The sequence below is a fragment of the Microbispora sp. H13382 genome, from assembly GCF_014161445.1.
Lineage (GTDB): Bacteria > Actinomycetota > Actinomycetes > Streptosporangiales > Streptosporangiaceae > Microbispora.
In genome coordinates, this window is sequence record NZ_JABBXA010000030.1 from 1 (window position 1) to 56,128 (window position 56,128).

General features: G+C 70.8%; 54 protein-coding genes and 1 tRNA gene (1 of these 55 cut by a window edge). 27 read left to right on the forward strand and 28 right to left on the reverse strand.

The window, feature by feature from the left end:
- From HHX41_RS41420 to HHX41_RS41425, 3 genes are all read right to left on the reverse strand, one after another.
- A partial coding sequence (locus tag HHX41_RS41420; RefSeq protein ID WP_259401611.1) for a serine protease occupies positions 1-1,271 on the reverse strand: 1,271 nt, incomplete at its 3' end.
- A gap of 408 nt (positions 1,272-1,679) precedes the next feature.
- The gene (locus HHX41_RS37080; protein ID WP_182909689.1) at positions 1,680-3,182 is read right to left on the reverse strand and encodes a serine protease; all 1,503 of its coding nucleotides are present in this window, start codon (positions 3,180-3,182) and stop codon (positions 1,680-1,682) included.
- Positions 3,183-4,118: 936 nt separating this feature from the next.
- Positions 4,119-6,002 carry a serine protease gene (locus HHX41_RS41425; protein ID WP_259401612.1) on the reverse strand — a complete coding sequence of 628 codons (1,884 nt, stop codon included), beginning with the start codon at positions 6,000-6,002 and terminating at the stop codon, positions 4,119-4,121.
- 600 nt (positions 6,003-6,602) lie between these two features.
- Between HHX41_RS41425 and tnpA the strand changes: the two genes are divergently transcribed.
- Positions 6,603-8,219, forward strand: coding sequence for an IS200/IS605 family transposase (tnpA, locus tag HHX41_RS37095; protein WP_396795764.1), 1,617 nt, complete (start codon positions 6,603-6,605; stop codon positions 8,217-8,219).
- A 16-nt stretch (positions 8,220-8,235) separates the two neighbouring features.
- Here tnpA and HHX41_RS37100 read toward each other — a convergent pair whose 3' ends face one another.
- Positions 8,236-8,763, reverse strand: coding sequence for a MarR family winged helix-turn-helix transcriptional regulator (locus HHX41_RS37100; RefSeq protein WP_182909690.1), 528 nt, complete (start codon positions 8,761-8,763; stop codon positions 8,236-8,238).
- 81 nt (positions 8,764-8,844) lie between these two features.
- On the opposite strand from HHX41_RS37100, the gene HHX41_RS37105 reads away from it, so the two are divergent.
- Complete coding sequence (locus tag HHX41_RS37105; RefSeq protein WP_182909691.1) at positions 8,845-9,591, forward strand: trans-aconitate 2-methyltransferase; 747 nt, start codon at positions 8,845-8,847, stop codon at positions 9,589-9,591.
- A 58-nt stretch (positions 9,592-9,649) separates the two neighbouring features.
- Complete coding sequence (locus HHX41_RS37110) at positions 9,650-11,116, forward strand: CYTH and CHAD domain-containing protein (protein WP_182909692.1); 1,467 nt, start codon at positions 9,650-9,652, stop codon at positions 11,114-11,116.
- Between the two features lie 48 nt (positions 11,117-11,164).
- Here the strand turns inward: HHX41_RS37110 and HHX41_RS37115 are convergent, their stop codons facing one another.
- The 5 genes from HHX41_RS37115 to HHX41_RS37135 form a co-directional block, all read right to left on the reverse strand.
- Positions 11,165-12,073 carry an NUDIX hydrolase gene (locus tag HHX41_RS37115; RefSeq protein WP_259401613.1) on the reverse strand — a complete coding sequence of 303 codons (909 nt, stop codon included), beginning with the start codon at positions 12,071-12,073 and terminating at the stop codon, positions 11,165-11,167.
- Positions 12,073-14,169, reverse strand: coding sequence for an RNA degradosome polyphosphate kinase (locus HHX41_RS37120; RefSeq protein WP_182909693.1), 2,097 nt, complete (start codon positions 14,167-14,169; stop codon positions 12,073-12,075). Before HHX41_RS37120 ends, HHX41_RS37115 begins: the two co-directional genes overlap by 1 nt.
- Before the next feature lie 146 nt (positions 14,170-14,315).
- The gene (locus tag HHX41_RS37125; protein ID WP_182909742.1) at positions 14,316-15,332 is read right to left on the reverse strand and encodes a TetR/AcrR family transcriptional regulator; all 1,017 of its coding nucleotides are present in this window, start codon (positions 15,330-15,332) and stop codon (positions 14,316-14,318) included.
- A 277-nt stretch (positions 15,333-15,609) separates the two neighbouring features.
- Positions 15,610-16,548 (reverse strand): acyl-CoA desaturase, encoded by a 939-nt coding sequence (locus HHX41_RS37130; protein ID WP_169983499.1) that lies wholly within the window; start codon positions 16,546-16,548, stop codon positions 15,610-15,612.
- 283 nt (positions 16,549-16,831) lie between these two features.
- A complete protein-coding gene (locus HHX41_RS37135; RefSeq protein ID WP_220504778.1) occupies positions 16,832-17,404 on the reverse strand; it encodes a YafY family protein in 573 nt (190 codons plus the stop codon).
- Here HHX41_RS37135 and HHX41_RS37140 point away from each other — a divergent pair.
- The 4 genes from HHX41_RS37140 to HHX41_RS37155 all read left to right on the forward strand — a co-directional run bounded on the left by HHX41_RS37140 (position 17,364) and on the right by HHX41_RS37155 (position 20,900).
- Positions 17,364-17,837 carry a hypothetical protein gene (locus tag HHX41_RS37140; protein WP_220504779.1) on the forward strand — a complete coding sequence of 158 codons (474 nt, stop codon included), beginning with the start codon at positions 17,364-17,366 and terminating at the stop codon, positions 17,835-17,837. The genes HHX41_RS37135 and HHX41_RS37140 overlap by 41 nt on opposite strands.
- Positions 17,838-17,919: 82 nt before the next feature.
- Positions 17,920-17,990 (forward strand) — tRNA-Gln (locus tag HHX41_RS37145).
- Positions 17,991-18,154: 164 nt separating this feature from the next.
- Complete coding sequence (gene glmU, locus HHX41_RS37150; protein ID WP_182909694.1) at positions 18,155-19,633, forward strand: bifunctional UDP-N-acetylglucosamine diphosphorylase/glucosamine-1-phosphate N-acetyltransferase GlmU; 1,479 nt, start codon at positions 18,155-18,157, stop codon at positions 19,631-19,633.
- 289 nt (positions 19,634-19,922) lie between these two features.
- On the forward strand, positions 19,923-20,900 hold the full coding sequence (locus HHX41_RS37155) for a ribose-phosphate diphosphokinase (RefSeq protein ID WP_169983497.1): 978 nt from the start codon (positions 19,923-19,925) through the stop codon (positions 20,898-20,900).
- Positions 20,901-20,954: 54 nt separating this feature from the next.
- On the opposite strand, the gene trpS is transcribed toward HHX41_RS37155, so the two are convergent.
- From trpS to HHX41_RS37195, 8 genes are all read right to left on the reverse strand, one after another.
- Positions 20,955-22,046 (reverse strand): tryptophan--tRNA ligase, encoded by a 1,092-nt coding sequence (gene trpS, locus HHX41_RS37160; protein ID WP_182909695.1) that lies wholly within the window; start codon positions 22,044-22,046, stop codon positions 20,955-20,957.
- A gap of 215 nt (positions 22,047-22,261) precedes the next feature.
- Positions 22,262-23,518: an MFS transporter gene (locus HHX41_RS37165; protein WP_182909696.1), complete on the reverse strand. Its 1,257-nt coding sequence runs from the start codon at positions 23,516-23,518 to the stop codon at positions 22,262-22,264.
- Positions 23,515-23,919: a DUF2237 family protein gene (locus tag HHX41_RS37170; protein ID WP_182909697.1), complete on the reverse strand. Its 405-nt coding sequence runs from the start codon at positions 23,917-23,919 to the stop codon at positions 23,515-23,517. Before HHX41_RS37170 ends, HHX41_RS37165 begins: the two co-directional genes overlap by 4 nt.
- The gene (locus HHX41_RS37175; RefSeq protein ID WP_182909698.1) at positions 23,919-25,493 is read right to left on the reverse strand and encodes an amidase family protein; all 1,575 of its coding nucleotides are present in this window, start codon (positions 25,491-25,493) and stop codon (positions 23,919-23,921) included. The genes HHX41_RS37170 and HHX41_RS37175 overlap by 1 nt, the downstream gene beginning before the upstream one ends.
- Entirely contained in the window at positions 25,490-26,776 is a 1,287-nt protein-coding gene (locus HHX41_RS37180) for a DUF1116 domain-containing protein (RefSeq protein ID WP_182909699.1), read from the reverse strand. The genes HHX41_RS37175 and HHX41_RS37180 overlap by 4 nt, the downstream gene beginning before the upstream one ends.
- A gap of 120 nt (positions 26,777-26,896) precedes the next feature.
- On the reverse strand, positions 26,897-27,592 hold the full coding sequence (locus HHX41_RS42125; protein ID WP_211592236.1) for a GntR family transcriptional regulator: 696 nt from the start codon (positions 27,590-27,592) through the stop codon (positions 26,897-26,899).
- Positions 27,589-28,536: a polysaccharide deacetylase gene (locus tag HHX41_RS37190; RefSeq protein ID WP_182909700.1), complete on the reverse strand. Its 948-nt coding sequence runs from the start codon at positions 28,534-28,536 to the stop codon at positions 27,589-27,591. Before HHX41_RS37190 ends, HHX41_RS42125 begins: the two co-directional genes overlap by 4 nt.
- Before the next feature lie 8 nt (positions 28,537-28,544).
- Entirely contained in the window at positions 28,545-29,291 is a 747-nt protein-coding gene (locus tag HHX41_RS37195) for an aspartate/glutamate racemase family protein (protein ID WP_220504781.1), read from the reverse strand.
- Between the two features lie 353 nt (positions 29,292-29,644).
- Here HHX41_RS37195 and HHX41_RS37200 point away from each other — a divergent pair, with 353 nt between their 5' ends.
- The 8 genes from HHX41_RS37200 to pth all read left to right on the forward strand — a co-directional run bounded on the left by HHX41_RS37200 (position 29,645) and on the right by pth (position 36,477).
- Positions 29,645-30,997, forward strand: coding sequence for a nucleobase:cation symporter-2 family protein (locus HHX41_RS37200; RefSeq protein ID WP_211592234.1), 1,353 nt, complete (start codon positions 29,645-29,647; stop codon positions 30,995-30,997).
- A gap of 44 nt (positions 30,998-31,041) precedes the next feature.
- Entirely contained in the window at positions 31,042-32,259 is a 1,218-nt protein-coding gene (locus tag HHX41_RS37205; protein WP_169983490.1) for an aromatic ring-hydroxylating dioxygenase subunit alpha, read from the forward strand.
- Between the two features lie 31 nt (positions 32,260-32,290).
- Positions 32,291-32,485: a ferredoxin gene (locus HHX41_RS37210; protein ID WP_169983489.1), complete on the forward strand. Its 195-nt coding sequence runs from the start codon at positions 32,291-32,293 to the stop codon at positions 32,483-32,485.
- A gap of 5 nt (positions 32,486-32,490) precedes the next feature.
- Positions 32,491-33,738, forward strand: a complete 1,248-nt coding sequence (locus HHX41_RS37215) for an FAD-dependent oxidoreductase (protein WP_182909701.1) — start codon at positions 32,491-32,493, stop codon at positions 33,736-33,738.
- Positions 33,735-34,265 (forward strand): hypothetical protein, encoded by a 531-nt coding sequence (locus HHX41_RS37220; RefSeq protein ID WP_169983487.1) that lies wholly within the window; start codon positions 33,735-33,737, stop codon positions 34,263-34,265. The genes HHX41_RS37215 and HHX41_RS37220 overlap by 4 nt, the downstream gene beginning before the upstream one ends.
- A 29-nt stretch (positions 34,266-34,294) precedes the next feature.
- Positions 34,295-35,053 carry an enoyl-CoA hydratase-related protein gene (locus tag HHX41_RS37225; RefSeq protein ID WP_169983486.1) on the forward strand — a complete coding sequence of 253 codons (759 nt, stop codon included), beginning with the start codon at positions 34,295-34,297 and terminating at the stop codon, positions 35,051-35,053.
- 136 nt (positions 35,054-35,189) lie between these two features.
- Positions 35,190-35,786 (forward strand): 50S ribosomal protein L25/general stress protein Ctc, encoded by a 597-nt coding sequence (locus HHX41_RS37230; RefSeq protein WP_182909702.1) that lies wholly within the window; start codon positions 35,190-35,192, stop codon positions 35,784-35,786.
- Between the two features lie 79 nt (positions 35,787-35,865).
- Positions 35,866-36,477, forward strand: a complete 612-nt coding sequence (pth, locus tag HHX41_RS37235; RefSeq protein WP_182909703.1) for an aminoacyl-tRNA hydrolase — start codon at positions 35,866-35,868, stop codon at positions 36,475-36,477.
- Here pth and HHX41_RS37240 read toward each other — a convergent pair.
- Complete coding sequence (locus HHX41_RS37240) at positions 36,452-37,120, reverse strand: exonuclease (protein ID WP_220504782.1); 669 nt, start codon at positions 37,118-37,120, stop codon at positions 36,452-36,454. The two genes, pth and HHX41_RS37240, sit on opposite strands and share 26 nt — an antisense overlap.
- Before the next feature lie 75 nt (positions 37,121-37,195).
- Here HHX41_RS37240 and HHX41_RS37245 point away from each other — a divergent pair, with 75 nt between their 5' ends.
- The 4 genes from HHX41_RS37245 to cysN are packed head-to-tail and all read left to right on the forward strand — an operon-like array spanning position 37,196 to position 41,650.
- Complete coding sequence (locus tag HHX41_RS37245) at positions 37,196-38,659, forward strand: sugar transferase (RefSeq protein WP_396795774.1); 1,464 nt, start codon at positions 37,196-37,198, stop codon at positions 38,657-38,659.
- Positions 38,660-38,661: 2 nt separating this feature from the next.
- The gene (locus HHX41_RS37250; protein ID WP_283246818.1) at positions 38,662-39,462 is read left to right on the forward strand and encodes a 3'(2'),5'-bisphosphate nucleotidase CysQ; all 801 of its coding nucleotides are present in this window, start codon (positions 38,662-38,664) and stop codon (positions 39,460-39,462) included.
- An 11-nt stretch (positions 39,463-39,473) separates the two neighbouring features.
- Positions 39,474-40,388, forward strand: a complete 915-nt coding sequence (cysD, locus tag HHX41_RS37255) for a sulfate adenylyltransferase subunit CysD (RefSeq protein WP_182909704.1) — start codon at positions 39,474-39,476, stop codon at positions 40,386-40,388.
- Positions 40,388-41,650, forward strand: a complete 1,263-nt coding sequence (cysN, locus tag HHX41_RS37260; protein ID WP_182909705.1) for a sulfate adenylyltransferase subunit CysN — start codon at positions 40,388-40,390, stop codon at positions 41,648-41,650. The genes cysD and cysN overlap by 1 nt, the downstream gene beginning before the upstream one ends.
- 105 nt (positions 41,651-41,755) lie before the next feature.
- On the opposite strand, the gene HHX41_RS37265 is transcribed toward cysN, so the two are convergent.
- From HHX41_RS37265 to HHX41_RS37280, 4 genes are read right to left on the reverse strand one after another with little or no spacing between them, the layout of a single operon-like run.
- Positions 41,756-42,973 (reverse strand): FAD-dependent oxidoreductase, encoded by a 1,218-nt coding sequence (locus HHX41_RS37265; protein ID WP_182909706.1) that lies wholly within the window; start codon positions 42,971-42,973, stop codon positions 41,756-41,758.
- Between the two features lie 16 nt (positions 42,974-42,989).
- Positions 42,990-43,589, reverse strand: a complete 600-nt coding sequence (folE, locus tag HHX41_RS37270; RefSeq protein WP_182909707.1) for a GTP cyclohydrolase I FolE — start codon at positions 43,587-43,589, stop codon at positions 42,990-42,992.
- A gap of 1 nt (position 43,590) precedes the next feature.
- Positions 43,591-44,019: a hypothetical protein gene (locus HHX41_RS37275; RefSeq protein WP_182909708.1), complete on the reverse strand. Its 429-nt coding sequence runs from the start codon at positions 44,017-44,019 to the stop codon at positions 43,591-43,593.
- 32 nt (positions 44,020-44,051) lie between these two features.
- Positions 44,052-44,609, reverse strand: coding sequence for a DUF2231 domain-containing protein (locus HHX41_RS37280; RefSeq protein ID WP_182909709.1), 558 nt, complete (start codon positions 44,607-44,609; stop codon positions 44,052-44,054).
- 127 nt (positions 44,610-44,736) lie between these two features.
- Here HHX41_RS37280 and HHX41_RS37285 point away from each other — a divergent pair, with 127 nt between their 5' ends.
- The 4 genes from HHX41_RS37285 to HHX41_RS37300 all read left to right on the forward strand — a co-directional run bounded on the left by HHX41_RS37285 (position 44,737) and on the right by HHX41_RS37300 (position 48,226).
- A complete protein-coding gene (locus HHX41_RS37285; RefSeq protein ID WP_220504783.1) occupies positions 44,737-45,426 on the forward strand; it encodes a metalloregulator ArsR/SmtB family transcription factor in 690 nt (229 codons plus the stop codon).
- A 132-nt stretch (positions 45,427-45,558) separates the two neighbouring features.
- Positions 45,559-46,482 (forward strand): sulfotransferase, encoded by a 924-nt coding sequence (locus HHX41_RS37290; RefSeq protein ID WP_310742351.1) that lies wholly within the window; start codon positions 45,559-45,561, stop codon positions 46,480-46,482.
- Positions 46,479-47,402 (forward strand): glycosyltransferase, encoded by a 924-nt coding sequence (locus tag HHX41_RS37295; RefSeq protein ID WP_182909710.1) that lies wholly within the window; start codon positions 46,479-46,481, stop codon positions 47,400-47,402. Before HHX41_RS37290 ends, HHX41_RS37295 begins: the two co-directional genes overlap by 4 nt.
- A complete protein-coding gene (locus HHX41_RS37300; protein WP_182909711.1) occupies positions 47,402-48,226 on the forward strand; it encodes a WecB/TagA/CpsF family glycosyltransferase in 825 nt (274 codons plus the stop codon). The genes HHX41_RS37295 and HHX41_RS37300 overlap by 1 nt, the downstream gene beginning before the upstream one ends.
- A 10-nt stretch (positions 48,227-48,236) precedes the next feature.
- Here HHX41_RS37300 and HHX41_RS37305 read toward each other — a convergent pair whose 3' ends face one another.
- On the reverse strand, positions 48,237-48,611 hold the full coding sequence (locus HHX41_RS37305; protein WP_182909712.1) for a DoxX family protein: 375 nt from the start codon (positions 48,609-48,611) through the stop codon (positions 48,237-48,239).
- A gap of 263 nt (positions 48,612-48,874) precedes the next feature.
- Here HHX41_RS37305 and HHX41_RS37310 point away from each other — a divergent pair, with 263 nt between their 5' ends.
- The 3 genes from HHX41_RS37310 to HHX41_RS37320 are packed head-to-tail and all read left to right on the forward strand — an operon-like array spanning position 48,875 to position 51,113.
- Positions 48,875-49,498 (forward strand): dihydrofolate reductase family protein, encoded by a 624-nt coding sequence (locus tag HHX41_RS37310; protein WP_182909713.1) that lies wholly within the window; start codon positions 48,875-48,877, stop codon positions 49,496-49,498.
- Between the two features lie 53 nt (positions 49,499-49,551).
- Positions 49,552-49,875, forward strand: a complete 324-nt coding sequence (locus tag HHX41_RS37315) for a YciI family protein (protein ID WP_182909714.1) — start codon at positions 49,552-49,554, stop codon at positions 49,873-49,875.
- Positions 49,872-51,113, forward strand: a complete 1,242-nt coding sequence (locus HHX41_RS37320; RefSeq protein WP_182909715.1) for an RNA polymerase sigma factor — start codon at positions 49,872-49,874, stop codon at positions 51,111-51,113. The genes HHX41_RS37315 and HHX41_RS37320 overlap by 4 nt, the downstream gene beginning before the upstream one ends.
- An 85-nt stretch (positions 51,114-51,198) precedes the next feature.
- Here HHX41_RS37320 and HHX41_RS37325 read toward each other — a convergent pair whose 3' ends face one another.
- Complete coding sequence (locus HHX41_RS37325; RefSeq protein WP_182909716.1) at positions 51,199-52,443, reverse strand: RNA polymerase sigma factor; 1,245 nt, start codon at positions 52,441-52,443, stop codon at positions 51,199-51,201.
- Positions 52,440-52,754, reverse strand: coding sequence for a YciI family protein (locus HHX41_RS37330; protein WP_182909717.1), 315 nt, complete (start codon positions 52,752-52,754; stop codon positions 52,440-52,442). The genes HHX41_RS37325 and HHX41_RS37330 overlap by 4 nt, the downstream gene beginning before the upstream one ends.
- 218 nt (positions 52,755-52,972) lie before the next feature.
- Between HHX41_RS37330 and HHX41_RS37335 the strand changes: the two genes are divergently transcribed.
- On the forward strand, positions 52,973-54,193 hold the full coding sequence (locus HHX41_RS37335) for an MFS transporter (protein WP_182909718.1): 1,221 nt from the start codon (positions 52,973-52,975) through the stop codon (positions 54,191-54,193).
- A 38-nt stretch (positions 54,194-54,231) separates the two neighbouring features.
- Here HHX41_RS37335 and HHX41_RS37340 read toward each other — a convergent pair whose 3' ends face one another.
- The 3 genes from HHX41_RS37340 to HHX41_RS37350 all read right to left on the reverse strand — a co-directional run.
- Positions 54,232-55,077, reverse strand: a complete 846-nt coding sequence (locus HHX41_RS37340; RefSeq protein ID WP_182909719.1) for a bifunctional 5,10-methylenetetrahydrofolate dehydrogenase/5,10-methenyltetrahydrofolate cyclohydrolase — start codon at positions 55,075-55,077, stop codon at positions 54,232-54,234.
- The gene (locus HHX41_RS37345) at positions 55,074-55,694 is read right to left on the reverse strand and encodes a cyclodeaminase/cyclohydrolase family protein (RefSeq protein ID WP_182909720.1); all 621 of its coding nucleotides are present in this window, start codon (positions 55,692-55,694) and stop codon (positions 55,074-55,076) included. Before HHX41_RS37345 ends, HHX41_RS37340 begins: the two co-directional genes overlap by 4 nt.
- A gap of 121 nt (positions 55,695-55,815) precedes the next feature.
- Positions 55,816-56,128, reverse strand: the final stretch of a protein-coding gene (locus HHX41_RS37350; RefSeq protein WP_310742352.1) for an EamA family transporter. Its footprint extends 632 nt past the window's final position; only the last 313 of its 945 coding nucleotides appear in the window; its start codon lies off the right edge, out of view; its stop codon occupies positions 55,816-55,818.

The following is a 56,128-nucleotide window of genomic DNA, read 5'->3' on the forward strand; positions in this document are numbered from 1 at the left end:
TCCTCGGCCTTGAGCGCCGGGGCAGCGGCCTTGAAGGTCTTGCCGTAGGCCCACTTGAGGGTCTTGCCGGTGAAGGCGTAGTTGCCGTCGGGGTGCGACCCGCTCGGGTAACCGAAGACGAAGACCGCGGAACCGATCTTCTGGTTGTAGGCCAGGCCCTGACCACCGACGTTGCCACCCAGGGTGCCGACGTCCTTCAGGGCGATGTCGACGATCTTGCCCTTGAGGATGTAGTCGACGTCGAACAGGACCCAGAACTGGGCCTTGTAGTAGCCGTTGTCCTTGGTGTAGTAGAAGGACTTGCCGTCCGACGAGAAGCCGCCGTTGCCATACTCCTGCTTGCTGACGCGGGTGATGGTGAAGCCGGCCCGCTTGCCCAGCTTGACGTCGGTGCTGTCACCGCGCACGAGCGCGTCGGTGTTCTCCTTCGCCCAGCCGGTCAGCTGGCAGAAGTCGTCCCAGCTGACGTAGCCCTTGGTGGACTCCTCGCCCTTCTGGGCCAGGTGCCGGTAGTCGGGAACGGCCACGACCTCGCCGGCCCAGCCGGTGGTCTTGAGCTCGAGGTCCTTGCGGGCCTTCTCAGCCTCGGCCTTGGTCTCGAACTTGCGGTTGTTCACCCAGTTCTTGACCTTGTCGACGGCCACGTCGGTGACCTGGACACCGTTGTAGACGGTGACGAACGCGTAGTTGCGGTCGCCGTCCTCGTAGTTGTCGAAGTCGTAGTGGGTGTACGCGGTCTTACCCACGTAGATGCCCCACGGGGTCTTGCCCTGGTAGTAACCGGGGATGAAGACCCACTTGTCCAGCGTGGCCTTGTTGCTCACCGTGTCGTAGACACAGTGACCAGCGGTCGCGACCAGGTTCTTGTACTGGCTCTGCACCGAGGTCGCCGAGCACCAGTGCGGCTTGTTGTCCGCACCGATGAAGAACACCTTGCCGGTGGTCTTCGGCAGGTTGATGTTCTTCAGGTTCGCCGTGGCGGCCTTCTGGTCGCCGCTGGAGCCGACGACGCCGGCCTTGCTGTCGGCGGAAGCGCCACCGGTCGAGACGTGCTTGGACGGCACGGTCGTCTCGACGTTGTACGGCGTGGCGTTGATGAGGTTGGCCTTGCCCTGGCCGTACCAGAACGCCGCGACCTGCTTGGCGGCGAAGTTCGTGTTGGCCAGGTTCACGGGCGGGGCGACGTCGGTGTCGGCGTGAGCCGGCGCGGCGACGGCGGCGGCAGCCAGCAGGCCCGCCGCGATCCCGCCAAGAGCGAGGGTGCGCTTCATGGGTTTCTCCCAGGTCTGTCGTGGGACGCCGCTTGCGCCCCATCCGTCAGTGAAGGATCGAGGAGAAAGCTATAGGAGAGTTTGGTGAGGTGTAAGCGCTCCGCGGCTTGTGCTCTTCCGGCAGCGCCCGCTGCGCCGTCCCTTCCAACGGGGTGCCGAGCCACGTTTTGGCTGATCATTAAGGGTGTGTTTCGGTTGTGCTGCCGTGGTTTTGTGCACCAGCGGTGTGACCTAAATCACAGTTTCTGGTGAAACCAGATGGGGCTCTCTCCCGTCAAAGCGGCCCTGCCGGACGCCCGGCCCCGCCGCCTGTCGCTTCCACGAAGGAGGCGCCCTCGGGCATGCGAAAAGGGCCCGGCTGGAAGCCGGGCCCTTTCCTGTGGTCCAGTTAGAACGTCAGAGGGAGTCTCAGACGATCTTGCCGGAAGCGAACTTCGCGGCGTACTGGTAGACGGCCAGGGTCTCACCGTCGAAGTACGGGGAGACGCTGGTGTCGATGCGCTTGTTGCCGTCGGTGTCGGAGACCGCGATGGTCACACCGTTGAGGTAGCCAAGACGCTTGGTGCTGCTGTAGCGGTAGAGCCACGAGGAACCGATCGAGCCCTCGCCGGTGAAGCTGGTCTTGATGCCGACGAGCTCCTCGGCCTTCATGGCCGGGGCAGCGGCCTTGAAGGTCTTGCCGTAGGCCCACTTGAGGGTCTTGCCCGTGAAGGCGTAGTTGCCGTCGGGGTGCGACCCGCTCGGGTAACCGAACACGAAGATGCCGGTCCCGATCTTCTGGTTGTAGGCCAGGCCCTGCCCGCCGACGTTGGCACCCAGGGTGCCGACGTCCTTGAGGGCGATGTCGACGAGGTGACCACGGAGCTTGTAGTCGACGTCGAAGTTGCCCCAGTAGGTCGCCTTGTACCAGGCGTTGTCCTTGGCGAAGTAGAAGGCCTTGCCGTCGGGCGTCCAGCCGCCGTTGCCGAACTCCTCCTTGGAGACCCGGGTGACCTCGGTGCCCCACGTCCGGTCCTGGTACACGGAGGTGCCGTGCTCCTTGGCCTGGTTCTCCAGGGTGGCCGCGTTCGCCGGGACGTTGCCGCCGAGCTGGTTCTTGGTGGCGGGCGCCTTCTGCGAGCCCGGGGTACGGAGAGGAACCCTGGTGTCGTAGTCCACCACGGGCACGATCTTGCCCGCGAAGCCGGTGCTCTTGAGCTCCAGCTCCTTCTGGGCCTTCTCGGCCAGAGCCTGGGTCTCGAACTCGCGGTTGTCCACCCAGTTCTTGACCTTGTCGGACTGGACGTCGGTGACCTGGACGCCGTTGTAGACCGTCACGAACGCGTAGTCGCGGTCGCCGTCCTCGTAGTTGTCGAAGTCGTAGTGGGTGTACGCGGTCTTACCCACGTAGATGCCCCACGGCGTCTTGCCCTCGTAGTAGCCGGGGATGAAGACCCACTTGTCGAGGGTGTTCTTGTTGCTCACCGTGTCGTAGACGCAGTGACCGGCGGTGGCCACGAGGTTCTTCCACTGGCTCTGCACCGAGGTCGCCGAGCACCAGTGCGGCTTGCCGTCGCCGCCGATGAAGAACACCTTGCCGGTGGTCTTCGGCAGGTTGATGTTCTTCAGGTTCGCCGTGGCGGCCTTCTGGTCACCGCTGGAGCCCACAACGCCGGCCTTGCTGTCGGCGGAGGCGCCGCCGGTCGACACGTGCCGCGTGGGGACGGTCGTCTCGACGTTGTACGGCGTGGCGTTGATCAGGTTGGCCTTGCTCTGGCCGTACCAGAACGCCGCCACCTGCTTGGCGGCGAAGTTCGTGTTGGCCAGGTTCACGGGCGGGGCGACGTCCGAGTCGGCCTGAGCCGGCGCGGCGACGGCGGCGGCAGCCAGCAGGCCCGCCGCGATCCCGCCCAGAGCGAGAGTGCGCTTCATGGATTTCTCCCTGGTCTGTCGTGGGACGTCACCTGCGCCCCATCCGTCAGTAAGAGACGAGGGAAAAGGTATAGGAGAGTCATGTGGGGTGTAAGGGCATTCGCGGCTTCCGTTCGGGTGCCAGCGGCACCCGAGCCGTGCCGTTCGACGGGATTCGGTCGCGTTTTGCCTGATCATTTACGTCGCGCATCAATCTTCCTGACGGAGCTGATCAGCCTCTAATGTGACTTAAATCACAGGTTTGGATGGAAACCGGAAGCGTGTGCATCGCGTCGAAGCGGCCCCGCAGGGAAGGCGGGCATCGGAGACGAGGGGCGTCGTCATGGTGGCGGGCATTGGGCCTGTCTGAGGGCTTGTGCCGCAGGTGAGGACGCATTCGGCCGCGTCGCGGAGTCGTCTCGCAAGCCCGGCTCGCCCGCTCGTGCCGCCTCCGCCCATGCCGCTGCTCCACAGAACCTCGCGAGCGGAGGTCTCGCCGTGCTCCGCGGGCACGGAGACGCCGGCGGCGGCAGGGAATTTGGACCGGTCCGAAAACTGCCATTGGCTTATTGCATCGGTCCAATGACATTCGGTCGCGTTCTGGTTCGCCGGGCCGTAGTCCGTGACCGCCTCTGTCAAGGCCGGGGAGAGGGAAGTGGGTCCTTCTCCACTGTGCGCACGGAATTTCAGCGGCCGGATCTGGGCCGGGTAGAGCCCCCGAGGCCGGCTGTACGACCCTCAGCGCGTGCCGGCGGCCGTCCGGGCGGCCGGGGCGCTCGGGGGGCCACACGTACGTGCGGGGGCCCGGATCACGGGGATGACAGCGGCGCGCGGCATGCGGGAGACCGCGCAGGAGACGTCGCGTGCGGGGAAGTCCGGGGAAGTCCGGGGAAGACGAAAGGGCCCGGATGGACAAGCCATCCGGGCCCTTCCTGACGCCGTCAGGAGTCAGAACACTCAGACGATGCGGCCCGAGTGGAACTTCGCGGCGTACTGGTAGACAGCCAGGGTCTCACCGTCGAAGTACGACGAGATGCTGGTGTCGATGCGGTCGTTGCCGTCCACGTCGCCCAGGCCGATGGTCACACCGTTCAGGTAGCCGAGCCGCTTGGTGTTGCTGTAGCGGAACAGCCAGGACGAGCCGATCGAGCCCTCGCCCGTGAACGAGGTCTTGACCCCGACGAGCTCCTCGCCCTTGACGGCCGGGACGCTCACCTTGAAGGTCTTGCCGTAGGCCCACTTGAGGGTCTGGCCGGTGAAGGCGTAGTTGCCGTCCGGGTGCGACCCGCTCGGGTAACCGAACACGAAGACGTTCGTGCCGATCTTCTGGTTGTAGGCCAGGCCCTGACCGCCGACGTTGTCGCCGAGACGCCCAACGTCCTTCAGGGTGATCTTCAGCGTGCCGTGCGGCCTGTGGTCGTTGCGGACCGACTTCGCCCAGAACGTCCGGGCGTAGTACTTGTACTTCGGCCGGTGGTTGTTGTCGTCGCAGTGGTCCCTGCCGCCGCCCCGACGGTCGTTGTCGCCGGAGAAGCTGCCGCGGGGGTTACGGTCGTCGTCGCACCAGTCCGGCTTGCCCGTCGGCTTGCCGGTCGGGGTCGCGGTGACGGTCGTGGTCGCGGTCGCGGTCACCGTGGCGGTCGCGGTCGCGGTGACAGTCGCGGTCGCGGTCGCGGTCGCGGTCGTGGTCGCGGTCGCGGTGACGGTCACCGTCGGCTTCGGCTCCGGCTTGGAGGGCTCGGGGTGCCGGTTGTTCTGGCCACTCGGCGCGACTTCCGGCGTGAGGGCCTTGGCCTCGTCCTTCGGGCCCTGGTGGTCGTCGTGCCTCGGACCCTTGTGGTCGTCGCGGTCCCAGACCTTCTTGCGGAAGTACAGGGTCTTGCCGTCGCCGCTCGGGTAGGAGTCGAAGCGGCTGTTGTACTGGCGCTCGCTGATCTCGCGGGTCTCGACGCCCGTGCCCTTGGCCCAGGGGCCGTTGCCGGTGAGGTCCCTGCCCCGGTTCAGGGCCTGGAACTCGCGGATGGACAGGCGCTTCACGTACGAGCGGCGGTCGTCGTGGCCGTTGCGCCCACGGTCCTTGCCGTCGTGGTCGTTGCGACCGCGGTGGTCGTCACGCCCGTAGTCCTTGCCGTCGTGGTCGTTGCGTCCACGGTGGTCGTCACGCCCGTGGTCGTTGCGTCCACGGTGGTCGTCGCGGCCGTACTTGTCGTAGCTGACGTCGGTGACCTGGACACCGTTGTAGACGGTGACGAACGCGTAGTTGCGGTCGCCGTCCTCGTAGTTGTCGAAGTCGTAGTGGGTGTACGCGGTCTTACCCACGTAGATGCCCCACGGGGTCTTGCCCTGGTAGTAACCGGGGATGAAGACCCACTTGTCGAGGGTGGCCTTGTTGCTCACCGTGTCGTAGACACAGTGACCAGCGGTCGCGACCAGGTTCTTGTACCCGCTCTGCACCGAGGTCGCCGAGCACCAGTGCGGCCTGTGGTCGGCGCCGATGAAGAACACCTTGCCCACGGTGCGGGGGAGGTTGACGTTCTTCAGGTTGCCGGTGGCGGCCTTCTGGTCACCACTCGACCCGACGACACCCGCCTTGCTGCTGGCGGAGGTCCCACCGGTCGACACGTGCTTGGTCGGGAGCTTGGTCTCGACGTTGTACGGCGTGGCGTTGATGAGGTTGGCCCGGGCCTCGCCGAACCAGAACGCGGCCACCTGCTGAGCGGCGAAGTTGGTCTTCGCGAGGTTGATGGCCGGAATCTGGTCGTCGGCTTGGGCCGGCGAGGCGACGATTGCGGAGGCCAGGAGGCCGGCCGCGACGCCGCCGAGAGCGAGAGTGCGCTTCAAGGTGGATCTCCCTGGTCTGTCGTGGGGCGTCACTTGCGCCCCATGCGTCAGTGAAGGAACTGATGGAAGTTATAACGAAGAAAGCCTCTGAAAACAGAAATTTCAGAATTTGCTATCAGTGTCCACAGGGTCTCCACGCGCCGTCCTGGCGGCTCCGCCGTACGCCTACAGGACTCGTCTCCGCTGATCACGTAGCCATCGAGAGTCCCTCACTCCATGGCCGGACTGGACCGGTCCAGGGACAAATGTGATGAAAATCACAGTGGTAAGGAGTTGTGTCACTGCGGAGAGTGAGCCAACAAGTGGTGACGAAGCGTCGATTGTGGAGTCGAAAGCGTCAAATGAGACAAACGGCAGAGATTGGCATTTCCGTGCCGTGACGAGGGCGTTCGTCGGCTGTCGAATCCAGGGGACCCGGTGGAGGTGGAGCCGGCCGGCTCAGTGACCTGTCCCATCAAGTTGAAGGCAGGGGACCGCTCCCCTCAGGGGGCGGGGGAATGCCGAGCGGGAAGGCGGTCTAGCGCCTGAGCGTGCGTTGACCTGCGGATTTCGGCTCTCAGAAACCGCTGCTGTTAGCAGCGCAGATCTTATAATGATCGAGTGTCTCGTCAGGTGCGCGCTTCCCCCGGTGCGGCGTACGGCTTGGGCTACCACGTGGTGTGGTGCCCCAAGTACCGGCGCCGTGTCCTGGGCGGCCGGGTCAAGGCCCGGCTGGAGGAGTTGACCCGCGCCAAGGCCGCAGAGCACGACTGGGAAATCATCGCCTTGGAGTTCGTCAAGCCGCACCCGAAGCGCTCGCCCTCGTACGTGGCCAACCAGTTCAAGGGATGCACCTCTCACCACCTGCGCGCCGAGTTCCCGCACCTGCGCTCCCAGCTTCCGACGCTGTGGTCACGCTCGTCCTTTGTGGCGAGCGTGGGAGCTGTCAGCGCGGCGACCGTGCAGCGCTATATCGAGACCCAGTACGAGCGTGTCCCAAGAACAGCGGGGGCGCTGATGCGTAGGTCGTTCAAGTTCCTGCTGCGTCCCACGGTCAAGCAGCAGATCACGCTGACCGCGATGCTGGACGATCATCGGGCGCTGTACAACGCGGCGCTGGAAGAGCGCCGCGAAGCGTACCGCCGGGCGAAGATCTCGATCCGGTACGGGGACCAGTCCGCGCAGCTGAAGGAGATCCGTGCCGATGACCCGGCAGGGCAGGGCCGCTGGTCGTTCACCAGCCAGCAGCAGACGCTGCGCCGGTTGAACAAGGCGTTCGAGGCGTTCTTCCGCCGCGTCAAAGCGGGTCAGCCGCCTGGCTACCCGCGGTTCAAGGGGCGGGGCTGGTTCGACACGGTCACCTTTGTCGAGGGCGACGGCGCGAAGTGGGACTCCCAGCCGCACCACCCCAGTGCGACGTTCGTGAAGCTGCACGGGATCGGGCAGGTGCGGGCGCATCAGCACCGTCCGGTGCGTGGCCGGGTTAAGCAGATAGAGGTCAAGCGGGAAGGCTCCCGCTGGCTCGTGGTCGTCTCCTGTGACGATGTGCCCGCTGTGCCACTGCCCGCGACCGGCCGCGAGATCGGCGTGGACATGGGCGTGGTCCACTTCGCCACCGCCAGCGATCCGATTGCCGGGGTGAGCGACGAACACGGTCACATCCCCAACCCGCGCTACCTCAGAACCGCGCAGGAGGAGCTGGCCGCCGCACAGCGCGCCTACGCGGGCACGAAACGCGGTTCGCAGCGCCGCCGGAAGGCAGCGCAGAAGATCGGCCGGATTCACCGTGCGGTGGCCCGGCAGCGGGCTGACCACGCGCACAAGACCGCGCTCGCGCTGGTCCGGAACGCGGACGTGATCGTGGTCGAGGACCTGCGGATCGCCAACATGACCAAGAGCCCGAAGGCCAAGCCCGCCCCTGAGCAGGCGGGCGTGTTCCTGGCCAACGGGGCAGCGGCGAAGGCCGCACTGAACAAGAGCATTCTGGACGCGGGTTGGGGGGTGTTCCTGGGCATCCTCGCGCACAAGGCTGAAAGCGCCGGTCGAGAGCTGATCTCGGTGAACCCCGCCAACACCTCCCGCACCTGTCCCCGATGCGGGCACGCGAGCGGAGAGAACCGCAAGGTCCAAACCGACTTCGCCTGCGTGGCATGCGGGTATGCCGCCAACGCGGACGTGGTCGGGGCGAGCAACATCAAGAGGGCCGGGCTGGTCCTCCGCGACGCCAGCGCGGCGTAGCGAGAAGCCCCCTCGTTTACGAGGGGGAGGAGTCACTGGAGGTGTCGAAGGGGACCAGGAGTGTACGCAGCAGAGCGGCGAGGGCCTGCTGCTCGTGCTGTTCGAGACCGGCCAGCAACTCGCGTTCGCGCCGCAGCAGGTCGGCGAAGGCGGCGTCCACACGGTGCATTCCGGCCGGGGTCAGCCGTACGAGCACGCCGCGCCGGTCCTCGGGGTCGGGGCGCCGGGTGACCAGCCCGGCGGCGGCCAGCCTGTCGATGCGGTTCGTCATCGTGCCCGAGGTCACGAGAGTGGCGCGCAGCAGCGCTCCCGGGCTGAGTTCGTACGGCTCGCCCGCCCGGCGCAGGGCCGTCAGCACGTCGAACTCCCATGACTCCATGTCGTGGGAGGCGAAGGCCGCACGACGCTCACGCTCCAGGTGCCGGCTCAGCCGGGAGACACGGCTCAGCACCTCGAGAGGTGTCACGTCCAGGTCCGGGCGCTCCTGCTTCCAGGCCGCTACCAGCCGGTCCACCTCGTCCTCGGCGGGCCTCGAGAAGGTCATGGGCCGAGTTTATCTTCTCTTGACATCGAGATATCTCACGCGATATCGAGTATCTTGACATCAAGATAACGGAGGCGTGGTATGTGGGATCCGGAGATCTACGGGCGCTACGCGACGGAGCGCGGCCGTCCCTTCCATGAGCTCGTGGCCCGGGTGGGCGCCCGATCGCCCCGGTACGTCGTCGATCTCGGGTGCGGCACCGGAGAGCTCACGGCGACCCTGTGCGATCGCTGGCCCGGCGCCCGGGTGCACGGCGTCGACTCCTCGCCCGAGATGATCGCCAAGGCGCCGCCCGGGCCGACGTTCGAGACGGCCGACGTCCGCGACTGGCGCCCGCCGCACGCGGTCGACGTGATCGTCTCGAACGCGCTCCTGCAGTGGATCCCGGAGCACCCCGACCTGCTGCGCCGGTGGAGGGGGCACCTGACCGAGGGCGGCTGGCTCGCCTTCCAGATTCCCGGCAACTTCCACGCGCCGAGCCACGCCGTCGTGCGCGAGCTGTGCCGTACGACCTGGCGGGAGGAGCTGGGCGACGTGCCGCGGGGTGTGCCGGTCGGGGATCCGGCCGACTACGTGGACCTGCTCGCCGGTCTCGGCTTCGTCGTGGACGCGTGGGAGACCACCTACGTGCACGTCCTGCCGGGGGAGGACCCGGTGCTCGGCTGGATCAAGGGCACGGCCCTGCGGCCCCTGCTCGACCGGCTGCCGGCCGAGCGGCACGCCGCCTTCCTCGCCGACTGCGCCCGGGCCCTGCGCGCGGCCTACCCGCCCAGGCCGTACGGCACGCCGTTCCCGTTCCGGCGGATCTTCGTGGCCGCGCACCTTTGAAATCTGTTCACTTTCGCATGGCAGTATGACGCCGACCGGGACACCACAAGGGGGAACGGTGGCGCTTGAGATAGAGGACAAGTTCGACGTTCCGGAGGGCTTCGCCCTGCCCGACCTCGGCGGCCTGCCGGGGTGCGAAGGGGTGGCCGAGCCGCTCTCCCACCGGTTGACCGCCGTCTACTTCGACACCCCCGACCTGCGGCTGGCGGCCCGGGGCGTCACCCTGCGACGGCGGCGCGGCGGGGACGACGAGGGCTGGCACCTCAAGCTGCCCAAAGCCAAGGGCGCCCGCCAGGAGATCGCCCGGCCGCTCACCCGCGGCGCCAAGGTGGTGCCCGCCGAGCTGGCGAGCCTCGTCCTCGCGTACACGCGGGGCGTCCCGCTCGCGCCGGTGGCCCAGCTGGAGACCCGCCGCGGGGTCACCCGGCTGCTCGGTCCGGGCGACACGGTGCTCGTGGAGATCGCCGACGACCGGGTCAAGGGCACGGTGCTCGGCGACGAGCCGGTGGTGCGGCGCTGGCGCGAGGTCGAGGCCGAGCTCAAGGAGGGCGATCGCGACCTCCTGAAGAAGGTGGCCAAGCGCCTGCGCAAGGCGGGCGCCGCTCCCGCGGACAGCGCGAGCAAGCTCGCCCGCGTCCTGGGCGACCGCATACCCGCGCCGCGGCCCGTGACCCGGCCCGAGCCCGGTTCAGCCGGGGAGGTCGTCGCCGCCTACCTCCGCGCTCACGCCGCCGCGCTGCTCGCGCGGGACCCGCACGTGCGCCTGGCCGAGGAGGACGCCGTCCACAAGGCCAGGGTCTCCTGCCGCCGTCTGCGCAGCGCGCTCAAGGCGTTCAAGCGGATCGTCGCCGGCACCGAGGAGCTCCGGGAGGAGCTCAGGTGGCTCGGCGAGGTGCTGGGCGAGGCGCGCGACCTGGAGGTCATCCGGGCCCGGTTCGCCGCCCGGCTCGACGCCCTCGATCCCCGCTTCGTCACCGAGGACGCGCGCCGCAGGCTGGGTGACGACCTGCGGGCCAGGGAGCACGACGCGTACGACCGCATCCGGGCGGCCCTCGGCGGGGAGCGTTACCTCGCGCTGCTCGACGCCCTCGACGCGCTGGCCGCCGACCCTCCGCTGACGGCCACGGCGGCCGAGAACGCGGACAAGGCGCTGCCGAAGATCGTGGACAAAGCCTGGCGCCGGGTGACCGACGCCTACGACGCGGCGCGGCGCATGGAGGAGGGCGAGGAGAGGGAGACGGCCATGCACGAGGTGCGCAAGGCCGCCAAGCGTGCCCGCTACACGGCCGAGGCGGCCGGCATGCCCGGCCATGCCGAGCGCGCCGAACAGGTGCAGGAGGTGCTCGGACGGCACCAGGACGGCGTCGTCGCCCAGGGCGTGCTGCTGGAGGAGGCGGAACGGGCCAGGCAGGCGGGGGAGGACACCTTCACCTACGGCGTGCTCGCCGGCATCGAGAGCGCCGAGGCGGCCCGGGCCCACGAGGAGTTCCCCGCCGTCTGGTCCCACCTCCCCCACCCCGCGTGATCTCGTAGTCGGTCGCGAGCACGGCGGTTCGGGTGATCCTGTAAACGATCAAGCGTGGGTGGCGTAGCGTTCCAGGCTCACCACGTGCTCACCCGCGTCGTCGCCGACGGCACCCGCGACGGCCCGGTGGAGTACGGCGAAGCCGCCCTTGGCGAGGTTGCGGTCGCCCATGCCGTACGGCGCCCGGTGGGCCATGTCCAGCAGCTCGGGCAGGACCTTGCCGTGGCTGCAGAGCACCGCGGGCTCGGGCTCGGCCAGCAGGTCGCGGACGACGCGTTCCGCCGCGCGCGGGTCGTAGCCGCTCTCCGACAGCGCCTCCTCCTCACGCACATCAAGCCCGTACCGCTCGGCGTACGGCCGCAGCGTCTGCGTGCATCGCCTGCTGTGCGAGCTGACCAGCGTGACCGGGCGGTAGGCCCCCAGCACCGTGGCCAGGATCTCGGCCTGGGCGTGTCCGTGCTCGTCCAGCGGACGCCGGTCGTCGTCGCCCTTCCACTCCTGCCGCGAGCCCGCCGGCGCGTGCCGCAGCAGGATCAGCGGCATGGTGACCAGGGGAGCGGCGCCGACGGCGCGCAGCAGGCTGCGGTCCCAGGCGTAGGTGAGGCGCCGCCGCGCCTCCTCGATCGGCAGCCAGGCGACCTCGTCGACCTCGTGCCCGTCGCCGCCGATCGCATGCTGGTACCCCGGGGCGTGGGCGAGCCAGTAGTCCACCCGCTTGAGCCGGCCGCCGCGCATGTAGTGCACGGGCGGAAGGGCGCGGCCGAGCACGACCCGCAGGCCGGTCTCCTCCCACACCTCGCGCAGGGCCGCCGCGATCACGTGTTCGCCGTGCCTGAGCTTTCCCTTGGGCAGGCTCCAGTCGCGGTACGCCGGCCGGTGGACCAGGGCGACCTCCGGGTCGTCGGCGTTCCCCCGCCAGACGACCGCACCGGCCGCCCTGATCATGCCGCCGCCCATCACTCGGCCCCGTCGTCCAGGGCCCGCCAGCGGCGGCTCGCGATCAGGTGGTGCTGGAGATCCACCTCGCCCCGGTGGCGCAGCCACTTGCCGTCCGAATGCAGCGTCCAGGCCGTGGTGGTGTCCTCGAACGCCATATCGAGCAGGTGGGACAGATATCTGCGATGCTCCGGGCCGGCGACCTTCACCAGCGCCTCGACACGGCGGTCGAGGTTGCGGCGCATCAGGTCGGCGCTGCCGATCCACATCTCGGTCCGCCGTCCGCCGCCGAACTCGTAGATCCGGGAGTGTTCCAGGAACCGGCCGAGCACGCTGCGTACGCGGATCGTCTCGGACAGGCCGGGCACGCCGGGACGGAGCGTGCAGATACCGCGCACCCACAGATCGACCGGCACCCCGGCCTGCGAGGCCCGGTACAACGCGTCGATGACGGGCTCGTCCACGAGCGAGTTCGTCTTGATCCGGATCCGCGCCGCACGGCCCGCCCTGCGATGGGCGATCTCCTGCTCGATCCGGGTGAGCAAACCCTGTCGCAGCGAGTCGGGCGCGACCAGCAGCTTGCGGTAGTAGGACTGGTGGGAGTAGCCGGTCAGGTGGATGAACAGGTCCGTGACGTCCTCGCCCACCTGCGGGTCGGCGGTGAGCAGGCCGAAGTCCTCGTACTGCCGGGCCGTCTTCGGGTTGTAGTTGCCGGTGCCGATGTGGCAGTAGCGCCGCAGCTCGCCGCTCGCCTCCTGACGGACCACCATCGACAGCTTGCAGTGCGTCTTGAGACCGAGCACGCCGTACACGACGTGGCACCCGGCCGTCTCCAGCTTGCGCGCCCAGGAGATGTTCGCGTGCTCGTCGAACCTCGCCTTGATCTCGACCACGACCACGACCTGCTTGCCCGCCTCGGCCGCGTCGATCAGCGCGTCCACGATCGGCGAGTCGCCGCTGGTCCGGTAGAGGGTCTGCTTGATCGCCAGCACGTCCGGGTCGGCCGCCGCCTCCTCCACGAACCGCTGCACGCTCGTCGCGAACGAGTCGTACGGGTGGTGGATGAGGATGTCGCGCTCGCGCAGTATGGCGAACAGGTCGTCCTCGGCGCTGATCGCCTCCGCGGGGACGAACGGCCGGTAGTGCAGCTCGGGACGGTCGAGGTCGGCGATGGCGTGCAGCCCGGTCAAGTCGAGCGGCCCGGGCAGGCGGTAGATCTCGTTGCCGGCCACGCCCAGCTCGTCGACGAGCAGTTCCAGCACCTCGGGCGTGATGGTGTCCTCGACCTCCAGCCGCACCGGCGGCCCGAACCGGCGGCGCAGCAGCTCCCGCTCCAGCGCCTTCATCAGATTCTCCGTGACGTCCTCGTCGATCTCCAGGTCCTCGTTCCTGGTCACCCGGAAGACGTGGTGCTGCACGATCTGCATGCCCTTGAACAGCTCGCCCAGGTGCGCCGCGATCACGTCCTCCAGCGGGACGAACCTGCTCGGCGAGGCGGTCACGAACCGGGGGAGCTGCGAGGGGACCTTCACCCGCGCGAACACCGTGTGGCCGTTCGCCGGGTTCCGCACCATCACGGCGAGGTTCAGGGAAAGGCCCGAGATGTATGGGAACGGGTGGGCGGGATCGACGGCCAGCGGCGTCAGCACCGGCCGGATGCGCTCACGGAAGAGCTTGCGCAGCGCCGTCCGCTCGTCCCTGGCGAGGTCGTCCCACCGGACGATCGCGATGCCCTCCTCGGCGAGCTCGGGGCAGATCCGGTCGTGGAAGACCGCCGCGTGCCTGCGCGCGAGGTCGTCGGCGACCGTCGCGATCCGCGTCAGCGCCTCGCTCGGCTTCAGCCCGCCCGGCGTCCGCAGCAGCAGGCCGGTCGCCATCCGCCGCCTGAGCCCGGCCACCCGAACGCGGAAGAACTCGTCCAGGTTGCTCGCGAAGATGGCGAGGAACCGGACGCGTTCGAGCAGCGGCAACGAGGAGTCCTCCGCCAGTTCCAGGACACGCTCGTTGAACTGGAGCCAGCTCTCCTCGCGGTTGAGGAACCGGTCGTTGGGCAGCGGGGCGTGCGCGGGGAGGTCGGCCTCCTCCGGCTCAGAGGCGGGGGAGCTTTGGGCGGACATATAACGAAATATGCCCTAAGTCGTTGAACGGAACGTTAACTTCGTAGCAACGAAAGCGTCAGGCCGTGGTGCCCAGGCGCCGTTTTCCCTGTTCGCCGCGCCTCCGCGGCGCCCGCCGTACGGGGGTCGTCCCGCGCGGCGGGCGGTCAGACCTCTCCGTGCTGCTGCCGGTCGAGTCCCTTGGCCCGCTCACGCTGCAGGCGTTCGAGTTCCCTGGCCCGCTCGCGCTGGCGGCGTTCGAGTTCCTTCGCGCGCTCCCGCTGCTCGCGCTCCTGTGCCTTCTCCTGCTCGCGGCGGAGCTTCTCCTGCTCCTTCGTCTGCCGCTCGAGCTCCTTGGCGCGTTCGCGCTGCTCGCGCTCCTTGGCCTTCTCCAGCTCGCGCTGCTGGCGTTCGAGCTGCTTGGCGCGTTCGCGCTGCTCGCGCTCGCGCGCCTTCTCCTGCTCGCGGCGGAGCTTCTCCTGCTCCTTCGAGTCGCGCTCGGCGGGACTCGCCGTACGGGTGTCCACGGTGGGGGACAGGACCAGGCCACGCGTCGCGCCGGTGAGCACGGGATTGGCGTCCAGGCCCGTCAGGCCGTTCCACGACAGGTTCACCAGATGGGCGGCTACCTCCTCGCGGCGCGGTTTGCGCACGTCGAGCCACCACTGGCCGGTGAGAGCGGTCATCCCCACGAGCATCTGGGCGTACATCGGCGCGAGCTTGGGGTCGTAGCCGCGCTCCTTGAACTCGTCCGCCAGCACGTCCTCCACCTGGCTGGCGATGTCGCTGATCAGGCTGGCGAAGGTGCCCGTCCCCGACGCGGCGTGGGAGTCGCGGACCAGGATGCGGAAGCCCTCGCTGCTCTCCTCGATGTACTGGAGGAGAGCGAGCGCGGCCCGCTCCAGCTTGATGCGGGCGTGCGAGGCCGACAGGGCCTGGGTGACCAGGCTGAGCAGGCGCTGCATCTCCCGGTCGATGACGACGGCGTAGATGCCCTCCTTGCCGCCGAAGTGTTCGTACACCACGGGCTTGGACACCTTGGCGCTGGCCGCGATCTCCTCGACCGAGGTGCCGTCGAAGCCCTTGTCCGCGAACAGGGCACGGCCGACCTGGATCAGCTGCTCGCGCCGTTCCGCGCCGGTCATGCGTCTGCGGGATCGGGAGGACTCGCTCACGGGTTCCATCATGGCGGGTGCGGCGGCCCGGACCCGGCGCGGGACGGTCGCGGTCCCTGTTTTCCCGGCAGGAGTCCTCCCGGCAGGAGTGGCCGGAAGCGCCGGTACGGCCACCGCGGAGACGGGGGCCGTACGAGTGCCGGGACCGGCCGGGGACGTGGGTACGGAGGGCGCCGCCGGTAAAGGAGGCGCCGATGTGGGGGACAGCGGTGAGGGGGATGCCGGTGCGAGGGTCAGGGCCGCCGTGTTCCGGAGAGCGGCCCTGCCGTCAGCACTGACTGAGTCGTCAGGCAATTCGCTTCGCCGCCAGGCGCTCGGGAGTCGGCCAGCGCACGTCGTGAGCCCATCCGGCCTTCTCGAACCAGCGGATGACACCCGCGCTGAGGTCGATCTGGCCCTTGAGCGCGCCGTGCCGGGCGCAGGTGGGGTCGGAGTGGTGGAGGTTGTGCCACGACTCGCCGAACGAGGGGATGGCCAGCCACCAGACGTTGCGGGACTTGTCGCGCGACTCGAACACCTCCTCGCCGAACACGTGGCAGATGGAGTTGATCGACCAGGTGACGTGGTGCAGCAGCCCGATCCGCATCAGCGTGCCCCAGAAGAACGCGGTCAGCGCGCCCTGCCAGGACCAGGTGATCAGTCCGCCGAGGACCGGCGGGAGCAGCAAAGAGGTGATCGCGATCGTGGGGAACCACCGGTGCAGCTTCTTGATGTCCGGGTCCTTCAGCAGGTCCGGGGCGTACTTGGCGCGGTTGACGCGCTCGACCTCGAAGAGCCAGCCCACGTGCGCGTACAGCAGGCCCTTGCACATCGACTTGAAGCCGGGCCCGAACCGCCACGGCGAGTGCGGGTCGCCCTCCTTGTCGGAGAACTTGTGGTGCTTGCGGTGGGCGGCCACCCAGTCCAGCACCGACATCTCCAGCGAGAGGCTGCCGGCGATCCCGAGCGCGATCTTCAGAGGCCGGTTGGCCTTGAACGAGCCGTGCGTGAAGTAGCGGTGGAACCCGACCGTGACCCCCAAGCCGGACACGATGTAGAAGACGCCGGCGATCGCGACGTCCGTCCAGCCCAGGCCCCATCCCCAGGCGAACGGTACTGCGACGATGACCGCGAGGATCGGAAGGCCGACGACGAGTGCGAAGACGACCAGATCGGCTTTGCTCTTGCCTTCGGGTTCGAAGTCCGGCTTCGGCTGTGGGGAGGGACGGTCGGTCAGGACGGTCATGGGCTACCTCACGAGATGGGAAAGAATTTCTGGCTACGCAACCGTAACCTACGCCATCGTAAGTTAGGAATCCCTAAGAGCGAATGTGTGGAAGGTGACGCTCCGGGCCATATCTGGTGGCGAATCCACGCCTTGCACCAACGGTCGGCCATCTGGTAATGCCTCGTGCTCGCTCTCGGCCACGCCGTCGATGCCGCGGCGTCCACCGCGACGTGCCCGTAATGCCGTCTCGATAACACCCGGGAGCGCCTCATTTCGAGAGACATGCCAGGAGGCGGCGGCATCACGATTCCGTGGTCCGAGGCCGGGCCGCGGCGACGAGGCGGGCGCCGAGTGCGCGGATGTGCTCGACGAGTTCGGGCGGCTCGTGCACCTCGAACGGGACGCCGAGCCGTGCGACCCACGCGGCCGGCTCGTCGAGGGAGTTCGACCCGGTGCTGAGGACGCACGCGCCGTCGTCGACCGGCTCGACCACCGCCATCGTCGGGGGCATCCGGGCGGCGACGACCTCGGCCGGGGCGTGCACGGTGAACCGGCCGCGGTAGCGGTAGGGGTCGACGCAGCCGGTACGGCTCGGCGGTGCGGCGGTCCTCGGCGCCGTCGTGGGAGCGGTAGCCGAACCGCAGGCTCTCCCGGTGGCGACGGCCGCGGCGATCGCGGTGAGCACGTCCGGGTCCACGGCCGAGGCCGGGTCCGTCAGGGGAACCGTGACCGACCGCAGGTCGCCGACGCGGTGCCGGAGCCGGGACGGGAGGACCTGTTCGAGCTTGGCGAGGGCGCGGAGCGAGGTCTCCTGGACGTTCGGCCTGCACGACTTGCCCGCGGCGCAACTGGCGTGGATCGCGGAGAAGTTCAAGGAGTGGACCGCCCCGGCCCGCGAACTGCCCGAGGAGGCGGTGGACCTCGACCAGGCGCTCATCGATGTGAGCATCTACTGGTTCACCCGGACCGCCGCCTCGGCCGCCCGTCTCCACAAGGAGGGGCAGAAGGGCTGGGGGGCGGCGGCCGAGTATTCCGCGCTGCCGCACGGCGTCGCCGTCTTCCCGGGCGATGCCGGGGTCCGGCGGATCGCCGAGCGCGAACACAACGTCGTGCACTGGTCCGAGTTCGACCGCGGCGGCCACTTCGCCGCGATGGAGGCGCCGACCTGCTCGTCGAGGACGTCAGGGCCTTCTTCCGCCCCCTCCGGTGAGCTCCTGACCCCGGCTCCGGCTCGCGGGCCGGGCGGAGCGGTCGTGCGATGTGACGTGGCACGTCCGGGCATGGGGCGAATCACTGGGAAAGACTGATGCTCAGTGAACGGTCGGCTCTGTATCCTGAGTGCGGATTCGGGCGGCCGCCGGAATCCGGCAAAGCGGGACGTTGTGCCCTTCCCGGGTCGTCTAGGGGCAAGACTACAGATTTTGGTTCTGTCAACGGAGGTTCGAATCCTCCCCCGGGAGCCTGTTCATCCGTCCGTCCGCGCCCCAGGGGGGCTGGTTCCCTCTCGGGGCACGGCAGGTAAGCTCACCTTGTCGAGCGGGTGACCGTGCGGTTCCTGGGTAGTGGACGCGTGGAAGCCGCAGCCGATCCCGTGTAAGCCGCGACGCCGAGGGAGCCTCAGTCCGTGAGTGTGCCGCGCCCGGCAGCCGTGATCGTCCTCGCCGCGGGCGAGGGCACCAGGATGAAATCGAAAACCCCCAAGGTCCTCCACGAGGTCTGTGGTCGTTCACTCGTGGACCACATGCTCGCCGCCGCGCGCGGCCTCGCCCCCGAGCGGCTGATCGTGGTCATCGGGCACGCGCGCGAGCAGGTCGGCGCCCAGCTGGCGGCGACCGCGCCGGACGCCCGTACGGTCGTCCAGGACAAGCAGAACGGCACGGGTCACGCCGTGCGCACCGCCCTCGAAGCCGAGGGCCCGATCGACGGCACCGTCCTGGTGACGTACGGCGACACCCCGCTGCTGCGCACCGAGACCCTGGCGGCCCTGCTCGAACGGCACGCCGCCGACGGCAACGCCGTCACGGTGCTGACCGCCGTCGTCCCCGACCCGACCGGTTACGGCCGGATCGTGCGCGACGAGGACGGCGCGGTGCTGGAGATCGTCGAGGAGAAGGACGCCACCCCCGAGCAGCGCGTGATCGCCGAGATGAACTCGGGTGTGTACGCCTTCGACGGCGCGCTGCTGGCCGACGGCCTGAAGCGGATCGGCGCCGCCAACGCCCAGGGCGAGGAGTACCTGACCGACGTGCTGGCCATCCTCCGCGAGGACGGCCACCGGGTGGGCGCGCACGTGGCCGCCGACCACGCCGAGGTCGAGGGCGTCAACGACCGCGTCCAGCTCGCCTTCGTCCGGCGCGTGCTCAACGACCGCATCCTGGAGGCGCACATGCGCGCCGGGGTGACCGTCGTCGACCCGGCCGGCACGTGGGTCGACGCCGGGGTCACGATCGAGCCCGACGCCGTGATCCATCCCGGCACCCAGTTGAAGGGCGCCACCCGGATCGGCGCGGGGGCGCAGGTCGGGCCGGGCAGCACGCTCACCGACACGGTCGTCGGCGAGGACGCCGTCGTGCGCAACACCGTCGCCGACGGCGCGGAGATCGGCCCCGGCGCCGCCGTGGGTCCGTTCGCCTACCTGCGCCCCGGCACCGTGCTGGGCCCCACGGGCAAGATCGGCGCGTTCGTCGAGACCAAGAACGCGCGGATCGGCGAGGGCTCCAAGGTCCCGCACCTGACGTACGTCGGCGACGCGACGATCGGGGTCGGCTCCAACATCGGCGCCGCCTGCGTCTTCGTCAACTACGACGGCGTCGCCAAGCACCACACGGTCGTGGGCGACCACGTGCGCGTGGGCAGCGACAACATGCTCGTCGCCCCGGTCACGATCGGGGACGGCGCCTACACGGCCGCCGGATCGGTGATCACGTCCGACGTGCCCCCCGGGGCGATGGCGGTCGCCCGCGGCAAACAGCGCAACATCGAGGGCTGGGTGGTGCGCCGCCGCGCCGGCACCCGGTCCGCGGAGGCGGCCCTGCGGGCGACAGAAGCCCGCGACACGACCGCGGCGAACGGCGCAGACCCCGCCAATGACCAGGGCCAATGACCAGGGCCGGTGATCAGGGCCGGTGATCAGGGCCGGTAATGAGGACCGGCGATCAGGACCACCTGCGGCCCGCCTCCCCGCGGGCCGTACGGGGACAGGAAAGACACGTACGAGGCGCGGTCTGACCGCGTAGCGCCTAAGGGCCAGGCCAGGAGGACACCGTGACCGACCACATCGACCGGGCGAAGGGGTTCGCGAGCCCCGGGCGAAACGAGGGAACGGCGCCACGGCCGGCCCGGCCTCACCACGCCCGGTACGGCGAACAGGCTCGACACGCGAGGAGCGCGGCATGAGCGGCAAGAAGACGACCGGCGAGCGGAACCTGATGTTCTTCTCCGGCCGGTCCCACCCGGAGCTGGCCGAGGAGGTCGCGAGCGCCCTCGGCGTCGAGATAACGCCGACCGCGCTGCGCGACTTCGCCAACGGCGAGATCTACGTGCGGTATCTGGAGTCGGTGCGCGGCTGCGACGCCTTCGTGATGCAGAGCCACACCGCGCCGATCAACCAGTGGATCATGGAGCAGCTGATCATGGTGGACGCCCTCAAGCGGGCCTCGGCCAAGCGGGTCACCGTGATCATGCCGTTCTACGGCTACAGCCGGCAGGACAAGAAGGGCCGCGGCCGCGAGCCGATCACCGCCAGGCTGATGGCCGACCTGTTCAAGCAGGCGGGCGCCGACCGGATGATGTCCATCGACCTGCACACCTCGCAGATCCAGGGCTTCTTCGACGGTCCGGTGGACCACCTGTTCGCCCTGCCCGTCCTGATCAACTACCTGCGCGGCAAGCTCGACCCGGCGACCACCACGATCGTCTCTCCCGACACCGGCCGCGTACGGCTGGCCGAGCGCTGGTCGGACTCGCTCGGCACGCCCGTGGCGTTCATCCACAAGCGGCGCGACCTCGACGTGGCCAACCAGGTGAAGGTGCACGAGGTGGTCGGCAAGGTGCGCGGCAGGACCTGCGTGCTGATCGACGACATGATCGACACCGGCGGCTCGATCTGCAAGGCGGCGGACGCGCTGTACGAGCACGGCGCGACCGACGTCATCGTGGCCGCCACGCACGCCATCTTCTCCGACCCGGCCGTGGACCGGCTCAAGAACTCCCGCATCTCCGAGGTGGTCGTGACCAACACGCTGCCGATCCCGGAGGAGAAGAGGTTCGACAGCCTCACGGTCATGTCGATCGCCCCGCTGCTCGCCCGGGCCATCACCGAGGTCTTCACCGACGGCTCCGTCACCAGCCTCTTCGAAGGCGACAGCTGAGCCACACCACCGGGCCCCCGGTCACGTCGTCCGAGGGCCCGGTGGTGCCGGCAGTCAGTAATAGAGGGCGTTCATCGCCGCGCGTACTTCCTTGAGGGTGGCGTCGGCGATGACGGCGGCGCGTTCGTTGCCGTCGCGCAGCACGCCGCGGACGTGCGCGCGGTCCCGGGCCAGCTCCGCGCGCCGCGCCCGGATGGGCGCGAAGTAGTCGTTGACCGCCTCGGTGACGGTGGCCTTCAACGCGGCGGCTCCCCTGCCCCCGATCTCGCCGGCCACCTCGTGCGGGTCCCGGCCGAGGCACAGCGCGGCCAGGAGGACCAGGCTCGAGACCTCGGGCCGGGCGACGGGGTCGTACGCGATGTGGCGGTCGGCGTCGGTCTTCGCGCCGCGGATCAGCCTGGCGGTCTCGTCGGCGGTCGCGGCCAGGGCGATGGAGTTGCCCCGGCTCTTGCTCATCTTGCCGCCGTCGGTGCCGAGCAGCAGCGGGGCCTCGGACAGCAGCGCCTCGGGCTCGGGGAACACGGGGCTGCCCGGGGTGCCGTAGCGGTTGTTGAAGCGGCGTGCGACGGTGCGGGCCACCTCCAGGTGGGGCAGCTGGTCCTGCCCGACCGGGACGAGCCCGGCCTTGCAGAACAGGATGTCGGCCGCCTGGTGAACCGGATAGGTGCACATCAGCCCGCTGACCGCCGACTGGCGCGAGTGCGCGATCTCGTCCTTGACCGTGGGGTTGCGGCCCAGCTCCGCGACCGAGACCAGGCTGAGGAACGGCAGGAGCAACTGGTTGAGCGCGGGTATCGCGCTGTGCGTGAAGATCGTGGCCCGGGCCGGGTCGATGCCGACGGCCAGATAGTCGAGCACCAGGTCCTCCACGTGCTCGGCGAGCCGGTCGGCGACGTCGCGATCGGTCAGGACCTGGTAGTCCGCGACGAGCACCATCATGTCCACCCCCAGGTTCTGCAGGCGGACGCGGTTGTGCAGGCTGCCGAAGTAGTGTCCCAGGTGCAGCCTTCCGGTCGGGCGGTCGCCGGTCAGCGCGCGGAACCGGCCGGGCCGCTCCCGGACCGATCTCTCCAGTTCGGCGCTGCGCCGTCGCGCGGCCGGCACATCGAGGTCGTCGGACGTGGTGGTGTCGAGGGTCGTGCTCATGTGGTCTCTCCCTTGGCGGCTGGTTCGCCGTTCCGACGGCGACCCCTCGTCCAGGGAGCACGAAAAAGGGCCGTCCATCCGAACGGCCCGGTCGTACGCGTGTGAGATGGCCGCTCCTATTCGGAGCGCCACCAGCCCAGACACGACATACGAATCACGCGGCCAGTGTAACGGGGAACGGCGGACCACGCCCTCGGCGCCGCGGTGAGCGGATCTCAGCGCGCGGGAGCGTGACGGCCCATGCGCGCGCCTGGGCGGAGCGCCGCCAGCCGGCGCCGACCGAACGTGCCGGCCGCGGCGCCGGCGCCGGTCGCGGCGAGCGCGATCAGGAAGGGCGCTGCCGGGCCGTACCGGTCGGCGAGGGAGCCCGACAGCAGCGCGCCGATCGCGTAGCCGATGACGACGGAGGAGGTGAGCAGGGTCATGACCCAGGAGATCCGCTCCACCGGCACCGCCATTTCGGCCAGTGTGTACGCGGTGACGAGGATCGGCGCGATGGTGACGCCGGGAAGCGCGATCAACGGGGCCAGCACCCACAGACCACCGGCGTTCAACCCGCCCGTGATCGCGAGGGGCAGGCTGAGAACGCCCAGGAGGACGAAGCCGCCCTGGAGCCGGCGGACGAGCGGGAGGGACGCGGGCAGCATCGGGACGAGCACCCCGGCGAGGGCGCTGCTCAGCCCGAGGATCGCGTAGATCAGCCCGGCCGCACCGCCGGCGCCGGCGTCCTCCGCCCGCCAGGTGACCCCGGCCTGTATCGAGCCGAAGTAGCAGCCGAGCCCGGTCAGCCCGGCGGCGAGGATGAGCACGGGTGCCAGCGGCGCCCGGGCTCCGGTAACCCGTTCCCGTTCCCCGACGACCAGGGTGGCCGTGGCGTGCAGGGCGAACGCCACGCACGTCGTGACGGTGAGCCCGGCCGCCACGAGCACCGCCGTCCGGGGCGAAGCCGCCGTCGCGATCACGCCTACCAGCGCCGGGCCGAGGACGAACGCGAGCTCGTCGCCCGTTCCCTCGAAGCTCATCGCCGTGGGGAGGCGGTCCACCGGCAGCCGGCCGCGATGAGCCAGCGCCGTCCAGCGAGCCCGGGACAGCGGGCCCACCTGCGGCACCGAGAAGCCCGCGACCGCCGAGGACGCCAGCGACGCCCACGTGGGGGCATCCGCCCCCACGCACAGCACCAGCAGGACGAGGGCCGCCGTGTGCGCCACGGCCGTGGCCAGGCCGGCGGGCCGGTGCCCGTACCGGTCCGCGGTCCGCCCCACGAGGGGACCGCCCGCCGCCTGCCCCACCGCGAAGGCCGCGGCCGTGGCGCCGCCCAGCGTGAGCGACTGCGTCGCCCCGCTGACCAGCAGCAGCGCGCCGAGCTGTCCCATGGTCGCGGGGACGCGGCCGACCAGCGTCACCACCAGGAACCAGGAACCGGTGGCGGCGGGCAGAGAGGTGTAGGCGCGCAGGGCGTTCCAGCGGCTCACCGTTCGACGCCCCGGCCGTCCGGGCCGGGGCGCGGGTCCACCCCGTACTCCATCAGCGCCTCGCGGGGGACCACCTCCAAAGCCCGGATGTTGGTCGCCGCGAGGTTCACCGGGCAGGCGCAGCCGGCCAGGTACGCCTCGTACCACTTGGAGGCGATGACGCACCAGTGGTCGCCCGGCTTCAGCCCGGGGAAGGCGAGGTCCGGCCGCGGCGTCGCGATGTCGTTGCCGACCGTCGACTGGAAGGCGATGAAGCGCTCGTCGACGATCGCGCAGACGGTGTGCCCCTTGGGGTTGTCGGGCCCGGTGAAGCAGTAGCCGTCGCGCTTGTACCCGGTGATCGGGTCGAAGCCGCAGGGGTCCAGCGGCTCGCCGAAGACGTTCAGTGCCTGCTCGGTCATCATCGGCTCCTCGCGGTGGTGAGGCCGTCGCCCGTGGTCTCGTGATGGTCGTGCCGCATCGGGGGCGGAGGGCAGCGGAAGACGTGCTCTTCGAACTCGGCGGCGACGCGGACCAGGCGCGCGTCCGCGCCGGGCCGTCCGACGAGGAGCATGCCGACCGGCAGGCCGTCCACGAACCCGCACGGGACGCTGAGCGCCGGGTGCCCGGTGAGGTTGAACACGCAGTTGTTGTCGTGCATCTCGAAGGGAAGTTCGGTGTCGATCACGGCCGCGCGCGGGTCGGCCGGGAGGAGGTGCGGCGGCATCGGGACGCTCGGCAGGACGAGGAGATCGACCTCGCGCAGCGCGTCGTCGATCTGCTCGCGCAGTCGCCGCCGCAGGCGCTGCGCGTACGCCATGACCTTGCCGTGGGTGGCGTCCCGGAGCAGCGTGGCTCCGACGAGGGCCAGAACCCCGCCGACCGGGATGTCCTCGGGACGCCGCACCAGGGCCTCGCCGAACGCCTCCCCGAAGTTCGGGTGGTAGGGCCCGTCGTGGTTGTTGCCCTGGAGACGGGACTCGAAGACCGTGGTGAGGCCGCCCTCGATGGAGATGGGCAGGTGGATGTCCCTTCCGTGCCGGTGCAGCGGCACCGACACCTCGGACACGGTCAACCCGAGCCGTTCCAGCGCCCGGCCGGACTCCCGCACCAGGCCGTCGAGCCGGGGATCGGATCGGCCGGGCCAGCCGAACCCCTCGATGAGCAGCCCGGCACGCAGCCCGGCGATCTCCCGGGTGTAGCCCCCGGCGTACGGCTCGCCGTCTCCGTCCGGGTACGGCGTGGCGGTCGCCTCCAGGAAGGGGATCAGGTCGGCGGCGGTCCGGGTGAGCACGCCGATGTGGTCCAGCGTGCGCTCGGTCGGCATGGCGCCGTCGTACTCGATGACCCCGTACGTGGGTTTGAGGCCGAACACGCCGGACCAGGCGGCGGGGTTGCGGACCGAGCCGCCGTGATCGGTGCCGATGCCGTAGTCGGCCTGTCCGGTCGCCACCAGGACGGCGGCGCCGCTGGAGGAACCGCCGGCGGAGCGGCGCGGGTCCCAGGGGTTCCCGACGGGTCCGTGGGCGCTGGTGAAGCTCGACCCGGAGTAGCACAGGTCCTCGCAGACGGACGTGCCGAGGATCACCGCTCCGGCCTCCCGCGCCCTGCCCACCACCACCGAGTCGGACGCGGGGACGAAACCGGCCATGAGACGGCTGCCCAGTGTCATCGGCACCCCGCGCACCGCGATCGACTCCTTGACGGTCACCGTCCGCCCGGCGAGCGGCCCGCTCCCCGGCGGCCCGGGCTCGTCGACGGTGTAGAGCCAGGCGCCGTACGGGTTGCCGGGGCCGCGGGGGATCCGGGTGACGGGGACGGGCAGCGGTTCGGGGGCCTGCCCATCGGTAGCCAGATCGCGGACCCGCCGGTAGACGTCGCGCATGCGGTCGACGGCGGGGCCGAGCCGGACCACCAGGCCGGGGTCCAGTCCCCATCTGCCGGCGACGGCGGCGAGGTCGGCGGGGCTGAAGGCGGGGATGTTCGTACCGCTCACGCGCGCGTCCCCAGTTCCTCCGTCGCGCCGGACGGCGCGGAGCCGGCCTCCTCCAGCGCCCGGCTCGCCGCCGCGAAGGGCTCCACCGGAATGGGAGTGATCCCGGCTCCGACCCGGCCGCGTCCGGGCTCCCGGTGTGCGAGGCCGTTGTTGATGACGGGCTCGACGCCGGTCGCGCGCACCTTGTGCACGTCGATGCCGAGCGGCGTGCCCCGGAAGTCCTCGCCCGGGATGAGGAAACGCCGGCTCGTGCCGGCGCAGACGGTCCGCATGCGCCGGGTGATCTCCACGGCCCGGGCCATGTCCCCGCCGACGAAGGACATGATCGCGGGTGCCGCGGTCATCGCGAACGCGCCGAAGCCGGCCGTCTCGGCGACCATGGAGTCGCCCATGGTCGGATTCACGTCGTCGATGGTCGCCCCGTCCAGCAGGACCGGGTCGCCGATCGGCGCGGGCACGGTGAACCAGCGGTCGCCGAGCCCGCTGACGCGGATGCCGAACTCCCGTCCGTTGCTCGCCATGGCCGTCACGATCGGGCTGCCGGGAATCCCGTGAGCGGCGACCGTCACCGCCTTGGCCGCCGAGATCGCGAAGGGCAGCGCGAAATGCCCGTTGCCCGCGATGAACGCGACGACGTCGGCGGCGTCCGCACGGTCGAGGGGAGCGCGCAGCAGGCCGGGGGCGAGCGCCGCGAGCAGGGACGCGCTGGTCGCGACCAGCCGGTTGTGGCAGTCGTCGCCCCGCCGCAGCCCTTCGGCCACCAGGGCGAGCAGGTCGAGGGGATCGCAGCGCCGCACGGCCTCGTCGAGGGCGGGGGCGAGCACGTCGCCGAGCCACCGCAGCCGCGAGAGCGTCGCCTCGTCGTACGACCCGTAGCGCATCGCGCCGCCGATCCCCTCGTTCAGGGGGGAGAACGTCGTGATGCCGCCCGTGGCCTCGGCGACCACTACGGGCGTGCTCGGCGTGACGATCCCGGCCATCGCCCCGACGGCGTTCGCGTCGTGACAGGGGCTGATGGTCACCTCGCCGCTGTCGATGATCGCCTCGGCCTCGGCGGCGGTCGCGGCCTCCTTCTCCAGCAGCAGGCCCGCGATGATCGCGCCGCGCATGGGCCCGGTGATGTCGGCCAGGTCGATCGGGGGTCCGGCGTGCAGGAAACGCCGCGGCCCGACCTGGCCGGTGGCGTCCCGCGCCTTGCAGACGTGGCGCAGACGGACCTCGGTGCCGTTCAGGGCGTCGAGGGTCGCCCGCATGGCATCGGAGGACATGGTGGCATCGGACATGGTGGTACTCCTGAGCGGGTGAGGAAGGCGCGGCGGCGACGTGGCCGCCGGGCGCGGTAGTAGGGAGCGACCCGGATGGGGGCACGCTGGCGCCGGGCGGTTCCGCCCGGGCCGCGGTCGTTATGCCGAAGGCGTCTGGCGCTGCCGTTCGGCCAGGAGCTTCCGCACGATCTCCCGGTTCAGCCGGGCGTGCTCGCGGGCGCGTTCAGCGGCGAGATCGGCCGAGCCCGAGGCGATCGCCTCGAACCACGCCGAGTGCTCCTCGAACAGGTCGGACGGGTCCCCCGTCTGCCGCAGAAGCCAGTGCAGACGCCCCTGCAGGGGCTCCAGCATGGCCTGCAGCAGGGTGTTGTGGGACAGCTTGAGTATCTCGTCGTGGAAGGCCTCGTTGGCCTTGCCGAGGGCGATGCGGTCCCCGGCGTCGAGCGCCTTGCGCGCACGGGCCAGGATGTTCCGCACGTGGCGCAGCTCGGCCTTGGTGGCCCGCGTCGCGGCCTGCTGGCTGGCCAGGACCTCCAGCGCCTCGCGTACGTCGAACAGCTCCTCGACGTCCTGAGCCGACAGCTCCACGACGACCGCGCCCCGCCGGGGGACCGTCTTGACGAAGCCCTCGCTTTCCAGCGCCCGGATCGCCTCGCGCACCGGCAGCCGGGAGACCCCGAGCTGGGCCGCGATCTCGGTCTCGACCAGTCGCGTGCCGGCCGGATACACGTCGTCGATGATGCGCTGGCGCAGCTCGTCGCGTACGCGGTCCCTGAGCGGCTTGTAGTCGGCGTCGATGTCGAACGAACCCGGCGCGTCCGCCTGCCTGCTCACAGGGCCGTCTCCCCGGTCTTCCGCCTCGGTCCAGGACCGGCGCCGACCGGTGCGGGCCGCTCTGCGCCGTCGAAAGGATAGCGCCGCCGGAAGTCGTCGGCCGCCGCGTCGAAGGTGGTGAACTCGACCCCGGGCAGGTCGAGCCAGCTCTCGAAGAGCCGTTCCAGCATCAGCAGCACCTGCGGCCGTCCGGACACGTCGGGATGCAGCGTCATGGGGAACACCGCGTAGTCGAGCTCGCGGTAGACCCACTCGAACTGGTCACGCCACAGCCGTTCCACGTCGTGCGGGCTGACGAAGCCGTGGCTGTTCGGCGCGTTCTTCACGAACATCATCGGCGGGAGGTCGTCGACGTACCAGTTGCCGCAGAACTCGACGAGGTCCACCTCGTCGCCGTGCGTGAGGGGCGTCATCCAGTCCTCGGCGCGGCCGCTGTAATCGATCTTCGTCCACTCGTCGCCGACGCGGGCGTAGAAGGGGTGGAAGTCGTTGTAGTTCTGCGAGTGGTCGTAGGAGAAGCCGAACTCCTTGAGCAGGGCGGCGGTGTTGCGGCTCATCTCCCACCAGGGTGCGACGTAGCCGCGCGGCGGCCGTCCCCACAGGTCCCGGACCAGCTCGACGCAGCGGCCGAGCACGTCCCGTTCCTGTTCGAGCGACATCTCGATGGGGTTCTCGTGGGAGTAGCCGTGCGCGCCGATCTCGTGTCCCCTGTCGGCGACGGCCGCCATCTGCGCCGGGAAGGTCTCGATGGAGTGTCCCGGGATGAACCAGGTGGTCCGCAGGCCGTACCGCTCGAAGAGCTGGAGCAGCCGCGGGGTGCCCACCTCGCCGGCGAAGACCCCGCGCTGGATGTCGTTCGGCGAGTCCTCGCCGCCGTACGAGCCGAGCCAGCCGGCGACCGCGTCGACGTCCACTCCGACAAGGATCTTGATGTTCTTGGCCATGGTGTTCCTCATCTCTGCGTCTGGACTGCGGGCGGGTGGGCCGGCAGCCGCCCGTACCCGGTGATCGGCGTCGTGTCCCCGGCCAGGGCGAGGGCCTGCCACAGCGTCGCGGCGACGCTGTCGACCACCAGGACGCCGCTCCGGCTCTCCCAGCGGGCGGCCAGGTGCGCGGCGCGCAGGTTGGTGCACACCACGGCGACCGCGTCACAGCCCGCCGCGGCGAGCGTGTCGAAGGCCTCGTCCAGCTCGGCGTCGCCGAGCAGCGCGAAGTCGTAGTTGGTGGTGCGGCCGAAGTGGCGGGCCGCGTGCACGGGAAAGCCGTGGTCCGCGTAGTGCCCGGCGATGGCGTCGCCGACGTCCCGCGTGTACGGCGTGAGCAGGCCCGTGCGCCTGGCCCTGAAGGCACGCAGGGCCGCGAGGACGGCCAGCGTCGAGGTCGTGGCGGGAGCGCCGGCGGCCCGCGCCATCGCGTCGCACAGGAGCTCGTCCCGGCCCGGGCCGAGCCAAGAACCCGAGGTGCCGTTCCAGGCGACGACGTCGACGCGGGCGTCGCCGAGGAGACGGGACGCGTCGACGAAGGAGTCCTGGGCGAACTGGCGGGTGTCGGCGGGATCGAGGCTGATGCTCGTGACCCGCAATCGGGTGAAGTGGACCGACACGTCGTGCCGGGCGGCCAGCAGTTCGCCGGTCACGGGTTCCACGACGGTGTTGGACGACGGGGTGATCATGCCTATGCGCCGGGCGGTCGGCCGCACGATGCCTCCGCTCAGAGGGAGCTAATCAGGGATACTGTATACAGAATCCTAAGCACCCTCTGCGACGGAGAACAAGCGGGAACTGGTCATTGACACCCCTTTTGGCCCGCTTTAACCTCCTTGTACCGGCGCACCGGATACCCACCGTGACCGTTCCCGATGGGGGAGAACCGGCCCGTCGGAGTAGAGACGACCCCTGCTCACCCAGGGTTCGCCGCACGCCTGCCCATAGCTCCGAACCTCGGCTCGTCAACGCCGGCGGAGGGACCAGGGGGCGTTCACTCAGTGCCCAGGAGACCGCCGTGTCACCTACCGTTCGTGCACCCAAATCAACGGCTTCGGACCGCCACCCGGTGGACGAAGTCCTCCCTGCGCCCCGACTCTTCTTCTTCGGCCTGCAACACATGTTGATCATGTACGCGGGCTGCGTCGCGGTTCCGCTCGTGCTCGGCGCCGTGCTCAAGCTGCCGACGCACACCATCGCACTGATCGTCAACGCCGACCTGCTGGTGGCCGGAATCGCCACCATCATCCAGAGCGTCGGCCTCACCCGCTTCTTCGGCATCCGGATGCCGGTGGTCGCGGGAGCCTCCTTCACCTTCCTCACTCCCATGATCCTCGTCGGCTCCGAATACGGCCTGCCGACCATGTACGGCTCGATGATCGCGGCCGGCGTCTTCGGGATACTGATCGCCCGGCCGTTCTCCAGGGTGCTGCGGTTCTTCCCGACGATGGTCACGGGCTGCGTGATCACGATCATCGGGCTCTCGCTGATCAAGGTGAGCGCCGACCTGATCATCGGTTCCGATCCGCAGGCGGCGGACTACGCCAGCGTGCGGTACATCCTCCTCGCCTTCGCCGTCGTCGTGATCGTCGTGCTGGCGAACCGCCTGTTCACCGGGTTCCTCCGCAACGTCTCGGTGCTGTTCGGCCTGGCGTTCGGCACGGTGATCGCCTGGATGATGGGCCTCACCGACTTCTCCTCGGTGGGCGGCGCCGGGTGGTTCGGCTTCTCGGCACCGCTGCAGTTCGGCGCACCGGAGTTCAGGCTCATGCCGATCGTCGCGATGTGCGTCGCCATGGTGGTGGTCTTCTGCGAGATGACCGCGTGCGTGCTCGCCATCGGCGACACGGTCGGCAAGAAGGTCAGTGACAAGGACATGGCCCGGGGCCTGGCCACCGACGGCCTGTCCGCCGTGCTGGCCGGCTTCATGAACTCCGTGCCCGACTCCACGTTCGGTCAGAACGTGGGACTGATCAGCCTGACCAAGGTCAAGAGCCGGTACGTCATCACCGTCACCGGTGTGCTTCTGGTGATCATGGGCGCCATCCCCAAGCTCGGTGAGATCGTCGCCAGCCTTCCGGGTCCCGTCATCGGCGGCGCCGGACTGGTGATGTTCGCGATGACGGGGGCCGTCGGCATCCAGATGCTCCAGAAGGTCGAGTTCAACGGGAACCAGAACCTGCTCATCGTCGCCGTCTCCCTCGGCGTCGGGATGCTGCCGGTGGCGGTGCCCACCATCTACCAGAACTTCAACCAGGACACCCAGTTCATCCTCGGCAGCGCGGTCACGGTCACGGTGCTGGTGGCCTTCCTGCTCAACCTGCTCTTCAACCACCTGCTGGTCCGCGGCGGCGCGCCGGCCACGGAGGCCCCCAAGGCCCCCGAGGCCGCCCCGGCGGCGGCGACGGACAGCTCAACCTGATTTCGCGCCCCGCCGCGCACATCACACGTAAGGAGCACCGAACCATGGGTCAGGCACCCGTCTCCGCGAACATCCGGCGCATCCTCGAGGTCATCGAAGAGGGCTCCCGGGACATGGCCACCGGCTGGAACCTTCCGCGCGAGTGCTATGTCGATCCGGAGTTCTACGCCTTCGAGCAGGAGGCCATCTTCATGCGCCAGTGGCTCTGCCTCGGCCGCGTCGACGAGATCCCGAAGCCCGGTGACTTCGTGCGCATCGACATGGGCGACGAGCCCCTGATGATGGTCCGCGGCAAGGACATGGAGATCCGGGTCCTCACCCCGGTCTGCGCCCACCGGGCCCACCTGGTGTGCGAGGGGGCGGGGAACACCGGCAGGCTCTTCCGCTGCCCCTTCCACGCCTGGACGTACGGGCTGGACGGCTCCCTCATCGCGGCGCCGTCCATGAACGACACCGTCGGCCTGAAGAACCTGAAGGGAGAGGCATACCTGCCCTCGCACCGGGTCGAGATCTGGAACGGCTTCGTCTTCACCAATCTCGACCCGGACGCGAAGCCGCTCGCGCCCACGCTCACCAAGCTGACCGCCGAGCTGGAGAACTACCACATCGGCGACATGGTCAGCATGCCGGTCGCCGAGCTGCGCGACAACAACTGGAACTGGAAGTCCCAGCTGGAGAACGGCATCGAGCCGTACCACAGCGCATACCTCCACGGCATGCTGCACGACTTCGCGCACGTCAGGCTCACCAGCTTCGTCGACATCAGTCCCGACGAGGGCGCGGTCTACCACCCGACCGGCTTCTATCACCCGGACGCCGGGTTCAACCCGACCACCAAGGCCCTGCTCCCGGTGATCCCGACGCTCGGCGAGAAGGAACGCAACCAGGTCATCTTCGCCTCGATCCCGCCGAACCTGGGATTCGGGGCGGTTCCGGAGGGCCTGTTCTACTACCTCGTCCTGCCCGCCGGGCCGGAGCACATGAACCTGCGCATCGGCCACCTGTATCCGGAGGAGTCCACCCGGCACCCCCGCTTCGAGCAGCTCTACAAGATCGCCCAGGACGGCCTGGTCCTCTTCCACCAGCAGGACGCCAGCTCCGACCTCTCGCTCCAGAAGGGCATGCGCTCCCGCTTCCGCCGCCCCGGCCGCTACTCCTTCCAGGAGGAGTCGCTCCTCCAGTTCAACCAGTGGCTGCTGAAGCGCTACCAGGACTACGTGAACCTGGCCGACGGCGTGACCGAGCCCGCGGCGGCCCGCTGACCGGCGACATCCCGCCCCTAAGGAGACACACATGAAAGTCACTGTCGACCGCACCCTGTGCGACGGAAACGGCGTGTGCATGGGCATCGCCCCCGACGTCTTCGACGTCGACGACGACCTGACCCTCCACATCGCCGACGAGATCCCCGACGACCCGGCCATCCAGGCCCAGGTCCGGCAGTCGATCACCTCCTGCCCGGTCCTCGCGCTGAGCCTGGAGGAATAGCGATCGTGGTCGCCACCACCTCGCAGACCGTCGTGGTGGCCGGCGGATCCCTCGCCGGCCACACCGTGGTCGCCGAACTCGCCCGGCGCGGCTTCGCCGGCGACGTCGTCTGGGTACGCGGGCCCGAGGGCACGGGCCCGTACTCCCGGCCCGCCCTGTCCAAGGAACTCATCCAGGGCAAGGTCACCCGCGACGACATCCGCCTGCCCGCCCCCGAGGCGTACGGCCTGCGGCTGCGCGTCGTTGACCACGCGGTGTGCGCGCGACTGGACCCGGACGACGACCGGGTGCTGGTCACGTCCGCGCCGGGGGCCCGGGGAGAACCGTCAGACGGCGACTGGATCCCTTTCGACGCCCTGTTCGTCTGCACGGGGACGCGCGCCCGCCTGCCGGAGGCGTTCGCCGGGCTGCCCAACGTCCACTGCCTGCGCACGCTCGCCGACGCCGAACGGATCAGGGAACGGCTGCCCGGCCGGCCCCGGACGGTGGTCGTCGGCGCCGGTCTGGTCGGCAGCGAGATCGCCGCGTCGTTGCGGTCCTGCGGGCTGCCGGTCGAGCTGGTCGTGCAGGGGCGGCTGCCCATGGACACGGTGTTCGGCGATGACCTCGGACAGTTCTGCCTGGACCGGCACCACGCCCACGGCGTCACGACCCGGCTGCTGACGACCGTCACCGGCCTGTCGGCGGCCGGGCCGGACGGCCCCGTCGTCCTGACCTTCGACGACGGCGGGCAGACCTCGGCCGACCTGGTCGTTCTCGGGCTCGGCGCGGTCACGGCCTGCGAATGGCTGCGCGGCTCCGGGCTCGATCTCTCCGACGGCCTCGGCTGCGACGAAGCCCTGCGCACCGCGCGGCCGAACGTCTTCGCGGCCGGGGACGTCGCCAACTGGAGGCACCCCGTGTTCGGCCGCCGGATGCGGGTCGAGCACTGGAGCAACGCATCGGCCCAGGCGCGGCACGCCGTCGAGAGCTGGTGGGCCGGGCAGGAGGGCCGTGAGCCGCCGGCCTTCGCGGAGGTGCCGTATTTCTGGTCGGACCAGTACGGCCTGAAGTACCAGATGGTCGGCCACGCGCGCGGGCACGACGAGGTCAGCGTCGAGAGGACCGGCGCGGACGGGCATCCGTTCGTGACCTACTTCCGTGAGGGCCGCGTCGTCGCCGCCGCCGGGGTGAACGCGCCGCGCGCGGTGATGCGCATGAAGGCGCGCATCCAGTCCGAAGGAACGACGACCCAGGGGGCGTACGCAGGGTGAACGGCGACCTGGCCGGAGACGGCACGACACACGCGCACGACGGCGGGCGGGACCCCGCGCTGGCCGGGGTGATCCGGGACCACATGTGGTCGCTGCTGAGCGACCGCTACCGCACCAACCGCCGCTCCCCGGGCGCGCCGACCGAGGACGAGTACCTTCACGACCGGCCGTTCTGGCCCGAGTTCACCTTCGAGGAGGTGAGGTACGCGGTGGAGGGCGGCAGGGACCTGCTCCTGGTGACCTTCCACGACACCGACGTACCGGAGATCACCCTTGGCTTCCGGATCGACCTCGACAAGGCCATGACCGAGTGGTCCCGGCGCGTCGGCGGGCGCCTTCCGCGGCAGCACCCGGAGATGTTCGCGGCGGAACTGATCTGGTTCATGGTCTGCTTCATCGGCGTCGCCGACTTCGACGGGGCGACAGGCACGCCCGGATCCCCGCCGTACTGGATCAACGACGGCTCCGAGATCTTCGGAAAGCTCAGGAACAACCCGAACATGGAGACCTTCGAGTCCCACCGCTGACGTCCCCCGACAGAAAGGCCGGCACCGCCATGGCAGTTGTCGAGATCGAAAAGCCCCGCGACGGCGTCGCGATCATCCGGCTCAACCGGCCGGAGGTGCGGAACGCGCTCAACACCGAGGTGCGTGAGCTGCTCGCCGCCGCCGTCGAGACCCTCAACCAGGACGACGACATCGGCGCCATCGTCCTGACCGGCGGCGACACCGTCTTCGCCGTCGGCGCCGACCTGAACGAGCAGGCCGGACGCGACGTGGTGGGCGCGATCCGCGCCTACACCCACCAGGCGTTCTGGTACAGCGGCAAGCCCGTGATCGCCGCCGTGAACGGGGACGCGTTCGGCGGCGGCAACGAGTTCATCCTCCAGTGCGACTTCGTCATCGCCTCCGAGAGCGCCCGCTTCGCCCAGACCGAGGTCACCATCGGCCTGGTTCCCGGCGGCGGCGCGACGCAGCGGCTCCCCCGCACCATCGGACGGCAGAACGCGTTGTACGCCCTCCTCACCGGCACGCCCATGACCGCCGCCGACGCGTACCGGCTCGGTTACGTCTCCGAGGTGGTCGAGGGCAACGCCATCGACCGGGCCGTGGAACTGGCCGCGCTGATCGCGTCTCGCCCCCGCCTGGCCGTACGGCAGATCAAGGAGGTCGTCCGCCTTGGTCTGGACGTCCCTTTCGAGGCCGGGATCGCGCTGGAGCGCCGGGGTTACCAGCTCATGTTCGGCACGCGGGACCTGCGCGAGGGCTTCGCCGCGGTACGGGAGGGGCGGGAGCCGAAGTTCACCGGCGACTGATGCGGGGAGCGCCCATGGCGCGTGTCCGGCACGGTGAACGGTAGGCTGTGGGGGTTGCGCTCGTAACGCCTTCCGCTAGGGCGGGTGAGGGGGAGCGCGCCAATCCGTCGGTCGAGTCATCCCTAGGAGATGTGCCGTGTCCGAAGTACTCATCGCCGCCGAGCTTCGCAACGAGTTCGGCAAGGGCGCCGCCCGCAAGATCCGCCGGGCGAACAAGGTCCCCGCTGTCCTGTACGGCCACGGCACCGAGCCCAAGCACCTGACCCTCCCCGGCCACGACCTGCTGCTCGCGCTGCGCACGCCGAACGTGCTCATCCGCCTGCGGGGCGAGGGCGTGGACGAGATCGCGCTGCCCAAGGGCGTCCAGCGCGACCCGATCAAGGGCTTCCTGGAGCACGTCGACCTGCTGCTGGTCAAGCGCGGTGAGACGGTCACCGTCGAGATCCCGGTCACCGTCACCGGTGCCCCGATCGGCAGCGCGATCGTCGAGCAGCAGCTCGTCACGATCTCGGTCGAGACCGAGGCGACCCACATCCCGACCGGCGTCGAGGTGGACGTGGACGGCAAGGACGCCGGCTTCGCGGTGCACGCGAGCGACCTGAAGCTGCCGGAGGGCACCACGCTGGCCGGCGACCCCGAGGCCCTGGTGCTGCAGGTGATCGGCGCCCCGGTCGCCGAGCTGCCCGAGGAGGGCGAGGCCGCCGAGGGCGAGAGCGCCGAGGCCGCCGAGTAGGACCGGTTCGTGAGAGAGTCCTCCACAGGGTGTCCTGTGGAGGGCTCTTCCATGTGAGGAGACAGCGGAGGAGACAGCGATGTCCGACGTGTCCGCGCAGCGGTGGCTGGTGGCAGGCCTGGGCAACCCCGGGCCGGAGTACGCCGGGAACCGGCACAACGCGGGCTTCATGGTGCTCGACGAGCTGGCGGCCCGGGTCGGCGGGCGGTTCAAGGCGCACAGGTCGCGGGCCGAGGTGGTCGAGGGCCGCCTGGCCGCGCTCCCGGTGGTGCTGGCCAAGCCGTTGTCGTTCATGAACCTGTCCGGCGGCCCGGTGAAGGCGCTGGCCGACTTCTACAAGGTCACCCCCGAGCGGGTGATCGTGGTCCACGACGAGCTGGACATCCCGTACGGCGCGCTGCGCGCGAAGATCGGCGGCGGCGACAACGGCCACAACGGCCTGAAGTCGATCACGAAGTCGCTCGGCACGCGCGACTACCCGCGGATCCGGTTCGGCATCGGCCGCCCGCCGGGCCGCATGGACCCGGCGACCTTCGTGCTGCGCGACTTCGCCACGGCCGAGCGCAAGGACCTGCCGTTCCTCGTGGACCGGGCGGCCGACATGGTGGAGTCGCTGATGACCGCCGGTCTGGAGACCACGCAGAACCGCTTCCACGCCGCCGACCTCAATCCGGCGAAGCCTCCCCGCTGAGATCCGGCGAAGCCGCCCTGCCGAGGTCCGGCGAAGCCGCACCGCTGACGTCGCCGGTCTCGCGGTGTGCGGAGCCCGGCCACTCCATGAGGTTCTGCAGCAGTTCCGCCTGCTCGATGGCGTCGTCGAGCGCGTTGTGGGTGTGCGGGCGCTTCGTGCGCACCTCGCGCGGCATCTGGCGCTTGGTCGCCCAGGCCACCGGCACCACGGCCTTGGCGGCGTACAACGTCTTGATGTCGATGCAGCGGGAGTGGCCGAAGGGCGACTCCCCGGTGAACCGGAGGAAGTACCAGTACATCCACATCCAGTCGTACGACAGCGGGAAGGCCGCGAGCACCGGCAGATCGTCGCCGCACACCTCGCGCACCCAGGCCGACGCCGCCGCCATCGCCTCGGCCGGGTCGCGTCCCTCGCGCAGCAGCGCCGCCCGGTCGAGGCCGCTCACCGCCAGCGCCTCCGCCACGTAGTCGTCGCTGATCGGCCGTAACTCCGCGTAGAACGTCAGGGACTCCGGGTCGGTCCGCTCGAACCGCCGCCCGGTCATCCGGCCGGCCACGGTCATGCCGAAGCTGACCATCGAGTACGGCCCCGGAATCGGGCCGTCCGCCTCGACATCAACCGATATGTACGTTTCGGCTTTCACTGAAATCTCCCTGAGACGCCGGGGCGGGCGGCTAGCATTCCACCACGATCAGTAGCCGAATCATCACAGGGGGCGATGGTGCTGGACGGTGACACGTCCTCGCTCGCCGTCGGCACGTCGCGCGACTCGCCCGCCCATCCGATGCCCAGGCCGCCCGCGTGGGCGGTCCGATATCGGCTCACCGCGGCCGTCTGCGACATCCTGGGCGCCCTTCTCGCGGGGGTCACCGCCGTGGTGATCCGGTTCGGCGAGGTTACTCCGTACGTGACGCCGTATGTCATGGCGAGCGCCGCGCTGCCCGCCGTCTGGGTGGTGATCCTGGTCCTCAGCCGGGCGTACGAGCCGCGCCTGATCGGCGTGGGGGCGGAGGAGTTCCGCCGGGTCGCGCGGGCGGGCTTCACGTTGGTCGCGGGCGTCGCGATCGCCGCGTACGCGGCGAAGACCGACATCGCCCGCGGCTACGTGCTGATCGCGCTGCCGCTCGCCACCGCGCTCACCCTCGCCGCCCGGTACGGCCTGCGGCGGCGGCTGCACCGCAGGCGGGCGAGGGGCGAGGGCGGCATGCGCAGGGTCGTGGCCGTGGGCCACCGGACGGCGATCGCCGAACTGGTCGGCACCTTCCGCAGGGAGCGCTACCACGGCATGGAGGTGGTGGCCGCCTGCGTGCCCGCCTACGCCACCGGCGGGGTCGGCGACGTGCCGGTGCTGGGCGACTTCACCGACGTGCCGCTGGTGGTGGAGCAGGTCCGGGCCGACACGGTCGCGGTGCTCGCCTGCCCCGAGCTGGACGGCACGGCGCTGCGCAGGCTGGCCTGGCGGCTGGAGCGCACCCGCACCGACCTCGTGGTGGCGCCCGCGCTGATGGAGGTAGCCGGCCCGCGGACCGCGATCCGGCCCGTCGCCGGGCTCCCGCTGCTGCACGTGGAGCATCCCGAGCTGGCGGGCGGACGCCGGTTGGTCAAGGACGTGTTCGACCGGCTGGTCGCCGGCGCGGCGCTGGTCGTGCTGGCCCCGCTGCTGGCCGCCGTCGCCGTGGCCGTACGGGCGACCGGCCCGGGCCCCGCCCTGTTCCGTCAGCGGCGGGTCGGCAGGGACGGCGCGGAGTTCACGATCCTCAAGTTCCGCACCATGCGGCGGGACGCGGAGGCCCGCAAGGTCGAGCTGGTCAGCGACGCCGAGGGTGTGCTGTTCAAGGTGCGCAGGGATCCGCGGGTCACCCCGCTCGGCGCCGCGCTGCGGCGTTACTCGATCGACGAGCTGCCACAGCTCATCAACGTGCTGCGGGGCGACATGTCGCTCGTCGGGCCGCGTCCGCCGCTGCCCGAGGAGGTCGCGCGGTACGGCGACGACGTACGCAGGAGGCTGGTGGTGCGGCCGGGAATGACCGGGCTCTGGCAGGTCAACGGCCGGTCTGACCTCTCGTGGGAGGAATCGGTACGGTTGGACCTACGTTATGTCGAGAACTGGTCTCTCATGCTGGATCTGCAGATCTTATGGAAGACGTGGTCTGCGGTCGCGCGCGGAGCGGGAGCGTACTGAGAATGACGATGCGGGACGACCATTCCCTTGCCGGGCAGTTGGCGACGGAGGCGGGGGAGCGGCTTGTGGAGCTGCGCGCCCGTATCGGGTTCGCGGACGCCCGGGCGTTGAAGGACGCCGGTGACCAGGCCTCGCACCGATTCCTCATGGACGCGCTGGCGCGGCTGCGGCCGGACGACGCCGTGCTGTCGGAGGAGGCGACCCGCGAGGAGCGGATGGACCCCCGGCGGCTGTCGGCCGAGCGGGTGTGGATCGTCGACCCCCTCGACGGCACCCGCGAGTTCTCCGAGCAGGGCCGCACGGACTGGGCCGTCCACGTGGCGCTGTGGGAACGCGGCCGTCTCACGGCCGGTGCGGTCGCTCTGCCCGCCTGGCCGGGATCGGCCCAAAAACCGGCACAGGGTCGTACGCTCACGACGGCGGCGCCGCCCGAGCTGCCGGAGAAGGTGCGCGAGCCATTCCGCATCGCGGTCAGCCGCACCCGGCCGCCCGAGTTCGTCCGTGAGCTGGCCGCCCGCCTCGGCGGGGAACTCGTCCCCATCGGCTCGGCCGGTGCCAAGATCGCCGCGGTCCTCACCGGAGAGGTCGAGGCGTACGTGCACGCCGGGGGCCAGTACGAGTGGGACTCGGCCGCACCGGTCGCGGTGGCGGTCGCGGCGGGGGCCCACGCGAGCAGGATCGACGGCTCACCCCTGACCTACAACCAGGGGGACCCCTCACTGCCGGATATCCTGGTCTCCCTACCGGATCTGGCGCCAACGTTGCTCGCCGGAATCCGTGACCTGCATCGCCAGACTCCGTGAAGGAAGTCCCCATGCTTCAGCGTGACTACACCACGTCGCAGCTCGACGTGCTCGAGGCCGAGGCGATCCACATCATGCGCGAGGTCGCGGCCGAGTTCGAGCGCCCGTGTCTGCTCTTCTCCGGCGGCAAGGACTCGATCGTCATGCTGAGGGTCGCGGAGAAGGCCTTCTGGCCGGCGCCGATCCCCTTCCCTCTGATGCACGTGGACACCGGCCACAACTTCACCGAGGTGATCGAGTTCCGCGACCGGCGGGTCGCCGAGCTCGGCGCGCGGCTGGTGGTCGCCTCGGTCCAGGCGTCGATCGACGCCGGACGGGTGGCCGAGCAGACCGGGCGGCGGGCCTCCCGCAACCGGCTGCAGACCACGACGCTGCTGGACGCGATCGAGGAGCAGGAGTTCGACGCGGTGTTCGGCGGGGCCCGGCGCGACGAGGAGAAGGCCCGGGCCAAGGAGCGGGTGTTCTCCTTCCGCGACGAGTTCGGCCAGTGGGACCCGAAGAACCAGCGCCCCGAGCTGTGGAACCTCTACAACACCAAGATCAGCAGGGGCGAGCACATCCGGGTGTTCCCCCTGTCGAACTGGACCGAGCTGGACGTGTGGCACTACATCCGGCGCGAGGGAATCGAAATCCCGTCGATCTACTTCGCCCACTCGCGCAGGGTCTTCGAACGCGACGGCATGCTGCTGGCCGACGCCGAGGTGGTCCAGCGGGGCGACGACGAGCCGGCGTTCGACGCGGTCGTCCGCTACCGCACCGTCGGCGACATGACCTGCACCGGCGCCGTCGCCTCCACCGCCACGACGGTGGAGCAGATCATCGACGAGATCGCCGCCACCCGGATCACCGAGCGCGGCGCCACCCGCGCCGACGACCGGGCCTCCGAGGCCGCCATGGAAGATCGCAAGAAGGAAGGCTACTTCTGATGGACATCCTTCGTTTCGCGACGGCGGGCAGCGTCGACGACGGCAAGTCGACGCTGATCGGGCGGCTGCTGTTCGACTCCAAGGCGATCTTCGAGGACCAGCTCGAGGCGGTGGAGCGCACCTCCCGCGACCGGGGCACGGAATACACCGACCTGTCGCTGCTGACCGACGGCCTGCGGGCCGAGCGCGAGCAGGGCATCACGATCGACGTGGCCTACCGCTACTTCGCCACGCCGAAGCGGAAGTTCATCATCGCCGACACCCCCGGGCACATCCAGTACACCCGGAACATGGTCACCGGCGCCTCCACCGCCGACCTGGCGATCATCTTGATCGACGCGCGCAAGGGCGTGCTGGAGCAGTCGCGGCGGCACGCCTTCCTGACCACGCTGCTGCGGGTGCCGCACCTCGTGCTCGCGGTCAACAAGATGGACCTCGTCGACTACTCCGAGGCCCGGTTCGAGGAGATCCGCGAGGAGTTCACCTCGTTCGCGAGCAAGCTCAACGCCTCGGACCTGACGTTCATCCCCATCTCGGCCCTGCACGGCGACAACGTCGTGTCCCGGTCGGAGAACATGCCGTGGTACGAGGGCTCGTCGCTGCTGCACCACCTGGAGAACGTGCACATCGCCTCCGACCGCAACCTGGTCGACGTGCGCTTCCCCGTGCAGTACGTCATCCGCCCGCACAACGCGACCAACCAGGAGCTGCACGACTACCGGGGCTACGCCGGGCAGGTCGCGGGCGGCGTGCTCAAGCCCGGCGACGAGGTGCTGCACCTGCCCTCCGGCCTGACCACGACGATCACCGCGATCGACACGTTCGACGGCCCGGTGCAGGAGGCGTTCGCGCCGATGTCGGTCACCCTGCGCCTGGGTGACGACATCGACATCTCCCGGGGCGACATGATCTGCCGGCCGAACAACCAGCCGCAGGCCGCCCAGGAGATCGACGCCATGGTCTGCTGGATGGCCGACGGCCTGAAGCTCCAGCCCCGCTCCAAGCTGATCATCAAGCACACCACCCGTACGGCCCGGGCCCTCGTGCGCGACCTGCACTACCGGCTCGACGTCAACACCCTGCACCGGGACGAGTCGGTCACCGCCCTCGGCCTGAACGAGATCGGCCGGGTGTCGCTGCGGACGACCCAGCCGCTGTTCGTGGACGACTACGCCCGCAATCGCCTGACCGGCGGCTTCATCCTGATCGACGAGGCCACCAACGGCACCGTCGGCGCCGGGATGATCGTCGACGCGCGCTGACCAGCGCTTCCCGAAAGTCCCGAGAGGACCTGAGGGCGAGGCACGGGACGGTGATCCGGTGCCTCGCCTCCCCGGGCCCGCGCGGCACTCGCGGGTCATGCCGCGCTACGGAGCGGCGAGGATCTCCAGTGGCCGATCGGGGTCGGCCAGCGCTTGGGGCGTGACGGGCGTCCCGGCGCGTATCAGCCTCTTGATCGGCTCGACGACGTCCCAGACGTTGACGTTCATGCCGGCCAGGACGCGATCGCCGCTGAGCCAGAACGCGATGAACCGCCGGGCCGCGACGTCGCCCCGGAAGACCACCTGGTCGTAGCCGCCCGGCTCGACGTGGCCGACGTACTCCATGCCGAGGTCGTACTGGTCGGTGTAGAAGTAGGGCAGGTCCTCGTAGACCGCGTCCCTGCCCAGCATGGCGGCGGCGGCGACGGCGGGCTGTTTGAGCGCGTTGGCCCAGTGTTCGACCCGTACGTGTTTGCCCAGTAGAGGGTGGTAGGCGTTGGCGACGTCCCCGGCGGCGACGATGTCCGGGTCGCCGGTCCGCAGGGTCGCGTCCACCACGATGCCGTTGTCCACGTGCAGCCCGGCGCGCAGGGCGAGCCGCACCTCGGGCTCGGCGCCGACGCCGACGAGGACGGCGTCGGCGGCGATCTCGTCGCCGTCGCCCAGACGTACGCCCGAGGGCGTGATCTCGCTGACGGTGACCCCCAGCCGGAGGTCGACGCCGTGGTCACGGTGCAGGCCGGCGAAGACCTGGGCGGCCTCGGGCCCGAGCACGCGCAGCAGCGGCAGCCGCGCCGTCTCCAGCACCGTGACCGCGACGCCGGCCTGCCGGGCGGCCGCGGTGACCTCCAGCCCGATCCAGCCGGCCCCGATCACCGCCAGCCGGGACACGCTCCCGAGGACGTCCCGGAGCGACTCGCAGTCCTCGATGCGGCGCAGGTAGCGCACGTGCGGCTCCTGTGCGCCGGGGATCGGCGGCCGTCGCGGCCGGGCCCCGGTGGCCAGCAGCAGTTTGTCGTATTCGATCGCGCCTCCGTCGGCCAGTTCGACGCGGTGAGCGCCGCGGTCGAGGCCGGTCGCGGCCACGCCGAGCAGCAGCTCGACGTCGTGCTCGGCGTACCAGCCGTCCTGGTGGACGAAGACGCCGGCCCGGTCGGTCGTGCCCGTCAGGTAGCCCTTGGACAGAGGGGGCCGCTCATAGGGGTGGTGCGGCTCGGCGCCGATCAAGGCGATCCGTCCGTCGAACCCCTGCTCGCGCAGGGCTTCGGCGGCTTTGGCCCCGGCCAGACCGGCTCCGACGATCACGAATCTCTGCTGTGTCACGGCGATGCCTCCTTCTTCAGGGGCGGGTGGCGGTGAGGGCGAAGAACTCCTGACGGGAGCGGGCGTCCTCCCTCAGGATGCCCGACAGCGTCGAGGTGACGGTGGTCGAGCCGACCGCCCGTACTCCCCGCAGAGTCATGCAGGTGTGCTCGGCCTCGATCACGACGCCGACCCCGGCGGGCCGCAACCGGTCGGCGAGCCAGTCGGCCACCTGTTTGGTGAGACGTTCCTGCACCTGCGGCCGGCGGGCGAAGTGCTCGACGACACGGGCCAGCTTGGACAGTCCGAGGATGCGGTCGCCGGGAAGGTAGCCGACATGGGCGACTCCGGCGAAGGGCAGCAGGTGATGCTCGCAGACCGAGCGGACCGGGATCGACCGTGCCAGCACGAGTTCGTCGTAGCCCTCCTCGTTGGGGAAGGTGGTCAGGTCGAACGGGCGTGGCGTGAACAGCTCGGCATACGCCTTGGCCATCCGCGCCGGAGTCTCCCGCAGGCTCTCGGAGTCCGTGGAGATGCCCAGCGCCTCCAGGAACTCGCCGGCCGCCCGCTCGGCGGCGGCCAGGTCCACACCGTCGCGTGGCTCGGCGATCACCCGCAGGGCGGTACCGGGACGCATCTCAGCCTCCGCTCACGCCGAGCGCGGTCAGCAGCACCAGCACCACGGTGACCACGGCCAGCAGGCCGTGCCCGGCCACGACCACGACCGGGAAGTGCCGCTCGGGCGGTCCCGCCGTGCCGGTGGCGCCGGGCCCGCCGGCCACCGCCGTACGGGCGCGGTAGGCGGGGATCCACCGGGCGAACATCGCGAAGCCCAGCAGCGCGACCGGGACCAGCAGGACCAGCGCGACCCACGCCAGGGCGGCGATGCCGGCGAACAGGTACACGATCCACACCACCAGCCCGGCGGCGGCCAGCGCGAAGTGACCGAAGATCAGCCCCGGTGAGAAGCGGCTGGTACGCCGTCCGCCTCTGGCGATCCAGGTGCCCAGCATCACGAAGCCGCCCACCGCGGTGAGCAACCACGTGACCAGTGCAGCGATACCCATGACGAGTTCTCCTCCTGTTGGTGGAATGAGGGTCAGCGCCGGAAACCGTCGGCTTGGGTGACCTCGTCGGCCACCCGTACGCCGTAGCGGTAGGCGAGCTTGCCGCCCAGATAGCCGGAGACCACGAGCAGCGCCAGGCTGCCCGCGGAGAGCAGCAGCGGGCCGAGCGCGACCGGGCCCGCCGCTGTGTCGGCCGCTGTGCCCGCCGCTGTGCCCGCCGCTGTGTCGGCCGCTGGGCCGGCCTGACGCCACAGGAAGCCGGCGGCGTACGCGGCGGTGATCACGAGGTTGAGCCCCATGTGGAGCAGACCCGTGCGGAACGCCGGGGTGCCCGCCGGGATGGCGAACAGGTCGAGGAACCCGGCCATCGCCGCGGCCAGCGCGCCGAGCACGCCGATGGCGATGAGCCACTTCGAGCCCTCGGCCAGGAAACCCGGATCGGGAGCGAACCGGGACACCAGGTCGAAGACCATGCTCGCCACCCATGCGCCGATGGGCACGGCGACCAGCATCGGGTGGAACGGATGGCCGTACGGCCCGGCCAGCACCGCGCTCACCGGTCGTTTCGCCTCGTGCAGCTCACCGGTCATCGGGACCTCCGCGTGTGACATATTACGCCAATGAATGTTGGTCTTATTCGGCCGGGCGGTCAAGGTGTTCGCGTACATCGACGTGGCTATGGTTTTCGACCGCGCAGGCGGGCGTTATCGTGGCAGGGTGACGACGGATCCCGCGATCAGTGCGGTGGCCGCGCTGGACGACGCGCTGCGGCAGGGCATGTACGCCTACATCCGCAGGGCGCGCCGCCCGGTGACCCGGGACGAGGCCGCCGCCTCGGTCGGGATCTCCCGCAAGCTGGCCGCCTTCCATCTGGACAAACTGGTCGACGCCGGCCTGCTACGCGCCCGCTATGAGGCGGTCGGCGGCATCCGCAAGGTCGGCCGCACTCCGAAGGTCTACGAACCCACCGAGACCGACATCCGCGTCACGATTCCCGAACGCCGGCACGAGGTGCTGGCCGACATCCTCATGGACGCCGTTCTCGCGGAGCGTGAAGAGGAGAGCGCCCGCCAGGCGGCGGTCCGGGTCGCCGGCCGGCGCGGCGAGGAGATCGGCGCCGCGGAACGCGCCCGGGCCAAGCCCGGCCGCCTCGGCGCGGAACGCGCCCTCACCCTGCTCGAAGGCATGCTCGCGCGGCACGGCTTCGAGCCCGGCCGCGAGTCCCCCACCTGCGTGCGGCTGCGCAACTGCCCGTTCCATCCCCTGGCGGCGCGGGCCCCCGAGCTGGTCTGCGGGGTCAACCACGCCTTTCTCGACGGCATGCTCACCGGCCTGGAAGCCTCCAGGGTGCGGGCCGTCCTGGTGCCGCGGCCGGGAGAGTGCTGCGTCGAACTGCGCTCCTCCTGAGGCGGCTTCCCCGGCACCGCCGGCTGCATCCGTCCCCGGGTGGCGGGCTCGTAGATCCTTTGGTGATTGCCAGCCGTCCGATCACCCTCCGCGCTAGTGTCGTCACGTTTCGCATCCATTCATGGAGGACACGTGGCCGACACACAGCCAGTGATCTTCGTGGGCGGCCTGGGACGCAGTGGCAGCACCCTGCTCGAACGTCTCCTCGGCGAGGTGCCCGGCGTGGCGCCGCTCGGCGAGGTCGTCCACCTGTGGGACCGCGGCGTACGCGCCGACGAGCCCTGCGGCTGCGGGCAGCGATTCTCCCAGTGCCCGTTCTGGACGAAGGTGGGCACCCGCGCGTTCGGGCAGTGGCGGCAGAGTCAGGCGGGCTGGCTGCCCGGCCTGCGCGCCCGCGTCGACCGGACCCGCCGCCTGCCCGTCCTCGCCCTCGGACTCGCGAGCCGTGAGGCCGAGCTGGCCGAGTACGTACGGTCGTACTCCCGTATCTACGCGGCGGCGGCCGAGATCGCCGACGCCCGGGTCGTCGTCGACTCCAGCAAGCACGCCTCCCTGGCGTACTGCCTGGCGGCGATCATGGAGCTGCGTGTCGTGCAGGTGGTGCGCGACCCCCGCGCGGTGGCCGCGTCGTGGCGGCGCAGGGTGCGCAGGCCCGAGGACGGGCGGCCGATGACCCGCTGGACGCCCGCACGCACCGCCGTCCACTGGCTGGCCCAGAACCTCGCCTACGAGGTGCTGCGCCGCAAGGGCGTGCAGGTCGTCCGGGTGCGTCACGAGGACCTGGTGCACGATCCCCGCGCGACCCTGGCACGCCTGGCCGCGCTGCTCGGCCTCCCCGACGACGGCCTCGCCTTCCTGGACGACCGCGAAGCGCTGCTCGGCGTCGCGCACACCGTATCCGGCAACCCGATGCGCTTCTCCGTGGGCCCGGTCGGGATACGGAACCGTCCGGCGCCCCTGCCGCGCCCCCAGCGGTGGCTCGTCACCGCGCTCACCCTCCCGCTTCTCCTCTTCTACGGTTACGGTCTCGCCTACCACCGGGGAGCCGGGCGTTGAGGCCGTCCGTCGGCGTCGTCATCCCCACCCGCGGCGACCGGCCCGGCCCGCTCCTGGCCGCGCTGACCGGGGTGCTCGCCCAGGACTACGCCGGCCGGGTCGACGTGGTGGTCGTGGCCGACGGCGTCCCCGCCTTCCTCGTCGCCCAGCAGGTGTCCATGCCTGACTCGGGGGCCGACTCGGGGGCCGTCCGGGGCGTGCGCGTGCTGGGCAACCGGAGCGCTCGCGGCCTGCCGGGCGCGCGCAACACCGGGATCTCCGTGCTCGGCACCGATCTCGTCGCCTTCTGCGACGACGACGACCTCTGGCTGCCCGGCAAGCTGGCCGCCCAGGTCGACGCCCTGGCGGAGGAGCCCGCCGCCGGCTTCGCGAGCTGCGCCGTCGAGGTCGAGTACGGCGACCGCCGGGTACCGCGGCTGGCCGGCACGGGCAGGGTCACCCACCGGCACCTCACCCGCTCGCGCATGATGATGGTGCACTCCTCGACGTTCCTGTTCCGCCGGGGCTGGGCCTGGGTGGACGAGAGCGCCCCGGGCGGTCAGAACGAGGACTGGGACCTCGCGCTGCGCGCCGCCTGGCGGCATCCGATCGTCCACGTCGACCGGCCGCTCGTGCGGGTGCGCTGGGGCTCCTCGCACTACGCGGGGCGGTGGGCCGACCGGATCGCGGGCCTGGAGTGGATGCTCGCCCGGCATCCCGGGCTGGCCGCCGAGCCGCGGGGCGCGGCCCGCGTCTACGGGCAGCTCGCCTTCTGCCACGCCGCCCTCGGCAGGCGCCGCGAGGCCGCCCGCTGGTCTCTGCGCGCCTTCTCCGCGCGGCCGGGCGAGCCGCGCGCGGCGATGGCGCTGGCGGTCGCCGGAGGGCTGGTCAGCCCGCGCGCCGTGCTGCACGCCCTCCACGTCCGCGGCCACGGCATCTGATGGCCGACGTACCGTCTCCCACGGCGGCCGTGGACCCGGTGCTGGCCGGGGCCGGCAGGGTCCCAGTGGGCGCGGTGCGGCTCGACCCGCTCACCGAGGCGCAGGTGGTCGCGCACGTCATGGACGCGCTGGAGCGCGGTGTGGGCGGCCATGTCGTCACGCCGAACGTCGACATCTGTCGTGCCGCCGCCCGCGACCCCTCGCTGCGCGCGCTGATCGACGCGGCCGAACTCGTCGTGGCCGACGGCATGCCGCTGGTCTGGGCGTCGCGACTGCTCGGGCGTCCGCTGCCGGAACGGGTGACCGGAGCCGACCTGATCTGGTCGCTGACCGGGGCCGCCGCGGCCCGCGGCCTGCCCGTCCATCTCATCGGAGGTCCGCCCGGCGTCGCCGAGGCGGCGCGCGACGCGCTGTGCGAGCGGCACCCGGGCCTGGTCGTGGCGGGCGTCCACGCTCCGCCGTACGGGTTCGAGACCAGTGCGGCGGCGATGGCGGAGCTGCGGGCGCGGCTCGTCGCCGCGCGGCCCTCCCTGGTCTTCGCCGGACTCGGGTTCCCCAGGCAGGACCGGCTCATCGCGGCGCTCCGGACCGACCTGCCGGACGCCTGGTTCGTGGGGTGCGGCGCGGCCATCGCGTTCGCCGCCGGGTCGGTGCGCCGCGCGCCCGAATGGATGGGCGACCATGGACTGGAGTGGTTGTTCCGGCTGCTCGGCGAGCCCCGGCGGCTCGCCCGCCGCTACCTCGTCGACGACCTCCCCTTCGCCCTGCGCCTTCTGACCGGCGCCCTGCTGCGCAGGGCCTTCGGGCCGCGAAGCAAGGGGTAGGAAGCAGAGGTCAGAAGGCGTACGGACCGAAGCGGCCCCAGGCGACCACGGCGGCCAGCACCAGGAGCACCAGGTTGACGACGATGACCTGGGATTCCGCGCGGCGGGCGTGGACGACGACCGCTCCGGCCATGATCAGGGCGATGCCGAGCGCGGCGAGCGGCGTCAGCAGCGGGGCGATGCCCGTGACGGCTGGCAGGACGAGGCCGAAGGCGACCAGCACCTCGAGAGCACCGATGCCCTTGACCGCGCCCGAGGAGAAGTCCTCGGTCCAGGCCATGCCGGACGCGGCCAGCCTGTCCTTCGGCTGGGCGAGTTTCATCACCCCGGCGACGAGGAAGGCGAGGGTGAGCAGGCCGGCGATGACCCAAAGGACGACGTTCATGGGGAGTCCGTTTCTTGCGGCAGCAGGGCGAAATGTAGCGGATGGGCGAGCCGTGGACATCGCCGCGGATCGCTGTCACGCCTGTCTCGGCCGCGATGCCGCCGAGATCGGGATTTACGTGTCTAGGGGTGAGCTCGGCGACCGGCGTCCCGGAAAAGTTCTTCGAAGAAATCCGGGAGGCGGTGTCGGATCGGGGCGGTGGTGTTCGTAGCAGGGGTGAGGCCGTCCACGAGGGGCGGCGCCAAGGCAGAGGAACCGCGATCATGAAGCTGACGACCGTGACTCAGGTCACGCTCGACGGAGTGATGCAGGGAAACGGCGGCGCGTCGGACGAGGACCGCAGGAACGGATTCGAGCGCGGCGGATGGGCTCGGGGCAAGGGCGACAACGAGACCCACGCGTTCATCAACCAGACTTACCGGCGCGCCGAGGCGTTCCTGTTCGGCCGGCGGACCTACGAGCTGTTCGCCGGCTCGTGGGGGACCTTGACGGTCCAGGACGCCCCTGGCTGGGAGGGCGTCCTGGAAGCGTTGAACACACGGCCCAAGTACGTGGCGTCGACCACGCTCACAGACCCGGCGTGGTCGGATACGACCGTCCTGTCCGGAGACATCGCGGCCGCCGTTCGGGAACTGAAGGCCAAGCCGGGGGGTGAGCTGCAGGTGCACGGCAGTGGCATCCTGACCCGGTGGCTGCTGGAGAACGACCTGGTCGACGAGATGACTCTCATCACCGTCCCGGTGGTCGTAGGCCAGGGCGCGCGGCTGTTCCCCGACGCCGGCCCGGATCTCGCGCTCGACCTGGCCGAGTCGCGCGTCGACTCCAAGGGCGTGACGATCCAGGTCTACCGGCCGGCCGGGCGCCCGCGGTATGCGCCGACGGCGTGAAGTCCCTGACCACCGAACCACGCTGTCTTGACACCACAGGAGGCGATCTTCAGATGCGGTACCTGGTTTCCGTGATCGATGACAAGAGCAATCCCGGCAGCACGGACAGGCAGCCTGCCATCAGCGCGTTCAACGAACGACTCATCGCCGAGGGCTACTGGGTTTTCGCGGGCGGACTCGCGGACACCGACGCAGCCACGGTCATCGACAACCGGGGTGAGCAGGCGGTGTTCAGCGACGGGCCTTTCGTGGAGTCGAAGGAGTACCTCGCCGGCGTCTGGGTGTGGGAGGCCCCCGATCTGGATGTGGCGCTCAAGCTCGCCACCGAGGCGTCGAAGATCTGCGATCGGAAGATCGAGGTGCGGCCGTTCCTGTGAACGACGTCGACGTCCGCGAGGCGATCACCCGGGCCCACCACGAGGAGTGGGCCCGGGTGGTCGCCTCCCTGACCAGGCGCTTCGGCGACCTCGACATCGCCGAGGAGGCGGCCGCCGAGGCGTTCGCGACCGCCGTTCAGCGGTGGCCGGCCGACGGTGTGCCCCCCAACCCGGGCGCCTGGCTGACCACCACCGCCAACCGCCAGGCCATCGATCGGATCCGGCGCGAGAACAAACGCGACGACAAGCACAGGAAGGCTCAGATGTCATACGACGATGACCCGCCCGAGCCTGCCAGCGCCATCGACGACGACCGGCTCCGGCTGATCTTCACCTGCTGTCACCCGGCATTGGCGATGGAGACCCGCGTGGCGCTGACGCTGCGCATGGTCGCCGGCCTGACCATGCCTGAGATCGCCCGCGCCTTCCTGGTGGCCGAGAGCGCCATGGGGCAGCGGATCACCCGCGCGAAGGCCAAGATCAAGGCGGCGCGCATCCCCTATCGGGTGCCGTCGGCGGAGGATCTCCCGGCGCGCGTTTCCGGCGTCCTCGCCGTCCTCTACCTCGTCTTCAACGAGGGCTACCTGGCCACCGGCCCCGACACCGATCCCGTACGGCACGAGCTGACCGCCGAGGCGATCCGGCTCACTCGCCTGATCCGCGCGCTCCTGCCACAGGACGGTGAGGTGGCCGGGCTGCTGGCGCTGATGCTCCTGACCGAGGCCCGCCGCCCCGCCCGGGTCTCGGCCGGCGGCGAACTGGTCGCTCTCGACGAGCAGGACCGTGGGGCCTGGGACGCGGCGCTGATCGCCGAGGGTCACCGGCTGGTGCGCGAGCGCCTGGCCGCTGCCGCCGCCGGGGCGGCTCCGGGTCGCTACCAGATTCTCGCGGCGATCAACGCCGTGCACACCTCCGCCCGCGACATGCGCGACACCGACTGGTCGCAGGTCCTCGCCCTCTACGACCAGCTCGTCCGCCTCGACTCCTCGCCGATCATCGCCCTCAACCGGGCCATCGCGGTGGCCGAGTTCGACGGCCCGGAGGTGGCACTGGCGGCTGTCGACCGTCTTGAGCCCAGGTTGGCCGGCTATCACGCCTACCACGCCACCCGCGCCGACCTGCTGCGCCGGCTGGGCCGCGGCCGGGAGTCGCGCGCGGCCTACGACAGAGCCATCGAACTGGCCGGCAACACCGCCGAGACCGCCTACCTGACCCGCCGCCGCGACCAACTGCGGTAGCGCCCACGTACGCATCTCGCACGGGGAGCCGGGTGGTGTTCCACGGTTCGCCCGCACCATGGCCGCCGCATGACCGCGCCATCTGTCAGGTTCCATTGGTCTCGGCGAGCCTGCGGGCGAGGTAGCGGCGCTCCGCGTCCGTCGGTGCGAGCGCCAGGGCCTCCTCGTAGGCCTGCGCGGCCTCCGCCGTACGGTCCAGCCGGCGCAGCAGGTCCGCACGGGTGGCGGCGAGCAGGTGGTGCCCGGCCAGTTCGCCGGCGGCCCGCAGTTCTTCGACCAGCCGCAGACCGGCGAGGGGGCCGTCGGCCATCGCCACGGCCACCGCCCGGTTCAACTCGACCACCGCAGACGGCGCCAGCCGCACCAACTCTCCGTACAGCCCGGCGATCTGCGGCCAGTCGGTGTCGTCCGGGTCGAGGGCGGTGGCGTGACAGGCGGCGATGGCCGCCTGCACCTGGTACGGCCCGGGGCGGCGGCGCGCCAACGCGTCGTCCAGGAGCCGCAGCCCCTCCTCGATCTCGTCGTGGTCCCATTTCGCGCGGTTCTGGGACTCCAGCGTGACGATGTCACCCGCCTCGTCGAGCCGGGCCGCGCGCCGCGAGTCCTGCAGCAGCATGAGCGCGAGCAGCCCCTGCGCCTCGGGCTCGCCCGGCATGAGCCCGGCGAGCACCCGGGCCAGCCGGATGGCCTCGGCGGCCAGTTCCGGCCGGGTCGGACTCGGCCCGCCGCTGGCCGAGTAGCCCTCGGTGAACAGGACGTACAGCACGCCGAGCACACCCGCGGTCCGCTCGGCCAGCAGACGCGCGGGCGGCACCCGGTAGGGGATGCCCGCGTTGCGTATCTTGCGCTTGGCCCTGACCAGCCGCTGCGCCATGGTCGCCTCCGGCACCATGAACGCCGCGGCGATCTCGGCCGTGGTCAGCCCCGCGAGCGTACGAAGAGTGAGGGCGACCTGCGCCTCAAGCGGCAGAGCCGGGTGACAGCAGGTGAACATCAGGCGCAACCGGTCGTCGGGCACGTGATCCTCCTCCGCGGGCTCCGGGTCGGGGCCGGTCGGCGCCGACGCCAGCGCGCGCAGCCGCGCCGCCTCGGTCGTGTGGCGGCGGAACCGGTCCAGCGCCCGGTTGCGCGCCGCAGTGGTGAGCCACGCCCCGGGACGGCGCGGCACGCCGTCCCGGGGCCAGCGGGCGAGCGCCTGGGCGAAGGCGTCCTGGGCGCACTCCTCGGCCAGGTCCCAGTCGCCGGTCAGCCGGATCAGCGTGGCGACGACACGGCCCCACTCCTCGCGGAACGCCTCCTCGACGACCCGGGTGACGTCGGCGTCGCTCATTCCGGCCAGAACGGCCTCACCTCGATCGCGCCGAACGACGCCACGGGATGCTTCGAGGCGATCTCGATGGCCTCGTCCAGGTCGGCGCACTCGATGATGTCGAATCCGGCGATCTGCTCCTTGGTCTCGGCGAACGGCCCCTGGGTCACCAGTCCGGCTCGCACTGTCGTGGCGTCGCCGACGGGACACAGGCGATGCCCGTCGAGGCGCACTCCCCGGCGCTCGGTCTCCTCGATCCACGGCTCGGGGTCGGCCTGCTCGGGGCTGACCTCGACCGACTCCTCGGCACAGATCAACAGCAGGTATTTCATCGGCTCTCTCCTCCGGGACACGGCGGCCGCCCTGCGCGGCCGCTCTCCTCTACGACGCGGTGGAGTCCCGAAATCGACAGCCGGTCTCGCCCGAATGTCGAAAATCCGCCTCGGCGCCGTCGTCCTTTGCGGGAGGCGCCCGTCGGAAGGCGCCGTACGGGAAGGCGGGACGCATGTCCGAGGTGACCCGGAGGGCAGTCGGCCGGGGCCGGAGAGCCGTGCCACGGGCACGCGCGGCGGTGACGGCGGTGTTCGCCGTGAACGGCGCCCTGATCGCCGCGTTCGCGGTCCGTACGCCCTCCCTGAAGATGGATCACGATCTGACGGAGGGACTGCTCGGCCTCCTGAACGCCCTGTTCGGCGTGGCGGCGCTCGCCGCCACGCGGGTCGCCGGACGACTCGCGGTGCGGATCGGCAGCGCCTGGGTCGTGCGGATCGCCGCGGTCGTCCTTCCCCTCGCCCTGGTCGGGGTGGGCCTCGCCGGCGGGCACGTCCACCTGGCCGCGGCCATGCTCCTCGTCGGCGCCGCGAACGGGCTGCTCGACACGGGAATGAACGCGCAGGCGGTGATGGTCGAACGGGCGGCGCACCGTCCCATCATGAACGGCTGCCACGCGGCCTGGAGCATCGGCTCCGTGGCCGGTTCGCTCACCGGCGGAGGCGCGGCGCAGGCGGGCATGTCCCTCACCACGCACTACCTGATCCTGGGGGCGGTCGTGACGACCGTCGCCCTGGTGGCGGGCAGATGGCTGCCGGCCGAGGAACCTCCCGCGGAGCACCCGTCCGCGCGTACGGACGAGGTGGCCGGACGGCGAGGATGGCGGGCGGGCTGGACGCGCCGTGTCCTGCTCCTCGGCGCGATGGGCGCGGCGGTGCTGGCCTGTGAGGGTGCCGTCATCACCTGGAGCGGGGTGCTCCTGCACGACGAGCGGGGCGCCTCACTGGGCGTGGCCTCGCTGGGCCTCGTCGCCTTCACCGCCTGCCAGACGGCGGGACGGCTCGTGGGCGACCGGCTGTCCGCGCGATACCCGGCACGCGTCCTGGTCCGGGGCGGCACCGCGCTGGCGGCCGCCGGTCTTACGGCGGTGGTCGTGGCCCCCACGCCGATCCTCGCGGTCGCCGGATTCGCTGTCACCGGTCTCGGGCTGGCCTCACCGCTGCCGCTGATCTTCAGCGCGGCCGGGCACGCGGGCACGGAGGAGGGCGCCACGGGAGCGACCATCGCGGTCGCCCGGCTCACCACCATGACGTACTCCGCCATGCTGCTCGCTCCGGCGCTGGTCGGCCGTGTCGCACAGGCGCTCGGCCTGACCTGGACGCTGGCGCTGCTGGTGCCGCTGCTGGTGACCGCGGCCTGGAAAGCCCCGGCGGCGATGCGTATCCCGTCCCGGCCCGATGCCCCGGCCGTTCCCGTCGACGCTCCGGGTGCATCCCGTTGACGGCGCGTCCGGCCGGCGCGGGCGGCAGGGGGACGTGGTCAGCCGCGATCGGCGGCCTGGACGGTGTGGCGCAGCAGCAGGGCCGTCGTCACCGGGCCCACCCCGCCGGGCACGGGTGTGAGCGCCCCTGCCTTGTCCGCGACCGCGACGGCGTCGACGTCGCCGACCAGGCCGCCGTCCTCGGTGGGGTTGGTGCCGACGTCCACGACGACCGCCCCGGTCCGCACGTGCTCGGCCGTGATCAGCCCGGCGCGGCCGGCCGCGGCCACGACCACGTCGGCCACGGCGGTGATCGCGGCCAGGTCCCGCGTGCGGGAGTGGCAGACCGTCACGGTGGCGTTCCTGTCCAGCAGGAGATGGGCGGCGGGCTTGCCGACCACCGTGGACCGGCCGACCACGGCGACGTGCAGGCCGGCCAGGTCGACGCCGTGGTGGTCCAGGATCGCCACGACGGCCTCGGCGGTCGCCGGAGCGAACGCGGGCAGGCCCGCGGCCAGGCGGCCCAGCGACAGCGGGTTGGCGCCGTCGACGTCCTTCTCGACCGCGATCGCGCCGGCCAGGTCCTCCAGCTTCGCACCCCGCGGCAGCGGAGTCTGGAGGATGACGCCGTGCACGGTGTCGTCGGCGCTCAGCTCCGCCAGCCGGTCGCGGATCCGGCCGGGGTCGGCCTCCGCGCCGAGGTCGACGACGTCGCAGGCGATGCCGGCCTTCTCGGCGGCACGCGCGATCGAGCGGACGTACCAGGCGCTGGACTCGTCCGCGGTCGCCACGACGACCGCGAGCTTCGGCGGCCTGCCGGCCGCGGCGAGCGCGGCGGCCCGCTCCGCGGCCTCGGTCCGGACGGACGCGGCGAGCTCCTTGCCGGAGAGCACCCGGGCGCTCATCTGGCGATCTCCGCACGGACGGCGGCGGTGACCCGCTCGGCCCGCGCGGCCACGCCGTCCACCTCGGCCGCCACGGCGGTCAGTTCGGCGCGGGCCCGCTCGTCCTTGATCCCGCCGAGGTTGATCTCGATGTTCACCCGGGCGGTGGTCGCCGCGGCCCGCGCGGCCTCGGTGGCGGCGGCGATGTCGGAGACGACGTTCCGGTTGCCGACGGGCAGCAGTTCCTCGGCGATGCCGACGGCCCTCCCCGCGACGCCGACGACCTCGGCCGGGACCCTGCCCGCCCCCACCAGCGCCGCGGCGATGGCGTCCGACCGGGCGGCCTTCGCCTCGTCGGTGTCCTTGGGCAGCTTGTACGCCTCGGTGACCGCCGTGAACGCCGCCTCGTCGTCCTCGGCCAGGCGCAGGGCCCTCGACCGCAGTTCGTCGGTCTCGCCGGTGATCCGTTCGATCAGGGACGCGTGCTCGGCGTACTTCTCGCCGGTGCTGTACCGCGCGACCATGCCCAGCAGCGCGGCGGCCTGGGCGGCCTGCAGGGCCGCGGCGGCGCCTCCGCCCGGGGCGGGCACCCGGTCGGCGAGCCGGGAGAGGAAGTCGCTGATCTTCTCGTCGCGCATCGCGCCCGTCCTCCGGTGGTGACAGCACGGCCGTGAAAATCCTCCCACGTTCCGCCTGTCGCGCCTGCGCCGCCTTCCCCGTGTCCGCTGTCTCGCGTGCCCTCTGTTTCGCGTGTCCTCGTCAGCGGGACGGGCAGGCCGGCTCGGCCTCGGGCCGTACGGGCTCGGGCGGGGCCTCGGCGCGCCGGGAGGGCCCTGCCGGGGCCTGGCCGAGCAGGGTGCCGCCGAGGGCGAGAACCATGCCGAGCAGCTGAACCGGGCTGAGAGCCTGACCGAGCGCGGCCCAGCCGATGACGGCCGCGGAGACCGGACTCAGCAGCGCGAGGAAGGAGACGGACGTCGCGGGGAGCCGGGAGATCCCGCGGAACCAGATCCAGTAGCCGAGCGCGGTGCCGACGATGCCCAGATAGGCGTAGCCGAGCAGGTTCTCGCCG

Excerpts from the sequence above, each read along its gene's own strand:
- HHX41_RS37080 (WP_182909689.1), bottom strand. The coding sequence starts at position 3,182 with ATGAAGCGCACTCTCGCTCTGGGCGGGATCGCGGCGGGCCTGCTGGCT.
- HHX41_RS37100 (WP_182909690.1), bottom strand. The coding sequence starts at position 8,763 with ATGACCTTCTCGAGGCCCGCCGAGGACGAGGTGGACCGGCTGGTAGCG.
- HHX41_RS37105 (WP_182909691.1), top strand. The coding sequence starts at position 8,845 with ATGTGGGATCCGGAGATCTACGGGCGCTACGCGACGGAGCGCGGCCGT.
- HHX41_RS37115 (WP_259401613.1), bottom strand. The coding sequence starts at position 12,073 with ATGGGCGGCGGCATGATCAGGGCGGCCGGTGCGGTCGTCTGGCGGGGG.
- HHX41_RS37120 (WP_182909693.1), bottom strand. The coding sequence starts at position 14,169 with ATGTCCGCCCAAAGCTCCCCCGCCTCTGAGCCGGAGGAGGCCGACCTC.
- HHX41_RS37125 (WP_182909742.1), bottom strand. The coding sequence starts at position 15,332 with ATGGAACCCGTGAGCGAGTCCTCCCGATCCCGCAGACGCATGACCGGC.
- HHX41_RS37130 (WP_169983499.1), bottom strand. The coding sequence starts at position 16,548 with ATGACCGTCCTGACCGACCGTCCCTCCCCACAGCCGAAGCCGGACTTC.
- HHX41_RS37155 (WP_169983497.1), top strand. The coding sequence starts at position 19,923 with ATGAGCGGCAAGAAGACGACCGGCGAGCGGAACCTGATGTTCTTCTCC.
- trpS (WP_182909695.1), bottom strand. The coding sequence starts at position 22,046 with ATGAGCACGACCCTCGACACCACCACGTCCGACGACCTCGATGTGCCG.
- HHX41_RS37170 (WP_182909697.1), bottom strand. The coding sequence starts at position 23,919 with ATGACCGAGCAGGCACTGAACGTCTTCGGCGAGCCGCTGGACCCCTGC.
- HHX41_RS37180 (WP_182909699.1), bottom strand. The coding sequence starts at position 26,776 with ATGTCCGATGCCACCATGTCCTCCGATGCCATGCGGGCGACCCTCGAC.
- HHX41_RS37190 (WP_182909700.1), bottom strand. The coding sequence starts at position 28,536 with ATGGCCAAGAACATCAAGATCCTTGTCGGAGTGGACGTCGACGCGGTC.
- HHX41_RS37205 (WP_169983490.1), top strand. The coding sequence starts at position 31,042 with ATGGGTCAGGCACCCGTCTCCGCGAACATCCGGCGCATCCTCGAGGTC.
- HHX41_RS37210 (WP_169983489.1), top strand. The coding sequence starts at position 32,291 with ATGAAAGTCACTGTCGACCGCACCCTGTGCGACGGAAACGGCGTGTGC.
- HHX41_RS37225 (WP_169983486.1), top strand. The coding sequence starts at position 34,295 with ATGGCAGTTGTCGAGATCGAAAAGCCCCGCGACGGCGTCGCGATCATC.
- pth (WP_182909703.1), top strand. The coding sequence starts at position 35,866 with ATGTCCGACGTGTCCGCGCAGCGGTGGCTGGTGGCAGGCCTGGGCAAC.
- HHX41_RS37245 (WP_396795774.1), top strand. The coding sequence starts at position 37,196 with ATGGTGCTGGACGGTGACACGTCCTCGCTCGCCGTCGGCACGTCGCGC.
- HHX41_RS37250 (WP_283246818.1), top strand. The coding sequence starts at position 38,662 with ATGACGATGCGGGACGACCATTCCCTTGCCGGGCAGTTGGCGACGGAG.
- cysD (WP_182909704.1), top strand. The coding sequence starts at position 39,474 with ATGCTTCAGCGTGACTACACCACGTCGCAGCTCGACGTGCTCGAGGCC.
- cysN (WP_182909705.1), top strand. The coding sequence starts at position 40,388 with ATGGACATCCTTCGTTTCGCGACGGCGGGCAGCGTCGACGACGGCAAG.
- folE (WP_182909707.1), bottom strand. The coding sequence starts at position 43,589 with ATGCGTCCCGGTACCGCCCTGCGGGTGATCGCCGAGCCACGCGACGGT.
- HHX41_RS37275 (WP_182909708.1), bottom strand. The coding sequence starts at position 44,019 with ATGGGTATCGCTGCACTGGTCACGTGGTTGCTCACCGCGGTGGGCGGC.
- HHX41_RS37280 (WP_182909709.1), bottom strand. The coding sequence starts at position 44,609 with ATGACCGGTGAGCTGCACGAGGCGAAACGACCGGTGAGCGCGGTGCTG.
- HHX41_RS37300 (WP_182909711.1), top strand. The coding sequence starts at position 47,402 with ATGGCCGACGTACCGTCTCCCACGGCGGCCGTGGACCCGGTGCTGGCC.
- HHX41_RS37305 (WP_182909712.1), bottom strand. The coding sequence starts at position 48,611 with ATGAACGTCGTCCTTTGGGTCATCGCCGGCCTGCTCACCCTCGCCTTC.
- HHX41_RS37310 (WP_182909713.1), top strand. The coding sequence starts at position 48,875 with ATGAAGCTGACGACCGTGACTCAGGTCACGCTCGACGGAGTGATGCAG.
- HHX41_RS37315 (WP_182909714.1), top strand. The coding sequence starts at position 49,552 with ATGCGGTACCTGGTTTCCGTGATCGATGACAAGAGCAATCCCGGCAGC.
- HHX41_RS37325 (WP_182909716.1), bottom strand. The coding sequence starts at position 52,443 with ATGAGCGACGCCGACGTCACCCGGGTCGTCGAGGAGGCGTTCCGCGAG.
- HHX41_RS37330 (WP_182909717.1), bottom strand. The coding sequence starts at position 52,754 with ATGAAATACCTGCTGTTGATCTGTGCCGAGGAGTCGGTCGAGGTCAGC.
- HHX41_RS37340 (WP_182909719.1), bottom strand. The coding sequence starts at position 55,077 with ATGAGCGCCCGGGTGCTCTCCGGCAAGGAGCTCGCCGCGTCCGTCCGG.
- HHX41_RS37345 (WP_182909720.1), bottom strand. The coding sequence starts at position 55,694 with ATGCGCGACGAGAAGATCAGCGACTTCCTCTCCCGGCTCGCCGACCGG.